The sequence below is a fragment of the Streptomyces sp. NPDC002787 genome, from assembly GCF_053592095.1.
The window spans coordinates 1-57,671 of sequence record NZ_JBSFVC010000020.1 but is presented as its reverse complement, the minus strand read 5'-3'; the positions used below and the strand labels follow the sequence as shown (position 1 = coordinate 57,671).

At 71.1% G+C, this 57,671-nt stretch carries 43 protein-coding genes and 2 pseudogenes (1 of these 45 running past the window's edge); 14 read left to right on the top strand and 31 right to left on the bottom strand.

Going from position 1 to position 57,671, the window contains the following annotated elements; translation table 11 throughout:
- The 21 genes and pseudogenes from ACWD26_RS26870 to ACWD26_RS26770 form a co-directional block, all read right to left on the bottom strand.
- On the bottom strand, positions 1-666 hold the 5' portion of the coding sequence (locus ACWD26_RS26870) for an ABC transporter permease (RefSeq protein WP_451274310.1). Its footprint begins 237 nt before the window's first position; the window shows 666 of its 903 coding nt (coding positions 1-666); the start codon lies at positions 664-666; the stop codon falls past the left edge of the window.
- Positions 653-1,441: an ABC transporter ATP-binding protein gene (locus ACWD26_RS26865; protein ID WP_451274308.1), complete on the bottom strand. Its 789-nt coding sequence runs from the start codon at positions 1,439-1,441 to the stop codon at positions 653-655. Before ACWD26_RS26865 ends, ACWD26_RS26870 begins: the two co-directional genes overlap by 14 nt.
- Positions 1,442-1,477: 36 nt before the next feature.
- On the bottom strand, positions 1,478-2,587 hold the full coding sequence (locus ACWD26_RS26860) for an aliphatic sulfonate ABC transporter substrate-binding protein (RefSeq protein WP_451274306.1): 1,110 nt from the start codon (positions 2,585-2,587) through the stop codon (positions 1,478-1,480).
- Between the two features lie 220 nt (positions 2,588-2,807).
- The gene (locus tag ACWD26_RS26855) at positions 2,808-4,136 is read right to left on the bottom strand and encodes a sulfate adenylyltransferase subunit 1 (protein ID WP_451274304.1); all 1,329 of its coding nucleotides are present in this window, start codon (positions 4,134-4,136) and stop codon (positions 2,808-2,810) included.
- A gap of 2 nt (positions 4,137-4,138) precedes the next feature.
- The gene (gene cysD / locus ACWD26_RS26850; RefSeq protein WP_451274302.1) at positions 4,139-5,077 is read right to left on the bottom strand and encodes a sulfate adenylyltransferase subunit CysD; all 939 of its coding nucleotides are present in this window, start codon (positions 5,075-5,077) and stop codon (positions 4,139-4,141) included.
- The gene (gene cysC, locus ACWD26_RS26845) at positions 5,074-5,640 is read right to left on the bottom strand and encodes an adenylyl-sulfate kinase (protein ID WP_451274502.1); all 567 of its coding nucleotides are present in this window, start codon (positions 5,638-5,640) and stop codon (positions 5,074-5,076) included. The genes cysD and cysC overlap by 4 nt, the downstream gene beginning before the upstream one ends.
- 68 nt (positions 5,641-5,708) lie before the next feature.
- Positions 5,709-6,464, bottom strand: a complete 756-nt coding sequence (locus ACWD26_RS26840; protein WP_451274300.1) for a phosphoadenylyl-sulfate reductase — start codon at positions 6,462-6,464, stop codon at positions 5,709-5,711.
- Positions 6,461-6,640 carry a hypothetical protein gene (locus tag ACWD26_RS26835; protein ID WP_078937126.1) on the bottom strand — a complete coding sequence of 60 codons (180 nt, stop codon included), beginning with the start codon at positions 6,638-6,640 and terminating at the stop codon, positions 6,461-6,463. The genes ACWD26_RS26840 and ACWD26_RS26835 overlap by 4 nt, the downstream gene beginning before the upstream one ends.
- Positions 6,641-6,742: 102 nt before the next feature.
- Positions 6,743-8,434 (bottom strand): nitrite/sulfite reductase, encoded by a 1,692-nt coding sequence (locus ACWD26_RS26830; protein WP_451274298.1) that lies wholly within the window; start codon positions 8,432-8,434, stop codon positions 6,743-6,745.
- 168 nt (positions 8,435-8,602) lie between these two features.
- A complete protein-coding gene (locus tag ACWD26_RS26825) occupies positions 8,603-8,686 on the bottom strand; it encodes a putative leader peptide (RefSeq protein WP_309474722.1) in 84 nt (27 codons plus the stop codon).
- A 92-nt stretch (positions 8,687-8,778) separates the two neighbouring features.
- Complete coding sequence (locus ACWD26_RS26820; protein WP_451274296.1) at positions 8,779-9,360, bottom strand: GNAT family N-acetyltransferase; 582 nt, start codon at positions 9,358-9,360, stop codon at positions 8,779-8,781.
- 69 nt (positions 9,361-9,429) lie between these two features.
- Positions 9,430-10,794 carry a hypothetical protein gene (locus tag ACWD26_RS26815; RefSeq protein WP_451274294.1) on the bottom strand — a complete coding sequence of 455 codons (1,365 nt, stop codon included), beginning with the start codon at positions 10,792-10,794 and terminating at the stop codon, positions 9,430-9,432.
- A gap of 80 nt (positions 10,795-10,874) precedes the next feature.
- Positions 10,875-11,327, bottom strand: coding sequence for a hypothetical protein (locus ACWD26_RS26810; protein WP_451274293.1), 453 nt, complete (start codon positions 11,325-11,327; stop codon positions 10,875-10,877).
- A gap of 93 nt (positions 11,328-11,420) precedes the next feature.
- Positions 11,421-12,755, bottom strand: a complete 1,335-nt coding sequence (locus ACWD26_RS26805; protein WP_451274291.1) for a GAF domain-containing protein — start codon at positions 12,753-12,755, stop codon at positions 11,421-11,423.
- A gap of 448 nt (positions 12,756-13,203) precedes the next feature.
- Positions 13,204-14,847, bottom strand: coding sequence for an acyl-CoA dehydrogenase family protein (locus ACWD26_RS26800; RefSeq protein ID WP_451274289.1), 1,644 nt, complete (start codon positions 14,845-14,847; stop codon positions 13,204-13,206).
- A 269-nt stretch (positions 14,848-15,116) separates the two neighbouring features.
- A pseudogene (locus ACWD26_RS26795) lies at positions 15,117-15,752 on the bottom strand (IS200/IS605 family accessory protein TnpB-related protein); the annotation flags it as partial.
- Between the two features lie 311 nt (positions 15,753-16,063).
- The gene (gene sbnA / locus ACWD26_RS26790) at positions 16,064-17,074 is read right to left on the bottom strand and encodes a 2,3-diaminopropionate biosynthesis protein SbnA (protein ID WP_451274287.1); all 1,011 of its coding nucleotides are present in this window, start codon (positions 17,072-17,074) and stop codon (positions 16,064-16,066) included.
- A 46-nt stretch (positions 17,075-17,120) separates the two neighbouring features.
- Positions 17,121-18,161, bottom strand: a complete 1,041-nt coding sequence (sbnB, locus tag ACWD26_RS26785; RefSeq protein ID WP_451274286.1) for a 2,3-diaminopropionate biosynthesis protein SbnB — start codon at positions 18,159-18,161, stop codon at positions 17,121-17,123.
- The gene (locus tag ACWD26_RS26780; RefSeq protein ID WP_451274284.1) at positions 18,158-19,228 is read right to left on the bottom strand and encodes a TauD/TfdA family dioxygenase; all 1,071 of its coding nucleotides are present in this window, start codon (positions 19,226-19,228) and stop codon (positions 18,158-18,160) included. Before ACWD26_RS26780 ends, sbnB begins: the two co-directional genes overlap by 4 nt.
- Entirely contained in the window at positions 19,225-21,690 is a 2,466-nt protein-coding gene (locus tag ACWD26_RS26775; RefSeq protein ID WP_451274282.1) for a non-ribosomal peptide synthetase, read from the bottom strand. The genes ACWD26_RS26780 and ACWD26_RS26775 overlap by 4 nt, the downstream gene beginning before the upstream one ends.
- 14 nt (positions 21,691-21,704) lie before the next feature.
- On the bottom strand, positions 21,705-24,215 hold the full coding sequence (locus tag ACWD26_RS26770; RefSeq protein ID WP_451274280.1) for a Pls/PosA family non-ribosomal peptide synthetase: 2,511 nt from the start codon (positions 24,213-24,215) through the stop codon (positions 21,705-21,707).
- Positions 24,216-24,770: 555 nt separating this feature from the next.
- On the opposite strand from ACWD26_RS26770, the gene ACWD26_RS26765 reads away from it, so the two are divergent.
- Together ACWD26_RS26765 and ACWD26_RS26760 are read left to right on the top strand one after the other, a co-directional pair.
- Positions 24,771-25,898 (top strand): YihY/virulence factor BrkB family protein, encoded by a 1,128-nt coding sequence (locus ACWD26_RS26765; RefSeq protein ID WP_451274278.1) that lies wholly within the window; start codon positions 24,771-24,773, stop codon positions 25,896-25,898.
- A 58-nt stretch (positions 25,899-25,956) separates the two neighbouring features.
- The gene (locus ACWD26_RS26760) at positions 25,957-26,652 is read left to right on the top strand and encodes a helix-turn-helix domain-containing protein (RefSeq protein ID WP_451274276.1); all 696 of its coding nucleotides are present in this window, start codon (positions 25,957-25,959) and stop codon (positions 26,650-26,652) included.
- Positions 26,653-26,715: 63 nt separating this feature from the next.
- Here the strand turns inward: ACWD26_RS26760 and ACWD26_RS26755 are convergent, their stop codons facing one another.
- Positions 26,716-27,120 carry a VOC family protein gene (locus tag ACWD26_RS26755; RefSeq protein WP_451274274.1) on the bottom strand — a complete coding sequence of 135 codons (405 nt, stop codon included), beginning with the start codon at positions 27,118-27,120 and terminating at the stop codon, positions 26,716-26,718.
- A 181-nt stretch (positions 27,121-27,301) separates the two neighbouring features.
- Between ACWD26_RS26755 and ACWD26_RS26750 the strand changes: the two genes are divergently transcribed.
- Entirely contained in the window at positions 27,302-27,967 is a 666-nt protein-coding gene (locus ACWD26_RS26750) for a hypothetical protein (RefSeq protein WP_451274272.1), read from the top strand.
- Positions 27,968-28,014: 47 nt separating this feature from the next.
- Here the strand turns inward: ACWD26_RS26750 and ACWD26_RS26745 are convergent, their stop codons facing one another.
- Both ACWD26_RS26745 and ACWD26_RS26740 read right to left on the bottom strand, forming a co-directional pair.
- Positions 28,015-29,595: a sulfatase gene (locus ACWD26_RS26745; protein ID WP_451274500.1), complete on the bottom strand. Its 1,581-nt coding sequence runs from the start codon at positions 29,593-29,595 to the stop codon at positions 28,015-28,017.
- A gap of 909 nt (positions 29,596-30,504) precedes the next feature.
- Positions 30,505-31,545 (bottom strand): LacI family DNA-binding transcriptional regulator, encoded by a 1,041-nt coding sequence (locus ACWD26_RS26740; RefSeq protein ID WP_451274270.1) that lies wholly within the window; start codon positions 31,543-31,545, stop codon positions 30,505-30,507.
- Positions 31,546-31,819: 274 nt separating this feature from the next.
- On the opposite strand from ACWD26_RS26740, the pseudogene ACWD26_RS26735 reads away from it, so the two are divergent.
- Positions 31,820-31,930, top strand: a pseudogene (locus ACWD26_RS26735) (alpha/beta hydrolase); the annotation flags it as partial.
- A gap of 290 nt (positions 31,931-32,220) precedes the next feature.
- Here the strand turns inward: ACWD26_RS26735 and ACWD26_RS26730 are convergent.
- From ACWD26_RS26730 to ACWD26_RS26710, 5 genes are all read right to left on the bottom strand, one after another.
- On the bottom strand, positions 32,221-33,822 hold the full coding sequence (locus ACWD26_RS26730; RefSeq protein ID WP_451274268.1) for a family 43 glycosylhydrolase: 1,602 nt from the start codon (positions 33,820-33,822) through the stop codon (positions 32,221-32,223).
- Positions 33,823-33,913: 91 nt separating this feature from the next.
- Positions 33,914-34,831, bottom strand: a complete 918-nt coding sequence (locus ACWD26_RS26725; protein WP_451274266.1) for a carbohydrate ABC transporter permease — start codon at positions 34,829-34,831, stop codon at positions 33,914-33,916.
- Positions 34,831-35,715, bottom strand: coding sequence for a carbohydrate ABC transporter permease (locus tag ACWD26_RS26720; RefSeq protein WP_451274264.1), 885 nt, complete (start codon positions 35,713-35,715; stop codon positions 34,831-34,833). Before ACWD26_RS26720 ends, ACWD26_RS26725 begins: the two co-directional genes overlap by 1 nt.
- Positions 35,716-35,726: 11 nt before the next feature.
- Positions 35,727-37,064 (bottom strand): ABC transporter substrate-binding protein, encoded by a 1,338-nt coding sequence (locus ACWD26_RS26715; protein ID WP_451274262.1) that lies wholly within the window; start codon positions 37,062-37,064, stop codon positions 35,727-35,729.
- Between the two features lie 993 nt (positions 37,065-38,057).
- Positions 38,058-39,071 carry a hydroxyacid dehydrogenase gene (locus ACWD26_RS26710; RefSeq protein WP_451274260.1) on the bottom strand — a complete coding sequence of 338 codons (1,014 nt, stop codon included), beginning with the start codon at positions 39,069-39,071 and terminating at the stop codon, positions 38,058-38,060.
- A 620-nt stretch (positions 39,072-39,691) separates the two neighbouring features.
- Between ACWD26_RS26710 and ACWD26_RS26705 the strand changes: the two genes are divergently transcribed.
- The 9 genes from ACWD26_RS26705 to ACWD26_RS26665 all read left to right on the top strand — a co-directional run bounded on the left by ACWD26_RS26705 (position 39,692) and on the right by ACWD26_RS26665 (position 53,388).
- The gene (locus tag ACWD26_RS26705; protein WP_451274258.1) at positions 39,692-41,017 is read left to right on the top strand and encodes an extracellular solute-binding protein; all 1,326 of its coding nucleotides are present in this window, start codon (positions 39,692-39,694) and stop codon (positions 41,015-41,017) included.
- Positions 41,014-42,012, top strand: a complete 999-nt coding sequence (locus ACWD26_RS26700) for a carbohydrate ABC transporter permease (RefSeq protein WP_451274256.1) — start codon at positions 41,014-41,016, stop codon at positions 42,010-42,012. Before ACWD26_RS26705 ends, ACWD26_RS26700 begins: the two co-directional genes overlap by 4 nt.
- Complete coding sequence (locus ACWD26_RS26695; protein ID WP_451274254.1) at positions 42,009-42,911, top strand: carbohydrate ABC transporter permease; 903 nt, start codon at positions 42,009-42,011, stop codon at positions 42,909-42,911. Before ACWD26_RS26700 ends, ACWD26_RS26695 begins: the two co-directional genes overlap by 4 nt.
- A 54-nt stretch (positions 42,912-42,965) precedes the next feature.
- Positions 42,966-44,762, top strand: coding sequence for a putative Ig domain-containing protein (locus ACWD26_RS26690; RefSeq protein ID WP_451274252.1), 1,797 nt, complete (start codon positions 42,966-42,968; stop codon positions 44,760-44,762).
- A gap of 15 nt (positions 44,763-44,777) precedes the next feature.
- A complete protein-coding gene (locus tag ACWD26_RS26685) occupies positions 44,778-48,110 on the top strand; it encodes an alginate lyase family protein (protein WP_451274250.1) in 3,333 nt (1,110 codons plus the stop codon).
- Positions 48,111-48,166: 56 nt separating this feature from the next.
- The gene (locus ACWD26_RS26680) at positions 48,167-49,393 is read left to right on the top strand and encodes an alginate lyase family protein (RefSeq protein WP_451274248.1); all 1,227 of its coding nucleotides are present in this window, start codon (positions 48,167-48,169) and stop codon (positions 49,391-49,393) included.
- Between the two features lie 119 nt (positions 49,394-49,512).
- Positions 49,513-51,111, top strand: coding sequence for a carboxylesterase/lipase family protein (locus tag ACWD26_RS26675; protein ID WP_451274246.1), 1,599 nt, complete (start codon positions 49,513-49,515; stop codon positions 51,109-51,111).
- A gap of 137 nt (positions 51,112-51,248) precedes the next feature.
- Positions 51,249-52,439 carry an NAD(P)/FAD-dependent oxidoreductase gene (locus ACWD26_RS26670; protein ID WP_451274244.1) on the top strand — a complete coding sequence of 397 codons (1,191 nt, stop codon included), beginning with the start codon at positions 51,249-51,251 and terminating at the stop codon, positions 52,437-52,439.
- Between the two features lie 10 nt (positions 52,440-52,449).
- The gene (locus tag ACWD26_RS26665; protein WP_451274242.1) at positions 52,450-53,388 is read left to right on the top strand and encodes a sigma-70 family RNA polymerase sigma factor; all 939 of its coding nucleotides are present in this window, start codon (positions 52,450-52,452) and stop codon (positions 53,386-53,388) included.
- Positions 53,389-53,435: 47 nt separating this feature from the next.
- Here the strand turns inward: ACWD26_RS26665 and ACWD26_RS26660 are convergent, their stop codons facing one another.
- Complete coding sequence (locus ACWD26_RS26660) at positions 53,436-54,545, bottom strand: LacI family DNA-binding transcriptional regulator (RefSeq protein ID WP_451274240.1); 1,110 nt, start codon at positions 54,543-54,545, stop codon at positions 53,436-53,438.
- Positions 54,546-54,639: 94 nt separating this feature from the next.
- Positions 54,640-55,593: a homocysteine S-methyltransferase gene (gene mmuM, locus ACWD26_RS26655; RefSeq protein WP_451274238.1), complete on the bottom strand. Its 954-nt coding sequence runs from the start codon at positions 55,591-55,593 to the stop codon at positions 54,640-54,642.
- Positions 55,594-55,733: 140 nt separating this feature from the next.
- Between mmuM and ACWD26_RS26650 the strand changes: the two genes are divergently transcribed.
- On the top strand, positions 55,734-57,161 hold the full coding sequence (locus tag ACWD26_RS26650) for an amino acid permease (RefSeq protein WP_451274236.1): 1,428 nt from the start codon (positions 55,734-55,736) through the stop codon (positions 57,159-57,161).
- The last annotated feature ends 510 nt before the right edge of the window (positions 57,162-57,671 follow it).

The following is a 57,671-nucleotide window of genomic DNA, read 5'->3' as shown; positions in this document are numbered from 1 at the left end:
CTTCAGACCGGCCACGTAGCCGGGCAGCGCCGCCGGCATCACGATGTGCCAGGTGCCCTTCAGGCCCGTCGCGCCCAGGGTGCGGCCGGCCCGCAGGAACAGCGGCGGCACCTGGTCGATCCCGGACACCAGACCGTTGGCTATGGACGGGACCGCGCCGAGCAGGATCACCGTGTACATCACCGACGGCTCCAGGCCCAGCCAGACCACCGCCGGCGGCACCCATGCCACCGACGGCAGGGACTGCAGACCGGAGAGGATCGGGCCGAGCGCCGCGCGGACGATCCGCACCCGGGCCACCAGCAGCCCGAGCGGGGTGCCGATCAGCAGCGCCAGCAGGAAGCCCAGCAGACCGCGCGAGACGCTGGTCCAGATGTATTCGAGGAGGGTGCCCTGCAGCCAGGCGTCGCGTACCTCGTCCCACACCTCGGACGGCGCGGGCAGCTTGTAGGGGGGCGCGACCTCGGCCCAGACGAGGAGCTGCCACACCGCGAGGGTCAGCGCGACGGCGATGACCGGCGGCAGCACCTTCTGCACGAGGACCTGACGCAGCGGCGGCCGACCGGTCTGCACCGCGTCCAGCGCGTCGAGGCCCGCCTCCAGGCCGGCGAGGTCGTCCCCGTCCTTGCCGGGGGCGGCGTCGCTCTTGGTCTCAGTGCTGGCCATGGCGGCGGATCTCCTTGCGCAGTTCTTCGGTGATCTCGACGGACAGCTCCGCCACGGCGGTGTCCTCGATACGGCGCGGCTGCGGGATGCCCACCGTCCACTCGCGGGCCACCCGGCCGGGACGCGAGGACAGCAGCACGACGCGCTCGGCGAGCCGTACCGCCTCGCGCACGTTGTGCGTCACGAACAGCACCGAAAGCTTCGTCTCGTTCCAGATGCGGGTCAGCTCGTCGTGCAGGACGTCACGGGTGATGGCGTCGAGCGCGGCGAACGGCTCGTCCATCAGCAGCAGCTTGCTCTCCTGGGCCAGCGCGCGGGCCAGGGCGACCCGCTGGCGCATACCTCCGGACAGCTCGTGCACCCGCTTGCCGTAGGCGCCCTGGAGCCGGACCAGGCCCAGCAGCTCCTCGGTCCGCTCGCGTCGCTCGTTCTTCGGAACCCCCCTGAGCTTCAGGGCGAGTTCGATGTTCTTGCCCGCGGTCAGCCACGGGAACAGGGCGTGCTCCTGGAACATCAGGGCCGGACGCCCGTCGGTCGAGATGCTGCCCGCGCTCGGCTCGTCGAGCCCCGCGACCAGGTTGAGCAGCGTGGACTTGCCGCAGCCCGAGGCCCCCAGGAGGGTGACGAACTCGCCCGGCGCGACATCGAGGGTGATGTCGTCGAGGACGAGCTGCTGCCCGGCGGGTCCGGCGAAGGACTTCGACACGTGCTCGATACGGGCGGCGTGCTCGACCGCCTGGACGCCGTCGGCGGCCTTGGCGAGTGCGGTGGCCATGGTCGTCACCTCCTGGGAACTCATCGGACTGTGCGGTTACTTGACGCCGAGCCCGGCGTCGTCGACCTCGGGCTCACCCGCGGCCTTGAGGACCTTGTTCAGCAGCGTCAGGTCGTAGATGCCGTCCAGCTTCGGCTGCTCCAGCAGACCCGCCTTGACCGCGTGCTCCGCCTCGGTGTTGAGGGTGGAGGCCAGCGGGTCGTCGGTGAACTGGATGGACTCCCACGCCGGGTCGAGCACGTCCGCGGGCAGCTCCTTGCCGGAGTCGGCCTTCAGCTGGGCGTTCGCCGCGGCCTTGGCGTCGTCCGGGTTGGACTTGATGTACGCGGTGGTCTTCACCGAGGCGCGCAGCACGGCCTCGACGACGTCCGGGTGCTTCTTCAGGAACTCCTGCCGCACGATGATGTTCGTGATCACGAACTTCTTGTCCGGCCACAGGTCCGCCTCGTCCAGCAGCACCTTCGCGCCCTCCGCGACCAGCTTCGACGCGGTCGGCTCCGGCACCCAGGCCCCGTCGATGGCACCGGACTTGTAGGCGTCCGGGGCGACGGAGTTCTCCGTGCGGACCACGGACACATCACCCTTGCCGCTCTGCGCGTCGACCTTCCAGCCCTGCTCCGCGATCCAGTTGAGGAACGCCACGTCCTGGGTGTTGCCGAGCTGCGGGGTGGCGATCTTCTTGCCCTTGACGTCCTTCAGGGACTTGATCTCGTCCGGGTTGACGACGAGCTTCACACCCCCGGACGCCGAACCGCCGATGATGCGCAGGTTGCTGCCGTCCGCCTGGGTGTAGCCGTTGATCGCCGGGGAGGGACCGATCCAGCCGATGTCGATGGAGCCGCCGTTGAGGGCCTCGATCTCGGAGGGGCCGGCGTTGAAGGTCGTGTACTTCGCCTCCGTGCCGCCGAGCTCCTTCTGGAAGAAGCCCTTCTGGATGCCGACGAGGGCGGTGGCGTGCGTGAGGTTGCCGAAGTAGCCGATGTTGACGGATTCGAGACCGCCGACCTTCTCGGCCCCGGCGGCGACCTGTGAGGCGTCGTCCTTGGGGGCCTGGGAACCGTAACCGCAGGCGGCGAGAGCGAGGAGGGGAAGCGTGGTGACGGCCGCGAAGGTGCGTCTGAAGGCGGCGGATCGTGGTGCAGGCACGGGAGGTGTTCCTCTCGACAGGCCCGGCGGTCACGGTCTCTCAGGTCGTGGCCAGGAGGTCGGGTTTTCGTCTACGGCGGTGGGGGGTGAGGGCGCGCAAGCGGTGCGCGTACGTCATCGCACACATCGCGCGACTCCGCCCTGTCCGCTGCCGAGGGCGCCGCTGCCGACCCGGCCGCCTTCCTTCGCGAACGTCGCGTAGTAGTCCACGGGGTTCATGTCAGAAGTCCCACCCGTCGTCCTCGGACTCGTCCTTGACGGGCTCCGGGGAGGCGAACGACTCGCCGACCATGCCGGCGGTCAGCGTCGTACCGTCGGACGGGTCGATCAGGATGAAGGAACCGGTGCGGCGGGAGTCGGCGTACGAGTCCACCGGCAGCGCCTCCGCCGTACGGACCTTCACGCGGCCGATGTCGTTGGCGACGAGCTGCCCCGGGTGCGGGTGCAGGGACAGGTCGTCGAGCGTCAGCCGGGACGGGATGTCCTTGACGATCGCCTTGACCGTGCGGGTGCCGTGCTTGAGCAGCACGCGGTGGCCCACGGTCAGCGGCTGGTCGGCGACATGGCAGACCGTCGCCTCGATGTCCTGCGTGGTCGCGGGCGCGTCCTTGGTGGGCACCAGCAGATCGCCGCGCGAGATGTCGATGTCGTCCGCCAGCAGGAGGGTCACCGACTGCGGGGTGTGGGCCGCCTCGACCGGCTTGCCGAGCAGGTCGATGCCGGTGACCTTGGTCGTACGGCCGGAGGGCAGCACCGTCACCGAGTCGCCGACGCGGAACGTACCGGCCGCGATCTGGCCCGCGTACCCCCGGTAGTCCGGGTGTTCGGCGGTCTGCGGACGGATCACGTACTGCACGGGCAGACGCGCGTGGCAGTGCGCCAGGTCGTGGCTGACCGGCACGGACTCCAGGTGCTCCAGGAAGGTCGGGCCGCCGTACCAGTCCATGTTGGCCGACGGCTCCACCACGTTGTCACCGGCGAGCGCCGAGATGGGGATGGAGGTGATCTCCGGGACGCCCAGCTCGGAGGCGTACGCCGTGAACTCCTCGGCGATCCGCGCGAAGACCTGCTCCTCGTAGCCGACGAGGTCCATCTTGTTGACCGCGAGGACCACGTGCGGGACGCGCAGCAGCGCGGCGATCGCGGCGTGGCGGCGGGTCTGCTCGACGACGCCGTTGCGGGCGTCGACCAGGATCACCGTCAGCTCGGCCGTGGAGGCACCCGTCACCATGTTGCGGGTGTACTGCACATGGCCGGGGGTGTCGGCGAGGATGAACCGCCGCTTGGCCGTGGCGAAGTAGCGGTACGCCACGTCGATGGTGATGCCCTGCTCCCGCTCGGCCCGCAGACCGTCGGTGAGCAGCGCGAGGTCCGGGCCCTCCTGGCCACGGCTCGCCGAGGCGCGCTCCACGGCCTCCAGCTGGTCGGTGAGGACCGACTTGGAGTCGTGCAGCAGCCGCCCGACGAGGGTGGACTTGCCGTCGTCGACCGAACCGGCGGTCGCGAAACGCAGCAGGGTCGTCTCGGTGAGTTCCGTGGTCGTGCTCATGCCTAGAAGTACCCCTCGCGCTTACGGTCTTCCATCGCGGCCTCGGACATCTTGTCGTCGGCGCGGGTCGCGCCCCGCTCGGTGAGCCGGGAGGCGGCGATCTCGGTGATCACGGCGTCCAGCGTGGTCGCGTCGGAGTCGACGGCGCCCGTGCAGGACATGTCACCCACGGTCCGGTAGCGGACGAGGCGCTTCTCGACGCTCTCACCGTCCTTGGGGCCGCCCCACTCGCCGGCGGTCAGCCACATACCGGCGCGCTGGAACACCTCACGCTCGTGCGCGAAGTAGATCTCCGGCAGCTCGATGCCCTCACGGGCGATGTACTGCCAGACGTCCAGCTCGGTCCAGTTGGACAGCGGGAACACGCGGACGTGCTCGCCGGGCGCGTGGCGGCCGTTGTACAGGTTCCACAGCTCGGGGCGCTGGCGGCGCGGGTCCCACTGGGAGAACTCGTCCCGCAGCGAGAACACCCGCTCCTTGGCGCGGGCCTTCTCCTCGTCCCGGCGGCCACCGCCGAAGACGGCGTCGAACCTCTCCGCCTGGATCTTCTCGGTGAGCGGCACGGTCTGCAGGGGGTTACGGGTGCCGTCCGGACGCTCCTTCAGCACTCCCCGGTCGATGTAGTCCTGCACCGAGGCGACGTGCAGCCGCAGGCCGTGCTTCGCCACCGTGCGGTCGCGGTACTCCAGGACCTCGGGGAAGTTGTGCCCGGTGTCCACGTGCAGCAGCGTGAAGGGGATCGCCGCCGGGGCGAAGGACTTCAGCGCCAGGTGCAGCATGACGATGGAGTCCTTGCCGCCGGAGAACAGGATCACCGGCCGCTCGAACTCCCCCGCCACCTCGCGGAAGATGTGGACGGCCTCGGACTCCAGCGCGTCCAGGTGGGACAGGGTGTACGGGGTGCCCGTCTCCTCGGAGACGGAGGCGACGGTCGTCGTCACGCCAGACCCCTCTCGGTGAGCAGCTTGTGGACCAGGGCAGCGGACTCCTGGACCGTCTGGTCCTGCGACTCGATCCGCAGATCCGGGGTCTCGGGAGCCTCGTACGGGTCGTCGACCCCGGTCAGCCCGGAGATCTCACCGGCCGCCTGCTTGGCGTACAACCCCTTCACGTCGCGCTCGCTGCACACCTCCACCGGCGTCGCCACATGCACCTCGACGTACGCGGCACCGCTCGCCGCGTGCCGCTTGCGGACCGCCTCACGGCTGTCGGCGTACGGAGCGATGACCGGTACGAGCGCCTTGACGCCGTTACGGGCGAGCAGGTCGGCGAGGAAGCCGATGCGCTGCACGTTGGTGTGCCGGTCGGCGCGGCTGAAGCCGAGGTCCGCGGTGAGGAACTCGCGGATCTCGTCGCCGTCGAGCACCTCCACGAGGTGGCCGTCCTCGCGCAGCCGGCCCGCGAGCTCGTAGGCGATGGTGGTCTTGCCGGCGCTCGGCAGACCAGTGAGCCAGACGGTGGCTCCGGTGGCTCCGGTCGTCACTTGGTTCTCCAGGTTCGTCACGGGAACGCGGGCCGTCGCGGGGACGGTGTTCTCGGGGGTGTCGGCGGTCTCGGCGGGCACTGCGGCGGTCACAGGTGCAGCCCGCACTCGGTCTTGGCGTTGCCGGCCCAGCGGCCGGCCCGCGCGTCCTCGCCCGGGGCGACGCGGCGCGTGCAGGGGGCGCAGCCCACGGACGTGTAGCCATCCATGAGCAGGGGGTTGGTGAGCACGCCGTGCTCGGCGACGTAGGCGTCCACGTCGTCCTGGGTCCAGCGCGCGATCGGGGAGATCTTGACCTTGCCGCGCTTGTCGTCCCAGCCGACGACCGGGGTGTCGGCCCGGCTCTCGGACTCGTCGCGGCGCAGGCCGGTCGCCCACGCGTCGAACCGGGTCAGGCCCTCTTCCAGCGGCTTGACCTTGCGCAGGAAGCAGCACAGGTCGGGGTCGCGGTCGTGCAGCCTGGGCCCGTACTCGGCGTCCTGCTCGGCGACCGTCTGACGCGGGGTGATCGTGAGGACGTTGACGTCCATCACGGCCTCGACCGCGTCCCGGGTGCCGATGGTCTCCGGGAAGTGGTAGCCGGTGTCGAGGAACACGACGTCCACGCCGGGCCTGGCCCGGGAGGCGAGGTGCGCGACCACGGCGTCCTCCATGGAGGAGGTCACGCAGAAGCGCTTGCCGAAGGTGTCCACGGCCCACTGGAGGATCTCCAGTGCCGAGGCGTCCTCCAGGTCGCGGCCGGCCTGCTCGGCGAGCGCCTTGAGCTCGGCGCGCTTTGCCGCGTCCGGGTCGGCCGCGTCCGTCGAGGACGCGGATGTATCGGAATCCGCCTGAACGGTAGTCATATGTGATCCCCTCCGCTGTCGGCTCGCTGAAGCCCCCGGGACAACAGCCCGAGGAACTTCAACTGGAAGGCTCGATTGCAGGCCCCGCATTCCCACGCGCCGTGACCTTCTTCGTTCGGGCGCAGGTCCTCGTCACCGCAGTAGGGGCAGTAGAAAGGCGCGGCTCGCTCACTCATCGGTCCCGCCCCCCTCAGCGCGTACGCGTGCGACGACGGCGCCGATCACCGCGCCGGCGCCGGCACACAGGAGGAGGCTCATGACCGCGACCATCACAGTGCTCACGACAGCGCCTCCTCAGAGGCCCGACCAACCCAGGTGGCGAACCGCTCGCCGTCCTCGCGCTCGTCCTGGAACCGCTTGAGCACGCGCTCGACGTAGTCGGGCAGCTCCTCGGAGGTGACCTTCAAGCCGCGCACCTTGCGGCCGAACCCGGCCTCCAGGCCGAGCGCGCCGCCCAGGTGCACCTGGAAGCCCTCGACCTGCTCGCCCGCGTCGTTGAGGACGAGCTGTCCCTTGAGACCGATGTCCGCCACCTGGATACGCGCGCAGGCGTTGGGGCAGCCGTTGATGTTGATGGTGATCGGCTCGTCGAAGTCCGGGATACGGCGCTCCAGTTCGTCGATGAGCGAGGAGCCGCGCTGCTTCGTCTCGACGATGGCGAGCTTGCAGTACTCGATGCCGGTGCAGGCCATGGTGCCGCGCCGGAACGGCGACGGGTGCACGGTGAGATCCAGTGCCTCCAGGCCCGCGACGAGCGAGTCGACCTGCTCCTCGGTGACGTCGAGCACGATCATCTTCTGCTCGACGGTGGTCCGGACGCGGCCCGAGCCGTGCGCCTCGGCGAGGTCGGCGATCTTCGTCAGCGTGGTGCCGTCGACGCGGCCGACGCGCGGGGCGAACCCGACGTAGTAGCGGCCGTCGTTCTGCGGGTGCACACCCACGTGGTCGCGCCAGCGCGCCACCGGCTGGTCGGGCGCCGGGCCGTCGACCAGCTTCCGCTTGAGGTACTCGTCCTCCAGGACCTGGCGGAACTTCTCCGTGCCCCAGTCGGCGAGCAGGAACTTCAGGCGGGCGCGGGTGCGCAGCCGCCGGTAGCCGTAGTCGCGGAAGATCGAGATGACGCCCTCGTACACGTCCGCGACCTCGTCCAGCGGCACCCAGGCGCCGAGCCGCTGCCCGATCTTGGGGTTGGTGGACAGTCCGCCGCCGACCCACAGGTCGAAGCCGGGGCCGTGTTCGGGGTGGCGGACGCCGACGAAGGCGATGTCGTTGATCTCGTGCGCCACGTCGAGCAGCGGGGAGCCGGAGATCGCGGACTTGAACTTGCGGGGCAGGTTCGAGAATTCCGGATTGCCGATGATCCGCCGGTGGATCTCGTCCATCGCGGGCGTGCCGTCGATGATCTCGTCCGCGGCGATGCCGGCGACCGGTGAGCCGATGATCACACGCGGGGTGTCACCACAGGCCTCGGTGGTGGACAGGCCGACGGCCTCCAGCCGCTCCCAGATCTCGGGGACGTCCTCGACCCGGATCCAGTGGTACTGAACGTTCTGCCGGTCGGTGATGTCGGCCGTGCCCCGCGCGAACTCCTGCGAGATCTCGCCGATCACCCGCAGCTGCTGGGTGGTGAGGCGACCGCCGTCGATCCGCACCCGCAGCATGAAGTACTTGTCGTCCAGCTCCTCCGGCTCCAGGATCGCGGTCTTGCCACCGTCGATCCCGGGCTTGCGCTGGGTGTAGAGCCCCCACCAGCGCATACGGCCGCGCAGGTCGTTGGGGTCGATCGAGTCGAAACCGCGCTTCGAGTAGATCGTCTCAATGCGTGTCCGCACATTGAGACCGTCGTCGTCCTTCTTGAACTGCTCGTTGCCGTTGAGCGGGGTGAAATGTCCGGCGGCCCACTGTCCTTCGCCACGGTGACGGCTCACCTTGCGGCGGGGCGTGGCGGAGTTCTGCGGGGTGGCGGCCATGGTGTGTATGTCCTTCGGGAAAGGCGGGGAGGCGGCTCTGACCTGCGCTTACGCGCGCATGCGAGCACACGCGCGGCGTGTGCGGCGCCCGCGCGTCCTTGCGCTGGCTGAAACAGAGGAGGGTGCGGCGCTGTTGCCCGGGGTCGTCCAACCCCTAGCGTCAGGGCGTCAGCTCACCGGACAGATGGCGCTGGACATGCGGCCGAGGTCGACGTGCCGCCGACTCACCAAGGCAATTCCAGTTCCAGACATGACGGAAGCGTGTCACGGCTCTTTAGACCGAGTCCACCTTCATCCACATCGCGGACAGGGTTGTCTCGCATGTCGAGACGATGTGATGTGGGTCATGGTGTGGGCGCGACCGCCCCGGGCCAGGGCCCCGGCGCCGGAGCGTCGGCCTCCTCCGTGACCTTCGTGTCGAACAGCTTGAACCCGCGCCGCAGGTAGTTCCCCATGGCGTGCTCCCCGTCCCGGCTGCAGGTGTGCAGCCAGACCCGCTTGGTCGGCGGCAGCCCCGGCCACCGCTCGGCGAGGTCCCAGGCGCGGGCCGTCCCGTACGACAGGAGGTGGCCGCCGATGCGCCGTCCCCGGAACGCCGGGATCAGCCCGAAGTACACGATCTCCACGACCCCGTCGTCCTGCGGCTCGAGTTCGACGTATCCGGCCGGGGTGCCCCGGTCGTATGCGACCCAGCTCTCCACGCCCGGCCGGCCCAGGTGCTCCTGCCACCGCTCGTACGACCACGAGAGCCGGTCGATCCAGAGGATGTCCCCGCCGACGGAGGCGTACAGGAAGCGGCTGAACTCGGGAGAGGGGATCTCGGCGCGCACGATGCGGACGTCGTCGCCGTCGGGTGCGGCGGCGGGAAGCAGGTCGCTCGGCGAGGTCTGCTCCAGGGACCAGGTGGTGACGGGGCTGCTGCTCATGGGGCCAGGAAATCATGGGGCGCGGCCGTCATCCAAGGCAGGCCGAACCCCATGACCGGGCTGTGCTCCCTAGTTCAGCGTGCCGTCGACGTCCGACAGCCTCACCGCGTACAGCACCCGCTCCGGGATCGGGTCGGTGAGCGTCCACATCTCGTCGGTCTGGGGCGAATAGGAGAGGGAGGCGGTGTGCCGCCCCCAGCAGGCGTACGACCGGAGGCCGGACGTCTCGTCGGCCTTGTCCGCCGCGCACTGGGCGGCCTTCGCCCCGTTCTCGTCCTGCCGCCAGAGGGTGTCGTGTGCGTCACGGTCCATTCCGGCCTGCCCGATGTACCACTCCCCGTGGTGCGAGAGGACCCCCTGGACACCGGTGGCCTTGGTCTCGTACGCCTCGGTGGCGGATACGTCGCTCGTGCGCCCGGTGGTGGTGAGCAGACCGGTACGGTCGGCGGTGGTGTCGAGGGCGTAGCGCCAGACGCGGGCGGGCTCCTCGCGGCTCGGCCTGAACGACTCGGTCGCGACGACGCTGGGCCGCGTCGACGTCCGGTCGAGGGAGAGCGAGCCGAAGCAGGGCACCGCGTCGCTGCCGCGCGCGTCACAGCCGCCGCCGGCCGCCGGGCTGTACGTGGCGACCGCCGGGAGCGCGTACCGGTAGTGGTGGGCCGACCAGCCGTCGCCGACCCCGCCGATCACGTCGCTGTCGGTCACGTCGGCGCGGAGGAAGCGGGCCAGGTCGAACACGTACAGGGAGTCGTCCTGCCGTCCGTGCCCCTGAGGGCCCCGCGCGGTGACGATCAGCTTGTCCTCGTACCAGGCCATGCCGCCGAGCCGGGAGCGCAGGCCCTCGAAGCCCTGCCCGTCGGCCGTCGGCACGACCAGCAGCACCCAGCGGTACTTCAGGCTCGCCGGATTCCGGGCGTCGACGAAGGCGACCCTGGTGAGCCCCTCGTCGTCCGTGCCGCCGTTGTCCGTGCCGCCGTTGTGAGTCCAGCCGGACACGATGACCTGGTTGTTCCGGGAGGTGGTGACCGACCGGGGGACCCACTTCTCGTCGACCGCGTCGCCCGTCTCCCAGCAGTACGCCCGCGAGGCCACCGGCTCGACGGGCAGATTGTCCTTCTCGGAGGCGAAGCAGTCGTCCTCGCCGCGCATCGTGTGGTTGGCGCTCCGCAGCACCTCGTCGACGCCGACCGCGCCGCCCATGTCGTTGGCGAGGGTGTGCAGCTCGGTCCTGTCGGTCAGGGTCTCCCGCAGCGTGAGCTCGCGCAGCTCCCCGGCCGAGGTGATCGGGGACAGCGCGCCCGGTGTCTCACCGCCCGCCGCCTGCGACGTGCTGATCAGCGTGGCCGCCGCCGTGAGCGCCAGCGCGGTCCCCGCCAGGGACGCGCGCAGCGCACGCCCCCTTCTGCGTCGACGGTGCCTACCGCGGTGCTTCATCAAACCTCCCGGGGACGGCCAACTGCCTGCCGCGAACAGGATCTTGACGGCGGGACAGGTGGGGCGGCCTGCGAGCGATGCTACGACAGTGGGACACGTGTCACGCCGAGGACCGCGGAATTACAGGGAGATCCCTCACTCCGGGGCCATGATCCGTTCACCGGCAAGGGGGGTGGGCGTGTTTGACGTGAGGCCGGAGGTGGCACACGGGACCAGCGGCAACGCCGCCCGGACGACCTCGATGAGCCGCCGCGCTGCGGTGAAGGACAGGCCCTCCGGCAGCGCCAGGGGTCTGCGGCCAGCCGTTGCGACGCCGCGTCGCGCAGCACGGCCAGCCGTGCCGCCACCGCGACCACCAGCGCTCGGTGTTCGTCGACCTTGCGGTTCGGGGGCACATGGTCCCAGACACGCGACTGCCGGGCCTGCCGTACCCACGGGTCCTCGTGGGGCGGGCCGGGCGGTTCGGCAGCCGCCGTGCCCTCCTGGACGACCAACCGGCCGACCGAGCCGGACACCTGGACGACGGGGCCCATCTACCCGCCGCTGACCACATTGCTCCCGCCGGACCCCTGTTCCATACCGCTCCGCCCCTGTCCCCGCACGCGCCACCTCGCCGGAGGTCCAGCCTAGGAGCGACCCCCGTGTTCCCACGGCCCTTCCTCCCAGGGGCAGCCACCCGCGGCGGTCGCTCTGGCTCTCACCACTCCCGGCGCCACGGAGTGCGGGAGCAGGTCCGACGGGGCGTCCGGGAGGAGGACCTCGACATCGGCTCGTTCGGTGAAACGGTACGGCCGGTGGTCCAGGAAGGCGCCGAGGTAGCGGCGTACGCGGGACATCTCGGCGCGGACGGTGACGGTGCGGGCGGGGTCGCCGAACATGTCGTCGGCGAGGGCGGAGGCGCTGCGGCCGCCGCGGTGGAGGGCGAGGAGGTAGAGGAGTTCGGCGTGGCGGGGGGTGAGCTCATGGGTCCAGGAGCCGGCGCAGCCGGCGACGGTGACGGTCCAGCGGCGGGGGTGGGAGACGTCGAGGGTGATGTGCGTGATCGTGGAGGCGGGCGCGGGGTCCGCGGTGGGGCGTATCAGCCAGCCGGCGGGCAGCGGCTCGACGGTGCACAGCCCGAGGGCGGGGAGCCGGCAGCGGCCGGGGGAGAGGGACTTGGGGAGGGCGACGCGGTTGGTGTACGGCATGCCGGTCACCGCGGCGGTCCAGCCGTCCCGGTCGACGGCGATCGCGCGGCCCCCGATGCGGGCCAGGAGCGGGGCCGCCACCGCCCGCAGTTCCTCGAGCGAGGTCAGGTGCAGGTCTCGTAGCCGGGCCTGGGCGAGCTTGGCGACCGAGTCGACCAGGGCGAGCGTGGAGGGGTGCAGGGTCTCCAGGGGGCCGCTGATGTCGACCGCGCCGAGCAGCCGGCCGTCGCGCGGGTCGGTGATGGGGGCGCCGGTGCAGGTCCAGGGGTGCAGGGCGCGGACGAAGTGCTCGGCGGAGAAGACCTGCACGGGGCGGCGGGAGGCGATGGGGGTGCCGACGCCGTTGGTGCCGATGGTCTCCTCGCGCCAGTCCGCGCCGATCCCGAGACCCTGCCCGTCGGCCTTGCGGAGCACCGCCGTACTGCCCTCCCGCCACAGCACCCGGGCGTCCGCGTCCGCGACCATCATGATGTGCTGCGCGGTGTCCGCGAGGGAGAGCAGCCCCTCGCGCAGCACCGGAAGGACGTGCCGCAGAGGGGTGCTCCGGCGGCGGCGCTCGACCTCGTCCCGGCTGAGGAGGTCGGAGCGGAAGTCGTGGTCGGGGTCGACGCCGCGGTGGACCGCGCGGCCCCAGGACTCCCGGATCGCCGGGCGGGGGGCGGGTTTCGGCCGCCGGCCGTCGAGGGCGGAGGCCCGTACCTCGTCGAGGACCCGTGCCGCCCGGGCGGCGTCCGTGGCGGTGAGCCGCGCGACTTCCCTCGGCGAGTGCGGCACTCGTTCCTCCCCGGCGGGCCGGTCCGCTCCACGGCCCCTGGTGGCCGGGGAAGTCCGGATCCGCGCAACGGCGTTGACTGCGGGTTTCATAGTCTGCCGCTCATCGGCAACGGAGGGGCACACTCCGGCCACAGAGCGCGGACGAGTTGCAACCCCCTGCAACCCTGGCGGACCGCCGTGGCCTGCTTGAAACTTGTTCAACGCGCCCGCTGCGGCGTATGCGCTCCACTCGAAGGGGCCGGACCAGCGGGGGTGGTGCCGTGTCGGCGCGGCGCCACCCCCGCGTCGCACCACCCGAACGAGGGGCGATGCCTTCGGAACAGGGGGCCCTTCGGAACGGGACGCCCTTCGGCAGAGGGCACCCCCTCGGCAGACGGCGCCCCCTCGACAGACGGCGCCCCTCGGTAGACCGCGCCCCTCGGCACAGACACCCCGGCCCGGCCCCGGCTCAGCTCTCCGGACGCGCCCGTTCCACCAGCGACGCCAGATCCAGCGTGTGCGGCAGCGTGCCGAAGGCCGAGCCCCAGTCGCCGCCCAGCCGGGAGGCGCAGAACGCGTCGGCGACCGCCGGGGGCGCGTACCGTACGAGGAGCGCGCCCTGCAGGACGAGGGCGAGGCGCTCCACGAGCCGGCGCGCGCGGGCCTCGATGCCGTCCAGGTCGGCCAGTTCGGTCAGCAGGTCCTTGATGGCGCCGTCGAGCCGGTGGTCGGCGCCCCGGGCCCGGCCCACCTCCCGCAAGTACGCGTCGAGGGCCCGCGGTTCGCGTTGGAGAGCCCGCAGCACGTCCAGGGCCTGTACGTTCCCGGCGCCCTCCCAGATGGAGTTGAGCGGGGACTCGCGCACCAGGCGGGGCATGCCGGACTCCTCGACATAGCCGTTGCCGCCGAGGCATTCGGAGGCCTCGACCACGGTCGGGGCGCAGCGCTTGGTCACCCAGTACTTGGCGGCCGGCACCGCGAGCCGCAGGAACGAGCGTTCGTTCTCGTCGCCCGCCTCGGCCGCGTCGTACGCCGCCGCCACCCGCATCGCCAGCGTCGTCGCCGCCTCCGACTCCAGCGCGAGATCGGCGAGGACGTTGCGCATCAGTGGCTTGTCCACCAGCCGGCCGCCGAACGCCTCCCGGTACGCGCAGTGGTGCACCGCCTGCGCCACGGCCTGCCGCATCAGGGAGGCCGCGCCCAGCGCGCAGTCCAGCCGGGTGGCCGCCACCATCCCGATGATCGTGCGCACCCCCTGGCCCTCGTCCCCGACCCGGCGGGCCCACGTCCCGTCGAACTCGACCTCGGCGGAGGCGTTCGACCGGTTGCCCAGCTTCTCCTTGAGCCGCTGGATGCGGAACACGTTCCGCGACCCGTCCGTCAGCACCCGGGGCACCAGGAAACACGTCAACCCGCCCGGAGCCCGCGCCAGCACCAGGAACCCGTCCGACATCGGCGCCGAGCAGAACCACTTGTGGCCCGTCAGCTCGTACGTCCCGTCCTCGATCAGCGGCCGCGCCTCGGTGGTGTTGGCGCGTACGTCACTGCCGCCCTGCTTCTCGGTCATGCCCATGCCGAAGAGGGCCCCGGCCTTCTGGTCGGCGGGCCGCATGTCCCAGTCGTAGAGCACGGACGTCAGCCGCGGCTCCCACTCCGCGGCCAGCGCCGGGTCCGTGCGCAGGGCGGGCACGGCCGCGTGGGTCATGGACAGCGGGCAGCCGTTGCCGGCCTCGACCTGGGTCCAGACGACGAACGCGGCCGCCCGCCGCACATGCCCGCCGGGCCGCCCCCAGGCCGCCGTCAGCCCCGCCGACACCCCCTTGCCGAGCAGCCGGTGCCACGACGGATGGAACTCCACCTCGTCGATCCGGTTGCCGTACCGGTCGTGGGTGCGCAGCTTCGGCGGATTCTCGTTCGCCAGCCGCCCCCACTCCTGCACCTGCGCGGAGCCCGCCGTACGCCCGAAACCGGACAGGTCGCCCCGTGCCTCGTCCAGCACCTCCGGCGCCAGATGCCGCTCGACCGCCTCCGTCAGGACCTGGTCTGCGGCGAAGACGTCGTAGTCCACCAGGGGCGGAGCCTGATTGGTCACTTCGTGGGTGCTGGATGCCATATCCGGAACCTACCGTTCCTAGAGACTGGGCGGGAGTGAGTCCTGTTGCCAGGTCTCATGCCCGGCCGAACGCCCCGGACGGTGTTGGGCGTTCTGGTGGCCCGCGTTCGCTCCGCGTCCGGGCGGCACGGATCGTGTCCGTGGTCCGGGGATGCGGGGGCGGGTTCCCTCACGCCCAGGAGCACCTGGTCGGGCCTGGGCGGTCCGATGCCCCACCGCATCACTCCGGTGCTGTGGGGGCGGTGCCGTCCGTCGCCGGATCGGGTGCTGCGCTTGCCGGACTCGCCGTCCGCCTGGCAGAACCAGCGCTCCGCCTCCCACCGCCCACGCCACGCGGACTCGGTGAGCCGGGCCGGCTCTAGGTGGTGCCGGGTGCGGGCCAGACGCTTGCCACCCCGTACGACAGGGACGAGGCCGGCCTCGCGGTCGGCCCGCGCGGCGGCCAGCCGGTCTTCCAGCACCCGCAGCCGCCGCGACTTCGCGTGCCACTCCCGCCGGGAGCGGTAGCCCCCGGGCGCCGTCTTCGTCCCCTTCTGCCCGACCGGCCGGGACAGGCGGTCGGTGATGGTGCGGATGCCGGCTTCCAGGTTCTGGATGTGCGCCAGCTGGCCACGGCGGGCCAGCGCCCACTGGTCGTGCGTGGCTTTGGTGATGCTGCCCGCCCACCGCGACGACGACAGCGGCGTCAGCTCCCGCTTGCGCACCGCCCACGTCTCACCGGAATGCGACACGCCGTCCCGGCAGCGTGCCTTGAGATCCTTCGAAGCCAGGGACCCCAGATGCGCGCCCACCAGACGCAGCACCTGCTCATCGCCGGGCGTCAGCTGCTTCAGCCGGGTCCGGACGGCCACACCACTGGGGCCGGACGCGACGAACGGCTCCGCCACACTCCTCAGCCCACCCACCCCGTCACCCCCGCCCGATGCACCCGAAGATCCCCTTCGCCGTGACAAACGAGCACCCCCCAGGAAGGTCACGCATTCGATGGGGGAACGCCAGTTCCTCACTGAAACCGACACCCCGACCGGCCCCACGCGACACAACACAGGGCCACCCACGCTCACTCCCACGCACCAGAACACCCTTGAACGCACTCCAGCGCCAGCAGCTCCAAACCCCTCGGTATCGCGTCGGCACGGTGACGCTCACCAGTATCCGGCGGGCAGGTGTCCGGCGCCGGACCAGAACGGTCCGGCGCCGGATCACGGAAGGCGGCTCAGACGGGCGCCGCCAGCTCACCCGTCCCCAGTTCGCCCGTGCCGAACTCCTCCTGCGGGTCCAGTACGGCCTCCCCGTACTGCTCCAGCGGCCAGCCCGGCCGGTAGATGGTGTCGAGGTAGCGCTCGCCGAGGTCCGGGGCGATGGCCACCGCCGTGACCTCGGGGGAGCCGTTGCGGTTCAGCCAGTCGGTGGCGCCGCTGACGACCGTCCCGGTGGAACCGCCGAAGAGGAAGCCGCGCCGGGCCAGGCGGTGACAGGCCCGTACGGTGTCGATCTCCTCCACCCGGACGACGTCGTCCACGTAGGACGCGTCGAGCAGCGGCGGGGTCACGCTGGTGCCGAGCCCCGGGATCATCCGGCGGCCCGGAGCTCCGCCGAAGGCGACCGACCCGACGCTGTCCACGGCGACGATCCGCACCCGGCGCCGCCGCTCCCAGAACCACTGGGCGCAGCCCATCAGCGTCCCGGAGGTGCCGACCCCCACGAACAGCACGTCCAGACGCGGGAACTGCCGGGCGATCGCGGGCGCGGTGGTGCGGTAGTGCGCCCGCCAGTTCGCCTGGTTGGTGTACTGGTCGAGCCACACGTACCGCTGGTCGGCGGCGCACAGCGCGCGGACGTACGCGATCCGTGCCCCCAGGAAACCGCCGTGCGGGTCCGGCTCCGAGATGACGTGCACCCGGCTGCCCAGGGCCTCGATCAGACGCCGGGTCTGCGGATTGCACCGGGAATCGGTCACACACAGGAACCGGTAGCCCCGGCTCGCCGCGATCATGCTCAGCGCGACGCCCAGATTGCCGGACGACGACTCGACGAGCGTCGCACCCGGCCGGAGACGTCCGTCCCGTTCGGCGGCCCGCACCATCTCGGTCGCGGCCTTGAGCTTGATCGAGCCGGCGAAGTTGAATCCCTCGCACTTCAGGAAGAGCTCGTGTCCGACGACCTGTCGCAGATCGACGTACAGCTCCTCCTCGTTGAAGTCCGTGGGCACGGATATGACTGGCACTGCGGCCCCCCTGGTTGTGCACTGTCGTACTCGCTGCGACCGGCGGTCAGCCGTGGCGGCGCAGCTCGTGGAAGAAGTCGTCCACGACCCGTAGTCCGCCGGAGCGGGCGACTTCGTCGTGGACATGACCGCCGACCGCGAGGTCGAGGACCCCGAGGCCGAAGGGCGAGAAGATCACCGGACGGTCCGCCGGCACGGTCGCCCGGCCGGTGAGGACGTCATGGAGCGTTCCGTCGAGGAAGTCCCGTGCCCCGGTGAGCTGTTCGGTCAGGTGCGGTGACGTGTTCGCCTTGAGACAGTGCTCGACGTCGTCGACGAAGTTCGCCGACGCGAGCAGCACCTCGGGCGCGAGATCGCGCAGCGACACGTGCAGCACCAGTGGGTTGTGGGCGAACCACTTCGGTTCATGGATGTGCGGCTCGCCCGCGATCGTCGCGAGGACCACCAGGTCGCTCGCCCGGATCACGTCCTCGGCACCGTCGTACACGGTCACCCGCCCGCTCGCGTCGGACCGCTCCAGGTACCCCCGGAATCCGGCCGCGCTGTCGGCGGACAGGTCGTGCACCCCCACCTCCTCGAAAGCGAAGCCGGTGGCCGCGAGGAACGTGTGGATGTACCGGGCGATCAGGCCCGTGCCGAGGAAACCGACCCGGGCCGGGCGCGGCGACCCCCGGCGCGCGCTCAGCCGGTCGGCCGCCAGCGCCGCCGACGCGGCCGTCCGCGTGGCGCTGATGATGGAGGCCTCCAGGCACGCGAACGGATAGCCGGTGGCGTGATCGTTGAGGATCAGCACGGCGGACGCGCGCGGCAGCCCGGACGCCGTGTTCTCCGGGAAACTGGAGACCCATTTCAACCCGTCCACCTGGAACTTCCCGCCCAGCGACGCGGGCAGCGCGATGATCCGGGAGGACGGACGGTCGGGGAAACGGAGGAAGTACGACGGCGGGTTGACCGTGTCACCGGTGTCCCCGTTCCCGTGCAGCAGATAGGCGGACTCGACCAGTTCGACGATCTCCCTCTCCCGGCCCCGCAGGGCCTGCTGCACCTGGGCGCCGGAGATCACGGCGAAACCCGGAACCTCGGTCATGTGAACCTCACCTCGTTCCTCGCGTCGGAGTGCTGCATGGCGTGGTCGGTCGGCCGTACGGGATCCGCCAGGCCCACCAGCACCTCGCGCGCCCCCTCGAAGGGCTCACGGCTGTGGGCGCAGCGGATGTTGTCGACGAGCAGGAGGTCGCCGGGACGCCACGGTGCGCGGACGGTGTGCGCCTCGTAGACCTCGTTCAGCGTCTCGACGACGTCCGCGCCGATCGGATCGCCGTCGCCGTGACGGGTGTTGAAGGGAAGCCCGTCGGCGCCGTACATGTCCAGCAGGTACTCACGCACCTCGGGGTCCATGGTCCATTCGTTGAGGAACGCGATCTGGTTGAACCAGCAGCGCCGGCCGGTGACCGGATGACGGAGCACGGCGGACCGCCGCTGCCGGGTGTGCAGGGTGCCGTCGGGCCGCCAGGCGAAGTCGATGGCGTGCGCCCGGCAGTAGGCCTCGACGACGGTCCGGTCGTCGGTGCCGAACGCCTCGGCGACCGACGCGCCGATCTCGTCGTTGTACGAGCGGGTGAGCAGCCAGCCGTCCCGCTCGAACCGCTTGGTCAACTCGGGCGGAAGCGCGGCCAGTACGGCCTCGGCGTCGGCGACCCCGGTCGCCCCGCCCCGCTCGGCCGCTTCGAGGCAGGCGAAGAGCAGCATGCCGGGGAACTCCAGCGTGTAGCTGGACTCGTGGTGCATGCACATCGGTTGGTTCGGTGGCCAGGCGGTCGAGGAGTACACACCGTCCGCGTACGTCCGCCGGGGCGCGAAGGCCTCCCTCTCACCCATCAGCGTGTCCGCCAACGTCCGGAAGACCGTGCCGACTTCCGCCGCGTCCCGCAGTCCGAGACCCCGCACGAGCACCGAGCCGTGCTCGGCGACGGCGGCTCGCAGGGCGTCCCGGTGTCCGGCCGCCCAGGGGGCGGGGGGATCGGTGGGGGAGACGGTGAGGAGGGGCGGCTTGTCGGTCGACAGTTCGATGTCCGGCAACGGCAGCGGCAGCGGAGTCGAGGGGCGCGGTGCCGTCCCCGTGCCCTTTCGGCGGCGGCGGCTCAGGAAGTTCAAGATGACTGCCCTCCTACGGTGTTCGCGTCGGCCCTCGTGTCGATCAGCCCGGCCAGCTCGGACAGGACCGGATGCGCGGCCACGTCCTTGAGGGACACCGCCCGGTCCAGGGCGATCGCCAGCTTCACCGCGGACAGCGAGGTGCCGCCCCGGTCGAAGAAGTGGTCATGTCGGCCGATCCGGGCCCGGGGCACCCCGAGAACCTCGGCCCAGGCGGCAGCCAGCCGCTCCTCGGTCGGCGTGACCGGAGGCGTCACCGACTCGCCGTCCACGGCGTCCAGCCGCTCGGCCAGGGCGGTCAGCGTCCGCCGGTCGGTCTTCCCGTTGGCGGTCAGCGGCAGGCTCTCGCGCCAGTGGAACACCGACGGCACCATGTACGCCGGCAGCGAGGCCGCCAGCCGCTCCCGCAGCACCTCGCCCGCGAGCGGCCGGCCGGAGTGGAAGGCGACCAGGTGCGCGCCCTTGGCGACCACCACCGCGCCGTCCCGCACCCCCGCCACCTTGAGCAGCGCGTTCTCCACCTCGCCGATTTCGATGCGGAAGCCCCGCACCTTGACCTGGGTGTCCCGGCGGCCCAGGAACTCCAGCTTGCCGTCCGGCCGCCAGCGCCCGTGGTCCCCGCTGCGGTAGAGGCGTTCGCCCGGCCGGTACGGGTCGGTGGTGAAGGCCCGCGCGGTGCGCTCCGGATCGTTGACGTACCCCCGCCCGACGCACACCCCGGAGAAGACGATCTCCCCCGGTGCGCCCAGCGGCACGAGGGAGAGGTGCTCGTCGACCACGTACACGCGGACGTTGCGGACGGGACGGCCCAGTGGCACCCGGCCCCCCTCCGGAGCCCGGTCCATCACCTCGTGGTTGGTGTCGTCCGAAGTCTCGGTCAGCCCATAGGCGTTGACCAGCGGAATGCCCGGCTCGGCGGCGAACCAGCGCTCCGCCAGCTCCTTCTTCAGCGCCTCCCCGGTGACGGACACCCGGCGCAGAGCGGGCAGTCGACGTGGGTGCTGCTCCAGGTGGGCGAGGACCGCCTCGAGGTAGGACGGCACCACCTGGACGACGTTCACGCCGCCGTCCGCGATCCGGTCGACGAACCGCCCGACGTCCAGGATCACCTCCTGCTCCACGAGGAGGGTCCGCCCGCCGGCCAAGGGTCCGGCCAGCAGCTGCCACAGGGAGATGTCGAAGCACTGGGGCGCCGTCTGCGCGACCACGTCCCCCTCGCCGATACCGAGGTCGTCGAGCTTGGCGTGGAGGTGGTTGAGCATGCCGGCGTGCTCGCACATCGCGCCCTTGGGCTCGCCCGTGGAACCGGAGGTGAAGTAGATGTACGCCAGCCGGTCCGGCCCGATCTCCATGCCGAGGTCGGAGTCCGCGTGGGCCTCGTCGTACGCGTCCTCGACGAGCAGCCGCTGCACCCCGGGCAGCGCGGACAGGGCCCCGTCCAGCGTGGCCGTGCTGCCCCGCTCGGTGAGCACCAGCTCGCACCCGGCGCGGGCGAGGGTGGTGGCGATGCGCTCGGCGGGGAAGTGCGGCTCGACGGGCAGATAGGCGCCGCCGGCCTTGAACACCGCGAGGACGGCCGCCATCCAGTCCAGGTTCCGCTCGGTCACCACGGCGACGACGCCCTCGCGGCCGAGGCCCCGGACCAGCAGGGCCCGACTGAGCTGGTTGGCACGGGAGTTGAGCTCACGGTAGGTCCAGCGCCGCTCGCCCTGGACGGCCGCGACGGCGTCCGGGTGGGCCACGACCCGCTGCTCGAACAGCTCGTGCACCCGGCGGTCGGGCAGTTCGCGGTGCGGACCGGCCAACCCGTCGATCTGGAAGCGGAGTTCGTCGTACGACACCAGGCTCCGCCGACCGTGCTCGGCGTCCGGCCCGGCGACCAGCAGGGAGAGCGCGGTGACGTGGTAGCCGGCGATCCGGGCCGCGCCGCCCTCGTCGAGCACATCGGTGCGGTAACGCAGCCGCAGGGCGGGGCCGTCGTCGCGGTGCACCAGCCCCACCCGCAGGACCACGTCCTCGTCGAGGTCGCCGTCGCCTCCGCCGGTGTCGAGCACGGTCTCGAACGGCGGTTCGGCAAGGCCGAGTTCGCGCCGCAGGGCGTCGACCGGGTGGTCGGCGTGCGTCAGCAGCTCCGTGGTGACGCGGTGGGTGTGCCCCAGCAGCGCGCGCCAGGTGTCGCCGGGCGCGATGGTGAGCCGACAGGGCAGCAGCCGGCCGTCCTCCAGCCAGCCGGTGGTGACCTCGGACTCGCCCGACAGCGTGGCGAGCACCTTGGCGTGGGCGGCGAGCAACGAGGCCGTACCGTCCACGGTGGCCAACAGCCCCTCCGGAAGGTCCACTTCGTAGGCCGCGACCCCCTTGACCGGATCGGTGCTCCACCGTGGGATCACGGTCCGCCCCCCGGCGGTGAGCACCTCGTGCCAGTACTTCCGGGCGGCTTCGCCCGACTCCAACCGATCCATCGTTTCCCCCCGATTCACCGTTGTCCGGTGGTTTCCGTCGCCGGGTTCCCGCCCCAGCGCGCGTGCGGCGGCACCTCCTCGCCCTTCATCAGGAAGGAGTCGGGCGCGAGCACGGCTCCCTCGCCCAGCGTCACGCCGTAGTGGACGAACGCCTGGACCTCCAGCGTGCAGGCCGCGCCGATCGTGACGTGGTCGGACTTGTAGGTGCCGTCCTCCTGCGAGTGGGCCTGGATCTTGCTGCCGACGGCGAGGGTGCAGTCGTCGCCGATCGCCGTGAGCGTCCGCTCGGTGATGACCGCCCCGTCGTCGAAGACCCGACGCCCGATCCGGACCCCCAGCAGCCGCCAGACGAGGTTCTTGTACGGGGTGCCGCTGAGCACCTGGACGTGCTTGTCCCGCAACTTCCACAGCCGTTCCTGCCGCCAGAAGACGGGGTCGTAGATGGAGCACAACCGCGGCCGCAGCGGCCGGAAGCGGGTCATGGACCGTTCCACCAGCGTCCAGTACAGGACGGTGAACACGAGCGCCGCCAGGGGCAGCGCGGCGAGCGCGAGCAGTCCCGCGACGCCGCCCCAGTGCCCGTACAGGTCGAAGGCCGCGAAGCCGAGGACGGTGAACGCGAAGGTGTGCAGCCAGCGCAGGAACAGGAACAGTCCCATCGAGCACAGGTTGAAGCGGTTCTTCGCGGCGAGCCGGCGGCGCAGCTCGTCGCCCTCGCGCAGATGGTCGAAGCGGCTGTCGCGCTCCACCGAGCGGGGGATCTCGAAGGGCGGCGAGCCGAGCAGCCCGACCCCCTCGCGGATCTCGCCGTCCAGCGGGACCAGCACCTTGGTGGCCAGCAGACAGTTCTCGCCGGTCCGGCCGCCGACCGGGTAGGCGATGAGGTTGCCCAGGAAGTTGTGCCCGCCGATCCTCACCCCGGAGACCCGGAACGACGTACCGGAGTACTCCGCGTTCATGACCGACAGACCGTCCGCGACCATGGTCCCGCCGCCGACCTTCACCAGGTACGGCGTCTCGTGCTGCATCGCGGTGCCGAAGTTGGACCCGGTCTGCTCGACGCGCGAGAGGTCGTAACCGAGGGCGCCGAGGTAGGGGACGATGTACGAGCTGTCGCCGCACAGCCACTTGAAGAACTTGAGGTTGGTCAGGCGGACGATCGCGCGGTGCACGGAGTAGTGGAAGCCGTACAGCGGATAGACGCGGTCCGGCTCGATCAGCGGGCGCAGCAGCCGCGGTACGACGAACACGGTGACGGCGCCGACGACGACGGTGCCGGCGAACAGCACGAGCGACAGGGCCAGGGCCTCGACGTGGAAGCGCGCCGAGGTGAGGTGCTGGGACGCCGGGTCGAGCAGGGTGTCCAGCGCCGGCGCGGCCGTGAGGAGCAGATACGCGCCGCCGAGGGTCAGCGGCACATACAGCAGCAGGGTCTGGAGGAGGGCCGCGAGCCCGTATCCGGCCCTCCGGAGGGTGCCGCAGCGGGCCGGGGCGACCCGGATGTGGTCCACGTCCGTGCGCCGGGCCGGGGAGCCGTGCCAGCTCTGCCCGGCCGGGACCGACTCGTCGGCGCGCAGCGCGGAGGAGTGGCCGAGCTGGGAGTCGTCGCCCATGGCGGTGCCGATGTCGAGCACGGTCTGCTCGCCCACGAAGACGTTCCGGCCGAGGGTCACGGGGCCGGTGCGGATGCGCCCGGCGCGCGCCCGGTAGCAGAGGAAGTGGGAGTCCTTGCGGATGATCGTGCCCGCGCCGATCGTCAGCAGGTCGGTGCAGACCGGGACGGTGCGGCTGAGGATCGTGACGCCCGGTCCGATCCGGGCACCGAGGACCCGCAGGTACAGCACGTACAGCGGGTTGCCGACGAACAGGACCATCGGGCTGGTGCGCAGCAGGTTCTTGACGAGCCAGAACCGCAGGTACGCCGGACCCCAGACGGGGAACTCCACCGGCTTCCAGCGCCCGATCAGCAGCCACTTGGCGACGACCGGGAGTGTGCACAGGGCGAGGAAGGCGAGCGCGCCGAAGGCCGTCGACCGCAGATAGACGTCGAGGATCCCGGAGGCGTCCGACACCCACTCGTACGCCTGCACGTATCCGGACGTGGCCAGCACGCAGTACGCGGTGAAGAGGATCAACTGCAGCGCCCCGCACAGGGCGTACCGGAACGTGCTGCCCGGCGGTGTGACCTCGGCGGGCGTCGGCGGGGCGGCCGGTGGCGCCGGCGCCTCGGTCAGCGCGGTCGCGAGGCTGCGGATCGTCGGGTGGCCGTAGACGTCCCGGATGGACACCGACGGCAGATCGGGATGCTTCCTGACGCGGGCACAGAAATGCGCCATCGTCAGCGAGTTGGCACCGAGGTCGTCGAAGAAATGGCTTTCTGCGGGCACATGTTCGACGCGTGCGACGCCGGCCAGAAGTTCGGCGAGGAGTCGCTCGGTGGCGGTGTACGATTCCGCCGCGTCCGGCTCGGCCGCCTGGACCTCACCCGGTTTTTCCACCACGCGTCGTGGTACTGGCAATGTCATTGAATTTCTCCGCGACAGGTATTGCGATGGAAGGCGCCCGGGGGTGAACGGGACGGCGCGCGGAATGACAGAAGGAGAGGGGACGGAGAGCGGTGACGGGTGTGGCGGAATGGATCAGGCCTGGTCGGCCTGGATGAATCCCCCGGTGCTCGCTGCCCCGGCACCTGGTCCAGGTGGGTGCAGCGGAACGCAATCCGGATTCTTTCGGCACATTCGGGAACGGGTCAAGCGAGGTCGGGTGATTGACGCTTTCCCGCCCCTTTCCCGATCTCTTCCGACCTGTCGGACCCGACCCGGCCCGGCGCTTCAGCGGGGAACTTTCCAAAAAGCGGGTACAAAAACGCTCGACCGTTCCGCTTCCGGCCCCTCGCTGATTCGGCCAGCACGTTCATGACAGAAAAAGCGATTCGGAATCACCTTTGTTTTCTGCTGTGTTTCCCTTTGTTTGCTGCCCCGTGACGCGTCCGGAGGGAAGCGTGCGCCACACGCGGCCCCGGCCGCGACCGGCGGCCCCGGGAGGTGAGGGTGGCACGCGCAGCCGGATACCTTTAGGGCGTGCAGCCAGCAAGTCAGTCACCCCCACCACCGGAGAGCCCCCACGGGCGTCTCCACCGCGCCCGTGCCCTCTACCGGAACGTCTCCAAGCGCAGGACCGCCTGGCTGCTCCTGAAGGACACCGTCAACTCCTGCATCGAGTACCGCATCCTGGGCCTCGCGGCCGAGGCGGCGTTCTTCACCCTGCTCTCCGTGCCGCCGCTGCTGCTGAGCATGATCGGCCTGCTCGGCTACGTCGACGACTGGACCGGCGCCGACACCATCGCCAGCCTGGAGCTCAACCTCCTGGAGGCCTCGCGCACCGTCCTGTCCGACAAGGGCGTCGCCGAGATCGCGCAGCCCATCCTGGACGACGTGATGAAGGGCGGCCGCCCCGACGTCATCTCCATAGGATTCCTGTTCGCCCTGTGGTCCGGTTCCCGGGCGGTGAACGTCTTCATCGACACCATCACCGTCATGTACGGCCTCGACGGCGTCCGCGGCATCGTCAAGACCCGCCTCATGGCGTTCCTGCTCTTCATCGTGGCCCTGCTGATCGGCTCGGTCGCCCTGCCCCTGATGGTGGCCGGCCCCGACGCCGTCGTCCGGATCGTCCCTTGGTCGGCGACCGTCGTCCAGGTCCTCTACTGGCCCGTCGTGATCGTCCTGTCCATCGTTTTCCTGACGACGCTCTACCACGTCTCGGTGCCGGTCCGTTCCCCCTGGGTCGAGGACGTACCGGGCTCCCTCATGGCCCTCGGCATGTGGGTCCTCGGCAGCTTCCTGCTCCGTATCTACCTCACCAGCACGGTCGAGGGGGCGACGATCTACGGCTCCCTCGCCGCGGCCGTCGCCGTCCTCCTCTGGATCGGCGTGAGCGCCTTCGCGGTCCTCGTCGGTGCCGCCGTCAACGCCGCCATCGACCGCGTCTGGCCCGCCGCCGCCACCGCCGCCGCTCGCGCCGCCAACGAGCGCCTCCGCGAGGAACAGGCCGCCGAGTACGTCGCCCGCGCCGCCGCCGCCCGCTCCCACGACCCCGAAGACCCGGACATGCCCTCCGAGTTCCCGGAGCGCTGGTCCCGCTTCCTGCCACCGGAGGACGTGACGTCGAGGCTGCGGTCACCGGTGAAGAAGGGGGAGGACGGCTGAGGGGCGCGGGGAGCTCGCTGTGAAGCCGAGCGGAGCCGTGGAGGCGTAGCCTTTTCGTGTGTATGCGGAACGGGCGTCTCGGCTGGGCGGGGCCGTCGTGTGGACCAACCGACCCGGTGGTCCGGCCGGCCCCGGCTCCGGGCGGGTGCTGCCGGACGGGTGCATGGATCTGCTGTGGAACGACGGGCGGTTGCTGGTCGCCGGGCCGGACTCGCGGGCGTACATCACCGAAGGCGCACCCCGTAGCTGGGCGGGCCTCCGGTTCTACCCCGGCACCGCGCCGGCCTTCCTGGGCGTGCCCGCGCACGAGCTGCGCGACCGGCGGGTGGAGCTGGCCGATCTGTGGGCCCCGGCGCTCGTACGGCGGCTCACCGCCCGGGTGAACGCGGCGAGTGATCCGGCGAGCGGCCTCGAAGAGGTGGCGCTGGAGCGGGCGGCCGAGGTCGAGCTGCCCGATCCGTTGCTGCGCCGGGTCGTCGTCGCGCTCGACGCGGGGCGGGCGGTCTCGGCGACCGCCGACGAACTCGGGCTCGGAGCACGCCAGTTGCACCGCAGGTCACTCGCCGCGTTCGGGTACGGGCCCAAGACGCTGGCACGGGTCCTGCGGCTGCGACGAGCGCTCGCGCTGGCCCGGGACGGGGTGCCCTTCGCCGAGACGGCGGCCCGGACCGGGTACGCAGACCAGGCACATCTGGCGCGTGACGTACGGGAGCTGGCCGGGCTGCCGCTCGGTGAACTGCTCGGCCGACAGTAGCCGGGCGGCGGCGTGGCGGGTGTCGACGGGGCCGCGGCGATGACGGGGCCCCGGCGGCGACGGTTACTCGGACGCGGACGAGGGAAGCGGCGCGAAGAGGTCCACCCCGTTGCCGTCGGGGTCGAGGATCACGGCGTACCGCTGGCCCCACACCGCGTCCCACGGCTTCAGCTCGCCGTCGTACCCGGCGTTCACCAACTCCTCGTACATCGCGTCCACTTCGGCGGGACTGTCGCACAGCAGGGCCAGCCCGGCGCCGCCGCCCGTACCCCTGCGGTACCGGGGGTGGAAGGAGCGGACGGTCTCCTCGGTGTCGAGCAGCAGCCGCAGCCCGCCGGGCAGTCGGGCCTCGGCGTGGGGCTGGTTCTCGGCGCCATCCGGGAAGGCGAAACCGAGCCGGCGGTAGAAGGTGACGGAGGCGGCCATGTCCGAGGCCACCATGCCGATCGCATCGAGTCGTGGAGTCATACGGCCAACGTAAGGGGGTTGGCGCGGGCCGGTCTTGAAGGAATCGGACACCCGCCGACACCCCTGCCTCCCGTGCGGCCCGCACGCCCCGGTGCGGGAAGGAAGGCCCTGTGAGTAAGCGCTCTCATAGAACGGACCCTTTGGCTCACCTGTGGAACAACTGTGCGGCAGGATGGAGGGCATGTTCCGTACCGCGCGTGTTCTGCCGCCCCTGGCGTTGCTGCCGTTGCTGCTGCTCACCGCCTGTGGGAACGAGAAGGTCGTGGCCGTGGGCCGCGAGCCCCTGGCGCCGCACCCCGGCCGGGCCGAACTCCACGCCCGGGCGGAGGCACTGGGCCTCGCGCCGGGTCTCGTCTATGTCACCGAGTCCCCCGGATTCGTGCTCGCCCGGCAGTCGGTCGGCGTGTACGGCGACGACGGGTTCTCCGCCGCTTACTGGTCCCGGAAGAACAGCGCCCAGCTCCTGCTTCTCGTCGACCGCGGCACGATGACCGCCGAGAGCTGCCCCGAACAGCCGCTCGGCCAGGGCTCGGGGGAGCCGGTCGGCTGCGAGCGCGACGGGGACGCCTGGTACCGCACCTCGGCGGGACAGCACGAGTACGCCGTGCCGGCGGACGGCCACCTCGTCCGGGTCAGCGCCGTCACGTCCGCCGTCGACCGCGAGGTGTTGCGTGCCGCCGCCCTCGCCGCACACCGCGCCGACGACGGCGAACTGGCCTTCCTCCTGCCGCCGACCGGCCCGCACGACAAGCCCCCGCCTTCGCGCGACGGCACGCCGATCCAGCGCGGCGACCTGCCCCCGGTGGGCGACGGAGCGCCGAACAACGAGGTGGGCGCGTCGGGCTGAGCCCGCGCCGCACCGCGTGGGGAGCGGTCCGGTGGGGCCCTCGCCGGTCAGGGTGTGCCGGCCGCCTGCTGTGGGCCGAACGCCGTCATGAAGCGGTCGCGGAACTTGTCCATCCGCCACACCGGGGTGTCGTCGGCGGGCTGGAGGCCGTCCGTCCACCCCCAGTCGGAGATCTTCTCCAGCACCTCGGGGTCCTGGGCGACGATCGAGACCGGCACGTCGTGGCTGGGGTCGGCGCCGGTGACCGTCTTGTTGGGCTGGTGGTCGCCGAGGAAGACCAGGACGGTGTCCTCCGACCCGTACTTCGTGACGTGGTCGACGAGACTGGTCACCGAGTACTGGATGGACTTGCGGTACTCGTCACGCACGTCCGAGGGGTCCTTCCAGACCTCCTTGGGGTCCTTGCCCTCAGCCTTCTGGAGCGAGTGGTAGACCGAGCCGTCGCCGATACGCTCCTCGGGGATCGTGCTCGGAATGGGCGCCCACGGGTTGTGGCTGGAGGTCAGGATGATCTCCGCCATGATCGGCTCACGGTCCTTCTTGCCGTGCTCCAGCTCCTCGAAGGCCTTCAGCGTGTACTGGTCGGGCATGGTCGACCAGCTGAACTTCGGGCCCTTGTAGCCGAGCTGGTCGGAGTCGTAGATGTGCTCCAGACCGAAGTACTTGCCCTCCGGCCAGGTCTTCTGGGTGCCGGGCACGATGCCGACCGTCCGCCAGGCCCCGGTACGGCGGAACGCCTCGGTGAGGGTGAGACGGTCACTCGCGACGAGGTGGGTGTAACGCGACTGGTTCTTGATCCACAGGCCGGACAGGAACGTGGAGTGGCCCAGCCAGCTCCCGGCGCCGGTGATGGGGGAGCGCAACCAGCCGCTTTGGGACGCGTACCCGGCGTCCTTCAGCTCCTGCGTCTTCTGCGCGAGCGTCTCGCCGAGCGGCTCACCCATCTGCGGGTCGTCGATCGCGGAGCGGCCGTAGCTCTCGATGAACGTGATCAGTACGTCCTTGCCGCGCAGCCCGGTCAGCAGCTGGTCCGGCGGTACGTCGGCGAAGGCGTCCACCGCGGACTGCTTCCGGAACGCCTCCCCGTCCTTCAGCCCCTCGCTCACCGCCTCGATCCGGCTCTCCACGAGCGACGCCGCGCTGTGCGAGGCCACCGGTACGTCGCCGAACTCCAGCGTCAGCGTCGAGCAGGTGATCCACGCGGTGCCCAGGACGAGCAGCGTACGGCTCGCCGTGCGCCGGTTGCGTACCATCAGGCGGCTGATCCGCACGACCGCAAGCGTCATCAGCACCGGCAGCGCGAGCGCCAGCGCGATCACCCCGATCGTCGCGGCCTGCGCCGCCACACCGCCCAGCGAGTCCTTCATGAACGACTGTGCGTCGTCCAGCAGGATCCAGTCCAGCACCAGGTCGAACGGGCGGTCCAGGGTCCAGTACGACCCCATGTCCAGCACCTTGACGATCGTCAGCAGCCCGAGCACGACACCGACCAGCACGGCCACCACTCGCCGTGCCTTCGCCGGCAGCACGAGCAGCAGCCCCGCCACGAGGATCGCCTCCGCCGGGATCCGCAGGAAACGGCCGAACTCGATGTTCTCGACGTCGTTCGGCACGAGCAGCGCGAACATGACGAGAGCGACGGCCAGTCCGGTGACGGCCCAGGCGACGCCACGCGCGGCGACGGGGTACTTGGCCCGCCAGCCGGAGGAGGCGGTGGTGGGGGAGTCTGTCGGGGACCCCGCCGGGGGCTCTGCGGGGGACTTCGTCGAGGGCTGAGCCGCCGGTTGAGACGGGGGTTGAGTCGGCGGTTGCTCGGGGGTGGACTCCTGCTCGACGTCCGCCGTCGGCGCCGACTCCGGCCCGGAGTCGGGCTCGGATCCCGTCTTCCGCTCGGGCTCGGCCTTCTTGTCCTGCTCAGGCTTCGATTCGGTCTTCTCCCGGGGCTCGGATCCGGTCTGCTCTGCGGCCTCGCTCTCGGCCTCGCTCTCGGCCTCGGCGTGGGCTTCGGGCCGGTCCTCGGACTTGGTGCGGGGCGCGGTACGCGTCTCCGGCTCCGGTACCCCGGCCTCTGCCTCGGCCTCGACGGTGGCCTGGGGCTCTGCCTCTGCCCCTGCCCCTGCCTTCGCCCCCACCTTCGGTGAACTCTCTTCCGGCGCCGGCTCCGGAGGGGCGGTGTCCTCCGGCGCTTCGTCGTCGTCCGGCACCGGTGTCGGTCCCGGAAGCTGCGGAGAGCGTATGTGCGACAACCCGAAGGTCCTTCCCTGTGGAGCATGTGGAGCTCAGTGCTGGTGCGGTCGAGCGGGCCGGGGTGCGGGACCGCCGGGACACCCATTCGGCCATCCCTATGGGTACGGTCCCACGACGCCAACCGTTCACCCGAACTCAGGCCTTCCGCAACCGTTCCTGAAGACTGAGCGGGAGTGAGTCCTGTTGCCAGGTCTCGTGCTCGGCCGTACGCCCCGGACGGTGTATGCCCCACCCTTGAACGCACTCCAGCGCCAGTAACTCCAAACCCCGACGCCCCGACGCCCACCCGCTCAGGCCGAGCGCGGCGCCCCCGTGCTGGACCGCTCCACCAGCCGCGTCGACAACTCGGTGCGCGTGCCCTCCGGTTGGTCGCCCTCCATCATTCGCACCAGCAGCCGTAGCGCGGTCTGAGCCATCTCCGAGAGCGGCTGGCGGACGGTGGTGAGCCCGGGAGTCGCCCAGCGGGCCTCGGGAAGATCGTCGAAGCCGACCACGCTCACGTCGTCCGGCACCCTCAGCCCCCGCTCGGCCAGCGCCTCGTACACGCCGAGGGCCATCTTGTCCGAGCAGACGAACACGGCGGTCGGCGGCTCGGGAAGGTCGAGCAGCTGGAGCATGCGGTGACGGGCGGTGGTCTCCATGAAGTTTCCGTAGCGGACGTACTCCGGCCGGTACGGGACTCCCGCGGCCACCAGCGCCGAGCGGTACCCGGCCACCCGGGCGCTGCTGCACATCTTCCGCCGGTACCCGGCGATCACGGCGATCCGCTCGTGCCCCAGGGCCAGCAGATGCTCGGCGGCGGTCATCCCGCCCTGCCAGTTGGCCGCGCCCACCGACACCACACCCGGCGGCGGTTCGAGGACCGGGTCGATCAGCACGAAGGGGATGCGGTGCTGGGCGAGCCAGGAGTACTGGGCGGGGGACAGCTCGGCCAGGTTGAACAGCACGCCCGCCGAGCCCCGGGCGGTCAGCTTGTCGAACCAGCCGCGCTCGGGACGGGCGCCCCGGGTGCGGGTCAGGCCGGCCGAGACCACGACCTCCAGACCGGCGTCGTGGGCCGCCTGCTCCACACCGTGCAGTACCGCGCCCGACCAGGAGCTCTCCAGCGAGTGCACCACCAGGTCCACCATGCGCGGTGGCTTCGACGCCTCGAACCGGGGTCTGCGGACATAGCCGAGCCGGTCCAACGCCTCGGTGACCCGGCGCCTGGTCTCGGGGGCCACGTCCTCGCGGCCGTTGACCACCTTCGAGGCCGTGGGGACGGAGACCCCGGCCTCGCGCGCCACCACCGCCAGCGTCGGCCCGGCCGTCGCGCTCCCGCCACGCACCATCGCGACTCCACCTCTCAGGGCCCGTCCCGAGGGCCGGTGAAAATTTCGAACAGCATCGCTCGCGCGGCGGCAACAAGAAGCCCGTAGCAAGCGCTTCCTACGGTAAGGCCAACTTAGGACGGCGGGAAGAAGCGGGAAATCAAAGGACCGCCCAACCCAAAACTTTCGAAACCTCGAACAAGGAGTGCGAAACTACGCCGGGTGCCCGACCGGGCCCTAGGGGAACCCTCGGGTGTAAGCCCCCGTGCCCAGACGCCGGTTGGCGGGATGCCGATCCACCGGCCACGACGCCTACCTCGCCAACGGCAACGCCTGCGGCGACCGGACGGTGTCCCGCTTCCTCGCGACGGGTGAGCGACCGGACCGGGACATCACCTGCGACTAGCGGCGCGTCAGCCGGCGTTCGCCCGGTGTTCCCCGTCCCTCGCGCGGTTCCGTCGCGTACTTCCGCGGCGCCGAGGCCCGCACGGAGTGGCGGTGCGACGCCGAGCACCGGGCGGCGCGGAAGCGCGGGCGAGCCGAGTCGTACCAGAGCCACAGGCCGCATGTGGCGAGAGTGGAGCGGAGTCACGGGTCCATGCGAGCGCAGGTCCCGCAGCCCTCGACAGCGGGCTGACCCGGACGAGGCGGCGCGTCCACAGGCGGTGCAGCCCTGGGTGATCCTGTTCGGGGCCGTCACCCCTCCTCGCACACGAGCCGGAATCCCCCGAAGTCCGCCGTGAACCCGGCGGCGACCAGGTCCTCGGCGTGGATGCCGGCGAAGGCGCCCGTGAAGCGCAGTTTCGAGCCGTAGTCGTCGGAGAGCCGGCTGAAGTCCAGGACCGGCCCCAGGGGTGTGCGGACGCCCTCGCGCAGGTACCAGAAGCGGGCCTCAGCGCCGTCGACGCTCGCCCCCAGGGTGACCGGACGACCCGCCTCGACCTCGACCACGGCCACCTGCCGGGCCCCGTCCTCGTCGCGTTCGACGAGGCTGAGCACGGTACGGCCCCCGCCCCGCCACTGCTGGCCGCGCTGCGGCTCGCCCTCGGGCTCGGCCCAGGTCAGGTCAAGGGTGAGGTAGGAGGCGGTGTTGTACCAGAGGACCAATCCGGCGGCCTCGGTGAAGGACCGGGGGCGGGCCTCGACCGTCACCTCCACCTCCGCCCGGTGTTCGGTGAGGCGCCGGGCCAACAGGCTCCGGTCCCACAGCGACTCGGGCCCCTGCCGACCGCGCAGGCGGATCCAGCCGGGCCGGGCGGCGGTGTCGGCCCAGGACGCGTCCGGCTCCGCCCGCGGACTGCTCCACGGCCAGGCGAGCGAGTCGTCGCCGCTGGGCGTGGGCACAGGTGCGGACGCCGTGCCCGTCACCGTCGGTACCTCCACCTCCACCGCCGGATGCCAACCCCCTTGCCGCAGCCGGGGCCAGCCGTCCGCGTCCCATACGACCCCCTGCACGGCGGTCTCCCGGCCCAGCGGACACCGCATGCCGTGCTCGGTGTGGACGGGGCGGGCGGTGAGGTGGCTCAAGTACCACTCGCCGTCCGGGGTTTCGACCAGTTCCGCGTGCCCGGCCTTCTGCAACGGCACCTTCGGGTCGTCCCGTGTCGTCAGCAGGGGCACGTCGTCCAGCTCGTACGGGCCGGTCAGGGCGCGGCTGCGCGCCACCCGCACGCCGTGCTCGAAACCGGTGCCGCCCTCGGCGAGGACCAGGAAGTACCAGCCGTCGCGGAGGAGGAGCTTGGGGCCCTCGATCAGCTTGTCGTGCTGGAGCAGGAGGTGGGTGTCTCCCAGGGGGCGCAGGGTGGAGCGGTCCAGCTCCGTCAGGACGATTCCGGCGAACCGCCGGCCGCCGGGGCGGTGGTCGCTCTGCATGTTGAGCAGCCAGAGCCGGCCCTCGTGGTGGAAGAGGGCCGGGTCGAAGCCATGGCTCACGACGCGCGTCGGAGCGGTCCACTCGTCGTCCACCGCCGCCGCCGTACTGACGTACGTGTCCAGGTCGAAGTACCGGGTGCCCACCGACCGCACGATCGTGTAGACCACCCAGAAGCGCTCGCCGTCCCAGCTCAGCGAAGGGGCCCAGACGCCGCCCGAGTCGGGGACGCCCTTCAGTGAGCCGCCGGGTGCCGCGCCGCGCACGTGGCCCGCGTACTCCCAGTGCGCGAGGTCCCTGGACCGGTGGATCGGGATGGTCGGGAACCATTCGAACGAACTGGTCGCCACGTAGTACCACTCGCCGACCCTGATGAGAGAGGGGTCGGGGGCGAAGCCACGGATGACGGGGTTGCGGACCACGGTCACGAGCGAGCTCCCAGAGTCTCCAGGGTTCCCGGGGCTCCCGGAGTTTCCAGGGTTCCCGGGGCGACGGTTGCTTGAGCGGGCACCGGAGGTGTCACTTCAGGGCCCCCAGCGTCACACCGGTGCGCCAGTACCGCCGCATCGCGACCATCATGATCGCCATCGGGATGATGGACAGCAGGGCGCCCGTCAGGACGAGGCTGGTCACGTCGATGCCCGACTCCGCCCGCTTGCCGGACCAGTTGTACAGGCCCAGGTTGAGCGTCCAGTTCTCCTCGCCGCGCAGGACGGTCAGCGGGAGGAAGAAGGCGTTCCAGGTGTTGACGAAGGCCAGCAGGAACACGGTCGCGCCGCCCGTGGTCATCATCCGCAGCACGATGCTGAAGAAGATGCGCAGTTCACCCGCGCCGTCGATGCGGGCGGCTTCCAGCAGCTCGAAGGGGATCGTCGCCTCGGTGTAGACCTTCGCCAGGTACACACTGAACGGGTTGATGAGGCAGGGGATCAGCATGGCCCAGGGGGTGTCGACCAGACCGATCTCCGAGAACATCAGGTACAGCGGGAGCGTGAGCAGCGCGATCGGGATCAGGAACGAGCCGACCACCGCCGCGAAGACCACACCCCGGCCGGGGAAGTCGAAGCGGGCCAGACCGTAGCCGGTGGCGAGGGCGACGAGGGTGCCGCCGAGGGAGCCGACGCCGGCGTACAGGAACGAGTTGGCGATCCAGCGCAGGAAGATGCCGTCGTCGTAGGTGAACACCTGCCGCAGGTTGTCCCACAGGTGGAAGTCGGAGAACCACAGGCCGTTGCTCTGGTACAGCCCCACCTGGTCCTTGGTCGCGGCGACCATCAGCCAGTACACCGGGAACAGGCTGTAGACACTGGCCAGGATCAGGCCGAGCAGGATGAAGCGCTGGCCGCCGCGCCCGCGCGAGGCGGTGTCGACGCTGGTGATCCGCCGCACGGGAGGGGCCCCGGCCTTCTTGGGGGACTCGGTGGTCGTGGTGGCCATCAGTCCGCCTCCTTCGAGGTCAGCCGGTAGAAGAGGAAGGAGGCCATGCCGAGGATCACCGCGAGGAGGACCGACAGGGCGGCGGCGTAGTGGTAGTTGGCGGCGTTGAACGCCTGGTTGTAGATGATCATGATGGGGGTGAAGCTGTCGTCGACCGTCTCCGGGGCGATGTTCCGGAACAGCGCCGGCTCGTTGAAGAGCTGCAGCATCTGGATGATCGACAGCAGGCCGGTCAGGACCAGCGCACCGCGCACGAACGGGATCTTGATGCTCAGCGCGACACGGGTCTCGGAGGCGCCGTCGAGACGGGCGGCCTCGAACAGCTCGCGGGGCACGCCCTGGAGTGCCGAGTAGATGATCACCATGTTGTAGCCGATGCCGTGCCAGGTCAGCAGGTTGCCGATGGACGGCCACACCATCGACGGCGCGAAGAAGTTCCAGTCGAACCCGAAGAGGTCGCCGATCGGGGTCAGCGGACCGACCTCGGGGCTGTACAGGTTGATCCACACGATCGCCGCGACCACGCCCGGGATCATGTACGGCACCAGCAGCACGATCCGGAACCTGCTCGCGGCCTTCGAGGTGAGCGCGTCCAGGAACAGGGCCAGCACCAGGCTGACGAGCAGCATGAACGGGATCTGGACGCAGGCGAACAGCACCACCCGCAGGATCGACCCCATGAACGCCGAGTCGGTCAGCCCCTGCTGGTAGTTGTCGAACCCGGCGAACTCCCGGGTCGCGCCGCCGAGGCCGAGCCCGGACTGCTTCTGCAGGAACAGCGACTCGTAGAACGCGTACCCGATCGGCAGCAGATAGAGGAAGACGAAGCCGAGCTGGAAGGGCACCGTGAACGCGGCACCCTTCCAGCGCTGGGAGCGAATCATCGAAAGATGCCTCAGCTCTTGACGTTGATACCGCGGGACTTCAGGTCCTTGACCGTCCACTCCTGCATGTGAGCGAGCAGGTCGGTGACCTTCTGTTCCTTGCTGACGACCTTGCCCCACTCGCTCTGCAGCTCGGTGAACATGGCGGTCCAGTTGGGGCCGAACACCCAGTCGGTGGTGATGGTGCCCAGGCTGTCCGTGACGACCTTCTTGGCGGGCTCGTAGTTCTTGCCGAGCAGCTTCTCGGAGATCGCCTCCGAGACGTACGACTCGTTGTCGGCCAGCGCCGGCATCACGCCGCTGCCGGTCTCCGGGCTCGCCATGGTCTTGACCGCGCCGGCGTCGGTGGACATCCACAGCGCCGCCTCGGCCGCCTGCTCCTTGTGCTCGCACTGTTCCGACACCAGGGTCAGGTTGCCGCTCTGGTTGGTGCCGGCCGGTGTCTTGGGCGCCTCGCCCTTGAACGTCGGCCACGGTGAGAGCGCCCACTCGCCGAAGGAGTCGGTGAAGTTCTGCACCATGCCGGACATCTGCCAGGTGGAGATCTGCCGGGTGGCCGTGCCGCCCTTGTCGTAGTTGCGCTGCACGGCCGCGTAGTCGGCGAAGGAGAGCTTGGAGTTGAGGTCGTTGTCGATGATCTGCTGGATCACGTCGGCGGCCTTGAGGCTGCCCTCGTCCTGGAAGTTCACCTTCCAGGAGTCGCCGTCGATGGAGTACCAGTGCGCCCCGGCCTGCATGGCCAGCACCTCCAGGGTGCTCGGGTCCTCACCGGCGTAGTTGGTGATGTGGATGTCGTGCTTCTTCAGGACCTTGCCGGCGGCGATGAAGTCGTCCCAGGTCTGCGGCGCCTTCAGGCCGTACTTCTCGAAGAGGTCGGTCCGGTAGATCGTGAACGCGGGCGCCGAGGCGGTGGGCACGCCGTAGACCTTGCCCTGGACCTGGCCGGTCGCCCAGGAGCCCGGGTTGAACTTGTCCTTGCTCGACTCGACGTACTCGGTGATGTCGGCCAGCGCGCCCTGGGAGACCCAGCTGGTGACGTACTCGCCGGTGTTCTGCAGCAGACAGGGCGCGTTGCCCGCCTTCACCGCGTTGCTGAGCTGCTTCTGCATGGTCAGCTGGTCGGTGACCTTGGTGTACTTGAGCTGGACGTCCTTGTGGGAGGCGTTGAACGCCTTCACCACGTTCTCCTGGCCGTTGGCCCAACCCCAGAAGGGGAGGGTGACGGGACCGGCGGCTCCGGAGCTGTCGTCACCGGAGTCCGAGCCGCCGCACGCGGCGAGCAGACCTGTCAGCGCCACACTCGCGACGGCGACGCGGGTGAACCTTCTCCGGGGGCTGGTGGAGTTCATCGTACGGTCATCCTTCGAGACGTAGACGATCGCGGAAGCGGGGAGCGAGGGGCGGCTCGGTGGGGCGACCACGAGCGAGGCGGACCGTCAGCTCGTGTCTCGGGAACCCCTGCGAAGGTGTAGTAAACGGTTGCTGTGAAACGTAGGTGGCCTGATCGGCTCACGCAAGAGTGCGAAGGGAAATTGTTACGCCGGATTGGCGGTGAGGTTGCCGGGAGTGGCCGCTCGATGACGGCCGGATGACGCAGGCTGTGCAGGTCAGAGGTGTGAGGGGTGCGGGTCGGGTCGGGGTGGGAGTGCGGCTCGTGACGGCTCGAAGCGCGAAAACGTTTACGAAACTAGGGCGCTGTCTGGGGGCGTGATCACTGCGAGAGCCGCGGGTCGCCGGAACGGCAGTCGCGCGTGGGCGGCGGGCGGATGTCTGGAGGCGCTGCGCGGGCGTGGGGTGGGTGTACGGGGCGCTGCGCTGACGTGCGGGGGGTGTACGGAGGCGCTGCGCTGACGTCCGGGGGGTGGTCGTGCGGGCTGCCCGTACGACCACATGTCTGCTCAACACCAGATGCTCGGCGCCCGCCCCGGTAGCGGCGGCCGACCGCGGGGCTGGCGGCCAAGGGTGCGGGGCGGCGCGGCCCATCTCCTGGTGAGGGACGTGTGCCGCGATGAGTCACGGGGTGAGCGGGTGGGAGGCGGGCGGGATGTCGTCGTACCCGACGAGCGAGACATCTTCGGGGACGTGCGCCCCGGCCGCGCGCGGTGCCTGGGCCGCACCGGCGGCCCCCCACGTCGGTGCCGACGGGGACGGCCGCGCGGACCCCCCTGCCGCAGCCCCCTCGACGGTCTCGTAGCCGTAGCCGTAGCCGTAGCCGTAGCCGTAGCCGTAGCCGTAGCCGTAGCCGTAGCCGTAGCCGTAGCCGTAGCCGTAGCCGTAGCCGGCCCGTGCTCGTACTCGTCCTCGTGGTCCCGGCCAGGGCGTGGCGGCCCGGTGGTGGGGATTCAGGCGACCCTCGCCAGGTCCGTGTGCCGTACCTCGTGGGCCGGGGGCAGGCCCGAGGTGAGGCGCTCCAGCTCCTCGACGACGGTGCGGCCGAGGCGTTCCAGCTCGTTGCCGAGGGAGCCCGCGATGTGCGGGGTGAGGAAGACGTTGGGGAGGTGGTAGAGGGGGGAACCGGCGGGCAGCGGCTCGGGTTCGGTGACGTCCAGGACCGCGCTGAGCCGGCCGGAGACCAGTTCGTCGGTGAGCGCGTCCGGGTCGACGAGGGCGCCCCGGGAGGTGTTGATGAGCACCCCGCCGTCCCTGATGAGCGCGAGCCGGCCGCGGTCGAGCATGCGGTACGTCTCGGGGATGTCCGGGGCGTGCAGGCTGACGATGTCGCTGGTGCGCAAGAGGTCCTCCAGCGTCATCGGTTCGGCGCCGAGCGCGACGGCCCCCGCCGTGTCCACGTACGGGTCGTACAGCGAGACGGCGAAGTCGAACGGCTTCAGCAGTTCGAGGAGTCGGCGGCCCACCCGTGAGGCCCCGATGACCCCGATGCGACGGCCGACGTTGCCGATGGCCGCGGTCTCGGCGGGGGAGGGGTAGGCGTGGGTCTGCCGGAAGCGTTCGCGCTGGTCGAAGGTGTCCTTCCCGGCCAGCAGGATCATCGCGAGGGTGTACTCGGCGACCGGCAGCGCGTTGCCGGCCACCGCGCTGGAGACGGTGACCCCGCTCTGCCACAGGGCCTCGCCGACCAGTGCGCGGACCGAGCCCGCGGCGTGCAGGACGGCACGCAGCCGGGGCGCCGCCGCCAGCACGTCCGCGTCGAGGTGCGGACAGCCCCAGCCGGTGATCAGCACCTCGGTCGCGGCCAGTGCCGGGGCTACGGCGGGATCGGTGAAGTCCCGTACGACGAACTCGGGGTCGATCTCGACCACCTGCCGCAGCCGTGCCATGAGAGGCGGCGGAAAGAGCAGGGGCAGATGCACCGGATCCATGGCGAACACGGCTCGCGTCGGCTGGGCGCTGGGCATGACTCTCCTGGAGCGCTGGGGGTGGATGCGAAGGGCGGTACCGGAACACTTCAGAAAACGTCTTCTACCGTAGATCCGCCTCCGAGAGCCGGTCAATCGTCGTGATCGGATGTCTGGCGCGGGTCGTCGCTGAGGATTGTCCGTAAATGAGCAGGTCATGGGAGTGGGGGTGGGTGGTGAGACGGGGCCTGTCGAGGCTTGTGGGGGAGAGGGAGGACGGCCGCCACCCTGGGGGCTGACGAGAGTCCGCGTTCTGGCGTAATCGGTTACCCCTCGCTCTCGGGTCGTCGAAGCTGGATGTGCGCTGTGGAATGCCCTGCGGACCTCTGAGGTGGCGTAGCAACCGGTTCCCGGATCGACGAGCTCCAAGGCCGCCGACCCACCCCACCGGCCCGGTCGGAACAGGCTGTTGACCTGGAAGGTTCGCCCTCGCCGAGGGGCCTTCGGTCGGGCCCGACCTGGCGTCCGGCCATGTCCCGAGGGTTACGCGGAGTTTTCGAAAACTGGTCAACACCCTTGACGTGCTTTGCGCTCAGGAACAAGCTCTGCCCGTCGACCGGTAGAAACCGGTTGTTGTTCCTGAAGGTGAGGCGTCCATGCATACCCGTGCCGGTGGTCCCATGAGCCGCCGTCGATTCCTCGCCCTCTCCGCCGGCGCCGTCGCGGCCGGCGGGGCGGCGCTGAACGGCTGTGCGCTGCAGGTGTCCAGCGGAGTCAGTGGCCCGGGCGAGACCGTCACGCTGATGGTCAAGGCCGAGGACATCTCCCCGGAGCTGATCAGGCAGGCACAGAAGGACATCGGCGTCCGGATCGTGACGGTGAAGCACGACATCACCAAGCTGATCGCGATGCTGACCAGCGGAAATCCACCGGATCTGGTGCGCGGTGTGGGCGCCGTGGACGCCCCGTTCTTCGCGGCCCGGGACGTGGCCGAAGAGCTGGACCCGTACTTCGCCAAGAGCGGTGTCCTGAAGGTCGACGACCTCGATCCGGTCAACGACCTGTGGCGCTACGACGGCCGGACGCAGGGCAAGGGCCCGCGCTACGGCATGGTGAAGGACTTCTCCCAGGACTCCATGTACTGGTACAACACCACGCACTTCGACGAGGCGGGGATCGACTACCCGCCGGAGACCGAGCCGGTCACGTACGAGGAATGGCTGGAGCGGGCCAAGAGGCTCACGCAACGGAAGAACGGTCAGACGACCGTCTTCGGCGGCAGCTACAACGGCCTGTACGAGGCCACCAACCTGGCGTCGCTGACGGCGGCAGCCGGAGGAAGCCTCTTCAACGACGACTTCACCCGGGTCGACTTCACCGCCCCCGAGGCCCGCAAGGCGCTCGGCTGGTACATCGAGTACGGCCGGACCAGGGTCGGGCCGAGCATCATCCAGCCCGACCCCAACACCTGGGACGGGCCCACCTACCAGGCGGGCCGGATCGCCATGTCCAACTGCGGCTACTGGCTCGGCGGCGTGATCAACGCCGACGAGAAACTGGCGAAGGTGTCCCGTCTCGCCCCCGCCCCGATCTTCGAGGGCGGCCGTAGGGTCAGCTCCTGCCAGGGCGGCACCGGTATGTGGATGCCGAGGAAGGCACGGAACAAGGACGCCGCCTGGCGGGTCTTCGAGTGGTTCTTCGGCGAGGCGCCCGCCAAGGAGCGCGCGGGCGGCGGCTGGGGCATCCCGAGCCTGAAGTCCCTGCGCCCGCTGATGCCGGCCGAGCAGGACTACCAGCGACGGGTGCTGAAGGTGCAGGAGGCCGAGCTGGAGCACTTCTCGGTGATCTCCTTCAGCCCCTACATCACCGGGGACGGCTTCAAGGCCCTCTTCAACCAGGTCGCACCCGCGGCGATGAAGGGCGAGATCTCCGTCGACACCCTCGCGAGGCGTCTGAACTCGATCGTCAACGAGCAGCTGGCGCGCGGTAAGGAGCAGGTGGGATGACCGTCGAGCAGATCTCCACCGCCGCGGACCGCGCCGAGGCGGCCACGGCCTTCGGCGGGGCACCGACCGACGGCCGGCCGCGCACCTCCATGACCAGGCGCAGGCACCGGGCGTTCTACATGTTCACCTCGCCCTGGATCATCGGCTTCCTGCTGCTGACCATCGTCCCGATGGCCTACGCGCTGTGGCTCAGCTTCACCACGTACGACGGCATCTCGCCGCACTGGCGGTTCATCGGCCTCGACAACTACAGCGAACTGCTGGCGGACCCGGTGACCTGGGACTCCCTGGGCCGGACGGGACTGTTCGCGGTGACCTCGGTGCCGCTGTCGATCATCGCGGGGCTCGGGCTCGCCGTTCTCGTGAACCGGCCGCTCAAGGCCCGGGGTCTGTTCCGGACCCTGCTCTACCTGCCGGCCGTGGTGCCGCCGGTGGGCGCCGGTATCGCCTTCAAGATGATGTTCGACCAGAACTCCGGGGCCGCCAACGGCGTGCTGAACGTCTTCGGCATCGAGGCCCTCGGCTGGCTCGCGGATCCCTACGCCCGCTACGTGCTGCTGATGACGGTGTTGTGGGGCGCCGGAAACGTCATGATCATCTCGCTGGCCGGGCTCCAGGACGTGCCCCGTGAACTCCACGAGGCGGCCACGATCGACGGGGCGGGCGCCTGGCGGACGTTCCGCAGCATCACGGTGCCGCTGCTGTCGCCGGTGCTGCTCTTCCAGACGGTGACCGGGGTGATCGCCTCGGTGCAGACGATCATGCCGCTGCTGCTGGCCGCCGAGGCCACCACGGCCGGCGTCACCGCCATCCCGCAGTCCAACTACATGTACATGATGCATGTGTTCGCCGAGTACTTCGCGCTCGGCCGCTACGGCTACGCCTCCGCGCTGCTGTGGGTGCTCTTCGTCCTGATCCTCATCGTCACCGGACTCATCTTCAGGTTCACGTCCGGAGTGGTGTTCTACAACGTCGACCCGGAGGCGAAGAAGTGACCGTCACCAGCAGCACCGCCGCCGTCCGCCGCACGTCGACCGCCACCGCTCCACCGCCGCCCTCCCCGCCCCGCGTACGGCTGCGCACCGGCCGACTGGTCCTCTACACGGTGCTCGTCGTCATCACCGGACTGTTCCTCGGCCCGTTCGGCTGGCTGTTCCTCGCCGGTCTGAAGACCTCCGCCGAGACGGCCGCGGCTCCGGTGCGCTGGCTGCCCACGGACTTCCAGTGGCACAACTTCGCGGACGCCTTCCACCTGATCGACTTCCTCGGCTACGCCCGCAACTCCCTGATCATCGCCTTCATCTACGCCACCCTGGTCACCCTCAGCTCCGCCTGGGTCGGCTACGGCTTCGCCCGCCTCGACGCGCCCGGCAAGAAGACGCTGTTCGGTGTCCTGCTGGGCTCCATGATGCTGCCCCAGATGATCACCTTGCTGCCGACCTACCTGATCTTCGCCAGGCTCGGCATGGTCGACACCTACTGGCCGTGGGTGCTGTGGGGTCTCGCGGCAGCCCCGTATCTCGTCTTCCTCTTCCGGCAGTTCTTCGCCGGACTGCCACGCGAGCTGGAGGAGGCCGCGATCGTCGACGGCTGCGGCTACGCGACGATCTTCTGGCGGATCTTCCTGCCGCAGTCCTGGCCGGTGCTCTCCGCGAGCTTCGTGATCGCCTTCACCTGGACCTGGGGCGACTACATCGCGCCCCAGCTCCTGCTGTCCACGGACCGTTCCACCCTCGCGGTCGCCGTGATGTCCACCTATGTCACCTCGGCCGGCACACCGGTCACCAACCTCCAGGCCGCCGCCTCGGTGATGTACGTCGTCCCCATCCTGTTGATCTTCCTCGTCGCCCAGCGCGGTTTCGTCGCCGGGATGTCCACCTCCGGACTCAAGTAGTCCCGCAGTTCCTCGCGATCCCCCTGACTCTTTTCGCAGACAAGGACGTTACGCATGACCGACACACAGGGCTCCGGTCTGTCCCGGCGCACCCTCCTCCAGGCCGCCGGTGCCACGGCCGCCGCGTACACGCTGCTCGGCACGGCCACCTCCGCCGCGAGCGCGGACGACAGACCCGAGGCCGCCGACCGGCTGGTGGTGTACCCGATCCCGACCGGGCTGCCGCTCAACGCCAGCTTCTCCGTCAAGGCCCGTACGCCGGGCGGCGAATGGCAGCCGGTACCCGTGGTGCGGGCCCGCACCAAGACCATCAACGAGAAGACCGGCTCCGGCATCGTCCGCAGCTCCTCCGTCGCGAGCCTCGACTTCCGCGGCACCGTGGAGGTCCAGATCACCTCCTCGAAGGGCGCCGTTCCCTCGGCGCGGGTCCGCCCCCTGTCGTACGACATCGCGCACGAGGTCAGCGGTGACACCATCACCTTCAGCCTCACCGAGCCGCGGAACCTCTCCATCGAGATCGGCGACGCCGACGGCGGCGCGTTCGACATCTACGACAACCTGCAGCTGCACGCCAACCCGATCGAGAAGTGGCGGCCGGAGGAGAGCGACCCGGACGTCATCTACTTCGGCCCGGGCATCCACACCGTCACCGACAACGTGGTGAAGGTGCCCAGCGGCAAGACGGTGTACCTGGCCGGCGGCGCGGTGCTCAAGGCCCGCGTGGAGTTCAGCCACGTCGAGAACGCCCGGCTGCTCGGCCGGGGCATCATCTACGACTCCGACGCCGCCACCCTGGTCGCCTTCTCCAAGAACATCGAGATCGACGGCATCCTCGCCCTCAACCCCAAGACCGGCTACTCCTGCACCATCGGCCAGTCCCAGCAGGTCACCGTCCGCAACCTGCACTCCTACAGCTTCGGCCAGTGGGGCGACGGCATCGACGTGTTCAGCAGCGAGGACGTGCTGATCGAGGGCGTCTTCATGCGCAACAGCGACGACTGCGTCGCCATCTACGCCCACCGCTGGGACTACTACGGCGACTGCCGCAACGTCACCGTCCGCGACTCCACCCTCTGGGCCGACGTCGCCCACCCGGTGAACATGGGCACCCACGGCAACCCCGAGAAGCCCGAGACCATCGAGAACATCGTCTTCAGCAACATCGACGTCCTCCAGCACCGCGAGCCGCAGGTCCTCTACCAGGGCTGTTTCGCCCTCAACCCCGGCGACAGCAACCTCATCCGCAACGTCCGCATCCAGGACGTCCGCGTGGAGGACTTCACCTGGGGCCAGCTGCTCAACATGCGGGTGATGGCCAACCGGTACAACGCCTCGCCGGGCCGTGGCATCGAGGACGTATACGTCCGCAACCTGACCTACGACGGCACGCACGCCTCCACGGCGATCCTGACCGGCTACGACGCGGACCGCCCCATCAAGAACCTCACCTTCCAGAACCTGACGGTCAACGGCACGGTCGTCCACGACAAGATGAAGAAGCCCGGCTGGTACCTGACCACCGACATGGTCCCGATGTTCGCCAACGAGCACGTCCGGAACCTCCGTTTCCTGGACGCCGACACGGCCGCCGCCACCGGGGCCCCGCAGGTCACCAGCGCGGGCGAGGCCACGGCCACCATGAAGCGGGTCTTCAACCACCTCGTCACGGCGTCCGGTCTGCCCACGTCGTTCGCCGCCGAGGGGCTTCCGAAGGGCCTGACGTTCGACACGAGGACGGGCCTGATCTCCGGCCGCCCGTCCCGCCCCGGCTCGTACACGGTCACCGTCTCGGCGACCAACAGCGCCGGTACGGCCACCCAGTCCCTCAAGCTCACCGTGCGGCACCCGTAGGACCTGGAGACACCTGTGCTTCCCCTCAGCAGACGGTCGTTCCTCGGAGCGGCCGGGCTCACGGCCGTGGCCGGAGCCGGACTCCTGTCCGCCTCCGCCACGGCCGCCTGGGCCCGCACCACCGCGACGACCCTCACGTTCAGCCACCCCGGACTCCTGCACACCGCTGCCGACCTGGAGCGGTTGAAGAACGCGGTCGCGGCGAAGGAGTCGCCGATCCACGACGGCTACCTCGCGCTGGCCGCCCACGCCCGCTCCAAGTCGACGTACACCGTCCAGAACATGGGCCAGATCACGTCCTGGGGGCGGGGCCCCACCAACTTCCAGAACCAGGCCGTCGCCGACTCGGCCGCCGCCTACCAGAACGCCCTGATGTGGTGCGTGACGGGACAGCGGGCGCACGCGGACAAGGCGCGGGACATCCTCAACGCCTGGTCGGCGTCCCTGACGACGATCACGGGCGCCGACGGTCCGCTCGGCGCGGGCCTGCAGGCGTTCAAGTTCGTCAACGCCGCCGAACTGCTCCGGCACACCGGCTACGACGGCTGGACGGACACCGACATCGCCCGCTGCGAGCGGTCGTTCCTCGACGTCTGGTACCCGGCGGTCTCCGGCTACATGCTGTACGCCAACGGCAACTGGGACCTGACGGCCATCCAGACCATCCTGGCCATCGGCGTGTTCTGCGAGGAGCCCGTCCTCTTCGAGGACGCGCTGCGCTTCGCGGCGGCGGGCGCCGGCAACGGGAGCGTGCCGGGCCGGATCGTCACCCCCGCCGGACAGGGCCAGGAGTCCGGCCGTGACCAGGGGCACGAGCAGCTGGCCGTCGGCCTGATGGGCGACGCGGCGCAGGTGGCCTGGAACCAGGGCGTGGACCTGTGGGGCTTCGACGGCAACCGCCTCCTGGCCAACGCCGAGTACGCCGCCCGCTACAACCTCGGCGGCGACGTCCCCTTCACCCCCGACCTGGACCGCACCGGCAAGTACATCAAGAAGACTGTCTCGGCCGTCGGCCGCGGCAACGTCCCGCCGATCTACGAGATGTACCACGCCCACTACGCCGGTGTACGCGGCCTCGACGCCCCCGCCACCAAGGCGGCCCTCTTCCGCGGCACGGGCGGCGCCCGGGTGGTCGAGGGCAGCAACGACGATCTGCCCGGCTTCGGCACCCTCGCCTACGCGGGCGCCAAGGCCCCCGCGTCCGTGCCCGCGCCGAAGCCCCCGGCGGGCGTGACGGCGGTGGGCGACCGCGAGTCCGTCACCGTGGCGTGGCTGCCCTCGGCGTGGGCCACCACGTACACGGTCCGGCGGGCCACCCGTCCCGAGGGCCCGTACGAGAAGGCCGCCACCGGCCTCGACGAGCCGGCGTACACCGACACGGACGTGCGCCTGGGCCGGACGTACTACTACACCGTCACCGCCACCAACTCCGAGGGCGGCAGCGGTGCTTCGAGCCCCGTAGCGGCCACCGCCGGTCTGCCCGAGCCGTGGTCCGGCCAGGATCTCGGGGACGTGCGGATCGCGGGTTCGGCCGCCTTCGACGGCGAACGGTTCGTGCTGCGGGCGAGCGGTACGGCGGACACCTACCACCTGGCGCATCTGCCGCTGCGCGGCGACGGCACCGTCACCGCACGGATCGTGTGGCCGCTCAGCTCCCAGTACTCCAAGATCGGCGTCACCCTCCGCGACTCGCTCGACGCCGGCGCGGCGCACGCCTCGATGCTGATCCAGGGGCTGCCGCTGCACACCTGGAGCGGTGTGTGGAGCGTCCGCCCGTCGACCGGAGCGGAGATCTCCGCCACCGGCAGCACCCCGGTCCCGCCCTCCCAGCAGCAGGCAATCACCACGGCCGCCGCCTTCCCCATCTCCAGCCTGGGCACCCTGCCGGAGTCGGCGACACCTCTGGAGGCCCCGTACGTCGAGGGCGCGGGCGACGGCTACCGGCTGCGGGCCCCGTACTGGGTGCGGGTGACCCGCAAGGGCCGCCGCTGCACCGGGGCGATCTCCCCCGACGGCGTCCACTGGACCGAAGTGGGCTCCACCGAGGTCGAGTTGGGGCGCACCGTCCACGCGGGACTGGTCCTCACGTCCTGCCTGGGTGTGGACGAGGAGTACGCCGAGACCGGCAGCGGTGCCTTCGACAACGTCAGCGTCGTGTCCGCCGGCGGGGGAGAGGTCTGGACGGTGGACCGTCCCGCCCGGCGGGTCACCGATCTCCGGGCGACAGCCGGTGCCGACGCCGTCGAGCTGACGTGGACCGACCCCGACCTCTCCGCCCGCTACAAGGTGCGGCGCGCCACCCGCGCCGACGGCCCCTTCGTGACGATCGCGACCGGCGTCGGCCCGGTCGGCTTCGGCACCCGCCTCCGGTACGCGGACGCCACCGGCACCCCCGGCACGACGTACCACTACGTCGTCACCAAGACCAACAGCGGCGGCGGCGGCCCGCGTTCGGAGCCCGCCTCCGCACCGATGCCGACCCCTTCCCTCCCCCGACTCACCTCCTCCTCAACGGCGTTCGCCAACAAGGGCGACACCTTCCAGCACCTGATCCGCGCCTCGCACGCACCCGTGCGATTCACCGCGAACGGACTCCCCGACGGCCTCCGCGTCGACAGACGCACCGGCCTGATCTCCGGAACCCCCACCCGGGCGGGCGAGTTCACCGTCGCCACCACCGCCGGCAATGCGGCGGGCGACACGACCGGCACGCTCACCCTGACCGTCGGCACACCCCCGCCCACCCCCTGGACCTACGGCGACCTCGGCGATCCGGTCCTCGACGAGCGGCGGTTCGGCACCCTCGGCGTGGTCGCCGTCCGCACCCCCGGCAGCACCGCCCACGAGGAGGACGGGACCTTCGTCGTACGCGGCGCCGGTGTCGACCTGACCGTCAACAACCAGGGAATGACCGGGCAGTTCGTACGGCGGCCGATCACCGGTGACGGTGAGATCACCGCCCGGCTGGTTTCCCGTACGGGCGCCACCGCCGACCGGGTGGGCCTGCTGATGGCCAAGTCGCTGTCGCCGTTCGACCAGGCGGCCGGGGCGATCGTCGGCGCCGGGACCAGCGCCCAGCTGATGCTCCGGACGACCGTGGCCGGACGGTCGACGTTCACGGGCGGTGCCACGGTCACCGCCCCCTGCCTGCTGCGGTTGAGACGCGTCGGGACCGCGTTCTCCGCGGCGGTGTCCACAGACGGAGGTGTCACCTTCACCCCCCTCGCCGAGGGAGAGATCCCCGGCTTCGGTGACGCCCCCTACTACGTGGGCCTGGTGGTCTGCTCACGCGACCCCCTGGCTCACGTCACCGCGCGATTCAGCGAGGTGAGCATCACTCCCCTCTAGAGCCTCCCGGCCCCTCCGGGGGCCGGAAGGCTCCTCCATGGAATGGAGACGCAAAAATGAGCCGCACTTCCCCCCACAGCGGTGAGGTGAGCCGCCGCGGTCTGCTTCGGACCGCGGGCGGACTCACCGCCGCCCTCGCGCTGGGCGCCGCCTCCGCCCCCACCACGGCGGAGGCGGCCCCGGCCACCTTCACCCACCCCGGCATGCTGCACGCCTACGGCGAACTCAACCGCGCCAAGGTGCGGGTGGCCGCCGGTGACGACCCGTGGCTGTCCGGCTGGAACCGCCTGACGGCCAACTCCCACTCCGCGAGCACCTGGACGGCCAGGCCGCAGGCCACGATCATCCGCGGCGGCACCGGCGAGAACTACGGCATCCTCTACAACGACATCCACGCGGCCTACCAGAACGCCCTGCGCTGGAAGATCGCCGGCACCACCGCCCACGGCGACGCCGCGGTCCGTATCCTCAACGCCTGGTCGTCGACGCTCACCACCGTCACCGGCAACGCCGACCGGTTCCTGGCCGCCGGGATCTACGGCTACCAGTTCGCGAACGTCGCCGAACTCATGCGCGGCTACAGCGGGTTCGACCTGGACCGGTTCAAGACGATGATGCTCAACGTCTTCTACCCGCTCAACAACCAGTTCCTCAACAACCACAACGACGCCTGCATCACCAACTACTGGGCCAACTGGGACCTCTGCACCATGAACTCGATCCTCGCCATCGGGATCCTGTGCGACGACGGCGCCAAGTACGACCAGGCCGTCAACTACTTCAAGAACGGCGCGGGCAACGGCGCGATCCGCAAGGCCGTGCCGTTCCTGTACGACAGCCAGGGCCTCGCCCAGTGGCAGGAGTCCGGCCGCGACCAGGGGCACACCATGATGGGCATGGGCCAGATGGGCGCCTTCTGCGAGATGGCCTGGTCCCAGGGCGAGGACCTCTACGGCTACGACAACAACCGGTTCATGAAGGCCGCCCAGTACGTCGCCAAGTACAACCTCGGTGAGGACGTGCCCTTCACCGCCTACACCTGGGGCACCGGCCAGAACTGCGCCCAGCAGACCCACACGGCGATCTCGTCCTCCGGCCGGGGGCAGGTCCGCCCCGTGTGGGACATCCTCCACTACCACTACGCGCGACGACGGGGCCTGTCCGTCCCGTACATCACGCGCATGGCCCAGAGCGTCCGCCCCGAGGGCGGCGGCGGGGACTACGGCCCCAACAGCGGCGGCTACGACCAGCTCGGTTTCGGCACCCTGATGTACGCCAAATAGCCGTCCCGTCCACCGAACGGCCGCCGAAGACCCGGCACGACCGGAATACCGCGAAGGGATGTGGTGCTCTGATGTGAACGACGGTTCACGGCCGGGCGGGCGTGAGGAGCTGGTGGGCGATGACGGCAGACCGGCGGGGCCCCGTGGCCAGCACGCCGTACGGGGACGTACGCGGCACGTACGAGTACGGCGACGGCTACGAGGACGGGATCGCGGTCTTCCGCGGCATCCCGTACGCGGCCCCGCCCTTCGGCCCCCGCCGGTTCCTGCCGCCCGCCCCGCCCGAGCCCTGGGCGGGTGTGCGTGACGCCGTCGACTTCGGACCGACGCCTCCGAAACCGCCGTACTCGGAGGCGTTCGCCCGCTATCTGTCGGACCCCGCCGTCCCGGGGGACGACTGCCTCAACCTCAACGTGTGGACACCGGAGCCGGGCCGCGGGGCCCGGCTGCCGGTCCTGGTCTGGATCCACGGCGGGGCCCTCACCCGGGGCTCGTCGGCGGTCCCGGTCTACGACGGCGCCGCCTTCGCCCGTGACGGCGTGGTGCTGGTGTCCCTCAACTATCGGCTGGGCGTGGAGGGTTACGGCCTCTTCCCGGACGCCCCGCCCAACCTCGGACTCCGTGACCAGCTGGCCGCGCTGGAGTGGGTGCGGGACGCGATCGCCGGGTTCGGCGGCGACCCGGACCGGGTGACCGTCTTCGGCCAGTCGGCGGGCGCCATCAGCATCGGCGCGCTGCTGGCCGTCCCTCGCGCGCGGGGCCTGTTCCGGCGGGCCGTGCTGCAGAGCGGGCCGCCCGAGGCATCAGACCGGGACAAGGTGCGCCGGATGGTCCGCCGGATGGCGGCCAGGCTGAAGGTCCCGGCGACGGCCGCCGCCTTCGCCGCCGTGGACCGATCCCTCCTCGCCGAGGCACAGGCCGAGGCCGGCCGCCTCAGCAGCCCGGTGCTGGGCGGGCCCGCCTTCGGCATCGTCGTCGACGGCGAGCTGCTGCCGACCGATCCCCTGGAGGCGCTGACCGAGCACGGCGCGGCCCCCGGCGTCGATCTCCTCATGGGCTGGACCCGCGACGAGCACCGCCTCTGGCTCGTGCCCGGCGGCCTCATGGAGCGCGTCGACCGCCTCGGCACGGTCGCCCTGGCCGGCGCCCGCGCCCGCTGCCGCTGCGGCCCCGAGACCCCTCGCGCTTACCGCGACCTCCACCCCGGCATGGGCACCGCCGACCTGGTCGGCCGGCTCGTCACCGACCACCTCCTGCGCGTCCCCCTGCACCGCGTGGCGGACGCCCGCCTCGACCGAGCCCGGTCCTACGTCTACGAGTTCGCCTGGCCGTCCCGGGTCCCCGCCCTCGGCTCCTGCCACGCCCTGGAACTCGGCTTCGTCTTCGACACCGGCGACACGGCCGCCTCGGCCAGGCTCGCCGGCGAGAACGTCCCCCGTGACCTCGCCACCGCCATGCACTCCGCGTGGGTCCGCTTCGCGACGGACGGCACGCCCGGCTGGCCCGCCTGGGACGCCACCCATCCGGTCCGCGTCTTCGACGCCCCCGACGACGAGCGGATCGTGTACGGCCCGTACGACCCCGAACTGGCCCTCTGGGAAGCGGACGCCCGACGCCCGCGCCGAACCCAGGGCACCGGCCCCTTCGTCACCACCGGCCAAGGCCCCCTCCCGGCACTGCGCCGCTTCCGCCGGGCCGAGAAGGGCCAGATCTCCTAGCGATCGCGTTCTCCCGCTCGCCGCCCGAGGCTCAGCCGCTCGTTTCAGACAGGTGACCCACGTCACACCTGACTCCTGTCAGCGATCGGGGCGCCGTCTCGTTCAGGGGGCACGCCAACGAGACAGGGAGCAACGCCGTGAAGCACCGCATCGTCGTCCTCGGCGCCGGATACGCCGGGGCCTTCGCCGCCGGAAACCTGGCCCGCCGGCTGTCGCCCGCCGACACCGAGATCACCGTCGTCAACGCCGTGCCCGACTTCGTCGAGCGGATGCGGCTCCACCAGCTCGCGATCGGCCAGGACCGGACGGTCCGCAAGCTCGCCGACCTGTTCGCCGGCACAGGGGTGCGGCTGCGCCTGGCACGCGTCACCGGCGTCGCCCCCGAGCGCCGGACCGTCGCCGTGACCGGCGAGGACGGCGACGGCGAGCTCGCGTACGACACGCTTCTCTACACGCTCGGCAGCTCCGTCGCCGACCATGGCGTGCCCGGCGTGGCCGAGTACGCCTTCGACGTGACCGGCCGGACCTCGGCGCTGCGACTGCGCGAGCGCCTGGCCGGCCTGGGCGAGGGCGGCACCGTACTGGTCGTCGGTGAGGGGCTGACCGGCATCGAGACCGCCACCGAGTTCGCCGAGTCGCGGCCCGACCTCGCGGTCGCACTCGCCGCCCGCGGCGAGCTGGGCGCCTGGCTCTCCCCGAAGGCCCGCCGCCACCTGCGCCGGGCCTTCGACCGGCTCGGCATCACCGTCCACGAGCACACCTGCGTCGAAGCCGTCGAGCCGACGCGGGCGATCGCCGCCGACGGTAGGCCGATCCCGGCCGATGTGACCGTGTGGTCGGCCGGGTTCGCCGTGCACCCCATCGCGGCCGCCAGCGGTCTGGAGGTCGCCGAGACCGGCCAGATCGTCGTCGACCGCACCATGCGCTCGGTCTCCCACCCGGACGTCTACGCCGCAGGTGACTGCGCCTACGCGATCGGCGAGAACGGCCGGCCGCTGCCGATGTCCTGCGCCTCGGCCGGTTACACCAACATGCAGGCGACCGCCGCGATCATCGCGCGCCTGACGGGCAGCGAGGTCCCGACCACTGGGCTGAAGTACCACGGCAACCACATCAGCCTCGGGAGGCGGGACGCGATCTTCCAGATGGTGGACGAGGACGCCCGGTCGAAGTCCTGGTACCTGGGCGGACGGACCGCCGCACGGCTCAAGTCGGGCGTGCTCAAGGGGTCCGGGTGGAGCATCGCCCACCCGACCTTCGGCATGCCGAAGCGCAGGCGCCGCCTGGCCACCGCACCGGACCGGGCCGGTGTGCGGGTCGCCGCCTAGGCTGTCGCGCATGGACAGTGCCGCCGTCGACCGGTTCGAGGCCAGCCGTGGCCGGCTGGCCTCGCTGGCGTACCGTCTGCTCGGCTCGGCCGCCGACGCCGAGGACGCCGTCCAGGACACGTTCCTGCGCTGGCAGGCCGCGGACCGCGCACGGATCGAGGTGCCGGAGGCGTGGCTGACCAAGGTCGTCACCAACCTCTGCCTCGACCGGCTCCGCTCGGCGCGGGCACGCCATGAGCGCGCGGCCGGTGCCTGGCTGCCCGAGCCACTCCTCGAGGGCGACCCGATGCTCGGCCCGGCCGACACCTTCGAGCAGCGCGAATCGGTGTCCCTGGCCGTCCTGACCCTCATGGAGCGTCTCTCACCGGTCGAGCGGGCCGCGTACGTCCTGCGCGAGGCCTTCTCCTACCCCCACGCCGAGATCGCCGGGATCCTCGACATCACCGAGTCCGCGAGCCAGCAGCATGTCCACCGGGCCCGACGCAGGGTCACCGCCGAGCGCCGCGGCGGCGACGAGGTGGACCCCGCGACCGCGCGCCAGGTCGTCGAGGAGTTCCTCGCCGCCGCCACGTCGGGGCGCACCGAACGGCTGGTGGCGCTGCTCACCGCCGACGCGACCATGGTCTCGGACGGCGCCGGCCTGGCCAGGCGGCTGCTGCGGTACACGACCCGCGAGCGCATCGCCTCCTACGTGCGGGCCGGCTTCAAGCCCACGCCGGCGAAGCGGCGGCTGGCCGGCGGCTCCCCCGCCCTCCATATCGCGCTGGTCAACGGCTCCCCGGCCGTCGTCGCCGTGATCGAGGACCGGGTCGTGGGCGCCGTGGCGTTCGACGTCAGCGACGGCAAGGTCGCGTCCCTGCACGGCATCGCCGCCGCGAACCGGCTCACACGCCTCAACGAGGCCTGGCGGCGGCACGAGCCCGACGCGCCGGTCATCGACGCGTGGTGACCGGAGCCACCGGACTCCAGCGACTGGACTTCAGCGACCGGTGGACTTCAGCGGCCTGGATCCAGCGGCCTGGCTCGGAGCGAGACCTCACCCGGCTGAGGAATCCCGACCGCTCGCACAGAGTCACGCACCACCACATGCGTCCCCAGCAACAGGTGCTCGTCGCCGTTCTCACGCCCCCGCTGCAACGCCGTCCGCACGGCCAGCCGCCCCAACTCCTCGTACGGCACACGCACGGTGGTCAGCGGCGGGTACAGGTCCCGCGCGAAGGGAATGTCGTCGTACCCGGCCAGCGACACGTCCCCCGGCACCGACACCCCCGCCTCGTGCAGCGCGGTCAGCGCCCCCGCCGCCACCATGTCGGTCGCCGCCATCACCGCCGTGAAGTCCAGCCCCTCCGCCAGCGCCCGCCGCATCGACCGGTACCCGGAGTCCCGCGTGAAGTCCCCGGCCAGCCGCAGCGCGGGGTCCGTCTCGACACCCCGCGCGCGGTGGGCCGCCAAGTAGCCCCGTTCACGCCCCTGCGCGGTCGTGTGCTCCGGCTCGCCGCCGAGGAAGAGGATCCGCCGGTGGCCCTGGGAGAGGACGTGCGCGCACAGGGCGTACGCGCCGCCCTCGTTGTCGTACTCGATGACGGTGACCGGCGCGCCGGGGTCCAGCGGCGGCCGTCCGCACAGGACGAGCCGTGATCCGGCGGCCGCCAGCGCGTCGGCGACCTGGGCGGTGCGCGCCCGGTACTCGGGAGTGTCCGCGCCGCCGCCGACCAGGATGACCGCGGCGGCCCGCTGCGCCCGCATCGTCTCGATGAAGTCCCGCTCGTGCGCGGCGTCACCGTCGGTGCTGCACACCAGACACAGATGGCCGAGCCGGGTCGCCTCGCGCTCCACACCGTGCGCCATCAGCGCGAACGAGGGGCCGGTGATGTCGTCGAGGACGAAGCCGAGGGTGGGGGTGGCGACGCCGGCGATCGCCTTGGCGCGGGCGTCGGCGACGTAGTCCAGTTCGCGGACGGCGCGCAGCACCTGGGTGCGGGTCGCCGCGCTCACCGGGTAGACCCCGCCGAGCACCCGCGACACCGTCGCCGCCGAGACCCCGGCGCGCGCGGCCACGTCCCGGATCGTGCTGCGGCCCCCGCCGTCGGCGTTCTTCCTCGTCATGCCCCGCCCCACCCCGCCTCTCGGCAACTCCCGGTAACCGGTTTCCCCCGGAACGGAGGCTAGCAGCGGGGGAGGGGCCGAAACGCCGATCTCGTCAGCGCAGCGTCTCCGCGATCGCCGAGATCGCCTCCGGCCCCACCCGGCAGCACCCGCCGATCAGCCGTGCCCCGGCCGCCCGCCACCCCTCCACCTGCTCGGTCGTGAACGTCGACCGTCCGGTCCAGGCCCGCGCCGACGCGTCCCAGGTCTCCCCGCTGTTCGGGTACACGACGACCGGCTTGCCGGTGACCCGGACGGCCGTCTCGATCGCCCCGTCCACGTCGCCGGGCGAGCAGCAGTTCACGCCCACGGCGACGACCTCCTCGGCGTCGGCGGCCAGGGCGAACGCCTCCTCCAGCGGCTGCCCGGCGCGGGTGCGGTCGCCGGCGACGGTGTACGACAGCCAGGCCGGCACGTCCAGACCGCGGATCGCCCGCAGCAGCGCCTCGGCCTCGTCGGTGTCCGGGATCGTCTCCAGGGCCAGGACGTCGGGGTAGGTCGCGGCCAGCGCCTCCAGGCGGGGCCGGTGGAAGCGCTCCAGCTCGGCGACGCTCAGCCCGTACCGGCCCCGGTACTCGGAGCCGTCGGCGAGCATCGCCCCGTACGGGCCGACCGAGGCCGCCACCAGCAGCGGGCGCGTGATGCCCTTCGCCTTGGCCTCCATCGCCGCGTCCACGGCCAACTCAACGCTCAGGGACATGAGTTCGGCCGCCCGCTCGCGCCGGATGCCGCGCTGGGCGAAGCCCTCGAAGGTGGCCTGGTAGCTGGAGGTGATCGCCACGCTCGCGCCCGCCTCGAAGTAGGCGAGATGGGCCTCGGTGATCGCCTCCGGCCGCTCGGCGAGCAGCCGCGCCGACCACAGCTCGTCGCTCAGGTCGTGTCCGGCGGACTCCAGCTGGTTGGACATACCGCCGTCGAGGACGAGGACACCGTCGGCGAGGGCTTCGGCGAAGGGGGTCGGGCGGGGGCCGGGGATGCCGGGGAAGGCGCCGGGCGTGTTGCTGGTCATGCCGACGACGGTAGTCGACCCGCAGAGGCCGCACCCAGCCGATTGTGTCCAGTACATGAACAGATTGACCACCATATGGGACGCGGCGATACGATCACGCCCTCCCCGTCCCCGTCCCACCCCAGCCCCCGGGAACCGCCATGACCACCACCAGCACCCCAGAGGCCGCCGAGCCCGAGCCGACCCCGGTCACGGAGCCCGATCCGGCCCCGGCGACGACCACGGCCTCCCCGGGCCGCAAGTTCGGCCTCGGCGCCGCCACCGCGCTCGTCATGGGCAACATCATCGGCGGCGGCATCTTCACCCTCCCCGCCGCCGTCGCCCCGTACGGCACGGTCAGCCTGCTCGCCTTCGTCGTCCTCTCCGTGGCCGCCGTGCTGCTGGCGCTCCTCTTCGGGAAGCTGGCCAGGCGCAGTCCGGTCACCGGCGGCCTGTACGTCTACCCGCGCGACGCCTTCGGGCCCTTCGCGGGCTTCCTGTCGGCCTGGTCGTACTGGACGATGTGCTGGGTCAGCATCGCCGCCCTCGCCGTCGGCGTGGTCGGCTACGTCGACGTGCTGATACCCCTGGGCGACAGCAAGGTCGCCCTGGCCGTCGTCGCCCTCGCCGCCCTGTGGCTGCCGGCCGCCGCGAACTTCGCGGGCACCCGCTATGTCGGCGCCGTGCAGATCGTCTCCACGGTCCTGAAGTTCGTGCCACTGCTGCTGGTCGCCACCATCGGCCTGTTCTTCATCGACACCGACAACTACGGCCCCTTCAACGCCTCCGGCGAGAGCACCCCCGGCGCGCTGGCCGCCGCTGCCGCGCTCCTCCTCTACAGCTTCCTGGGCGTGGAGTCGGCCGCCGTCAGCGCCGGTGAGGTCCGTGACCCGGAGCGCAACGTGGGCCGCGCCAGCGTCCTCGGCACGCTCGCCTCCGCGCTCGTCTACATCCTCGGCACGGTCGCCGTGTTCGGCCTCGTCCCGCACAAGGAACTCGTCGAGTCGGGGGCGCCGTTCGCCGACGCCGTGAACTCGATCGCCGGCGGCAGCTGGGGTGGCACGGTGATCGCGCTGGTCGCCGTCGCCTCGATCGTCGGCTGCCTCAACGGCTGGGTCCTGCTCAGCGCCCAGATGCCGTACGCCGCCGCCCGCGACGGGCTCTTCCCGAAGCCCTTCGCCCGCCTCGGCAAGGGCGGTGTCCCCGGCTTCGGCGTCCTCGCCACCGCCGTCCTCGGTACGCTCCTCATCGTCGTGAACTACGCGGACGACCCGGACACCGCCTTCCGCGTCCTCGTCCTCATCACCACGTTCACCGGTTGCGTCCCCTACCTGCTCTCCGCCGCCGCCCAGCTCTACTGGCTGGCCCGGGGCACCCGCGAGCGGGTCCGCCCGGCCGGCCTGGTCCGCGACCTGATCGTCGCCGCCCTCTCCTTCGCCTTCTCCTTCTGGCTGATCGCCGGCGCGGGCTACGCGGCCGTCTACCAGGGCGTCCTGTTCCTCTTCGCGGGCATCCCGGTGTACGTGTGGCTGCGCGGCCGCCAGGAGAAGACCACCGAGACCGTGACCGACGACGAGACCACCGCTTAGGCAGGCCCGAGCCCGCTCACCGTCGCGCGCACGGCCCGGCACCCGGCGTTCGGTTCCCGGGCGTCGGCCCTCCGGGCGTTCGGTCCTCCGGGCCCCGGGCCCCGGGCTTCTGGTCCTTCGGGCCCCCGGGTCTTGGTCCTACGCCCCTCCGGGCGTTCGGTCCTCCCGGCCCGCCCCCGGCCTCCGGCCCCCGCCCCCGGGCCCCGGTCCTCCGGTCCTCCGGGTCCGGCCCCGGCCTTCCGGACGTCTGGGCCTCCGGGCCTCCGGGCCTCCGGGCCTCCGGCCGTCTGGGCTCCGGGCGCCTGGGCTCCAAGCCTCTGGGCTCCGGCCCCCGGCCCCCCGGCCCCACGGCCCACTGCCCCGGGGCCCCCGGCCTCTGGGCCTCCGGTCCCCCGGGCGTCTGGGCTCCGGGCACCTGGTTCCAAGCCTCTGGGCGGCTCCGCCCCGGGCCTCCGGCCCCCCGGGCCTCCGGGCCTCCGGGCCCCCCGGGGGCCGGGGGGGCCCGGGGGC

Bases quoted from the DNA above. Each gene is read 5' to 3' on its own strand.
- ACWD26_RS26855 (WP_451274304.1), bottom strand. From the start codon at position 4,136: ATGAGCACGACCACGGAACTCACCGAGACGACCCTGCTGCGTTTCGCG.
- ACWD26_RS26820 (WP_451274296.1), bottom strand. From the start codon at position 9,360: ATGAGCAGCAGCCCCGTCACCACCTGGTCCCTGGAGCAGACCTCGCCG.
- ACWD26_RS26840 (WP_451274300.1), bottom strand. From the start codon at position 6,464: ATGACTACCGTTCAGGCGGATTCCGATACATCCGCGTCCTCGACGGAC.
- ACWD26_RS26720 (WP_451274264.1), bottom strand. From the start codon at position 35,715: ATGATTCGCTCCCAGCGCTGGAAGGGTGCCGCGTTCACGGTGCCCTTC.
- ACWD26_RS26825 (WP_309474722.1), bottom strand. From the start codon at position 8,686: ATGTCTGGAACTGGAATTGCCTTGGTGAGTCGGCGGCACGTCGACCTC.
- ACWD26_RS26755 (WP_451274274.1), bottom strand. From the start codon at position 27,120: ATGACTCCACGACTCGATGCGATCGGCATGGTGGCCTCGGACATGGCC.
- ACWD26_RS26650 (WP_451274236.1), top strand. From the start codon at position 55,734: ATGACCACCACCAGCACCCCAGAGGCCGCCGAGCCCGAGCCGACCCCG.
- ACWD26_RS26725 (WP_451274266.1), bottom strand. From the start codon at position 34,831: ATGGCCACCACGACCACCGAGTCCCCCAAGAAGGCCGGGGCCCCTCCC.
- ACWD26_RS26665 (WP_451274242.1), top strand. From the start codon at position 52,450: ATGGACAGTGCCGCCGTCGACCGGTTCGAGGCCAGCCGTGGCCGGCTG.
- sbnB (WP_451274286.1), bottom strand. From the start codon at position 18,161: ATGACCGAGGTTCCGGGTTTCGCCGTGATCTCCGGCGCCCAGGTGCAG.
- mmuM (WP_451274238.1), bottom strand. From the start codon at position 55,593: ATGACCAGCAACACGCCCGGCGCCTTCCCCGGCATCCCCGGCCCCCGC.
- ACWD26_RS26865 (WP_451274308.1), bottom strand. From the start codon at position 1,441: ATGGCCACCGCACTCGCCAAGGCCGCCGACGGCGTCCAGGCGGTCGAG.
- ACWD26_RS26715 (WP_451274262.1), bottom strand. From the start codon at position 37,064: ATGAACTCCACCAGCCCCCGGAGAAGGTTCACCCGCGTCGCCGTCGCG.
- ACWD26_RS26705 (WP_451274258.1), top strand. From the start codon at position 39,692: ATGAGCCGCCGTCGATTCCTCGCCCTCTCCGCCGGCGCCGTCGCGGCC.
- ACWD26_RS26810 (WP_451274293.1), bottom strand. From the start codon at position 11,327: ATGGGCCCCGTCGTCCAGGTGTCCGGCTCGGTCGGCCGGTTGGTCGTC.
- ACWD26_RS26700 (WP_451274256.1), top strand. From the start codon at position 41,014: ATGACCGTCGAGCAGATCTCCACCGCCGCGGACCGCGCCGAGGCGGCC.
- ACWD26_RS26740 (WP_451274270.1), bottom strand. From the start codon at position 31,545: ATGGTGCGTGGCGGGAGCGCGACGGCCGGGCCGACGCTGGCGGTGGTG.
- ACWD26_RS26835 (WP_078937126.1), bottom strand. From the start codon at position 6,640: ATGAGTGAGCGAGCCGCGCCTTTCTACTGCCCCTACTGCGGTGACGAG.
- ACWD26_RS26815 (WP_451274294.1), bottom strand. From the start codon at position 10,794: ATGAAGCACCGCGGTAGGCACCGTCGACGCAGAAGGGGGCGTGCGCTG.
- ACWD26_RS26745 (WP_451274500.1), bottom strand. From the start codon at position 29,595: ATGTTCGCGCTGCTCGTGCCGAACGACGTCGAGAACATCGAGTTCGGC.
- ACWD26_RS26660 (WP_451274240.1), bottom strand. From the start codon at position 54,545: ATGACGAGGAAGAACGCCGACGGCGGGGGCCGCAGCACGATCCGGGAC.
- ACWD26_RS26800 (WP_451274289.1), bottom strand. From the start codon at position 14,847: ATGGCATCCAGCACCCACGAAGTGACCAATCAGGCTCCGCCCCTGGTG.
- ACWD26_RS26680 (WP_451274248.1), top strand. From the start codon at position 48,167: ATGAGCCGCACTTCCCCCCACAGCGGTGAGGTGAGCCGCCGCGGTCTG.
- ACWD26_RS26710 (WP_451274260.1), bottom strand. From the start codon at position 39,071: ATGCCCAGCGCCCAGCCGACGCGAGCCGTGTTCGCCATGGATCCGGTG.
- ACWD26_RS26775 (WP_451274282.1), bottom strand. From the start codon at position 21,690: ATGGATCGGTTGGAGTCGGGCGAAGCCGCCCGGAAGTACTGGCACGAG.
- ACWD26_RS26830 (WP_451274298.1), bottom strand. From the start codon at position 8,434: ATGGCCGCCACCCCGCAGAACTCCGCCACGCCCCGCCGCAAGGTGAGC.
- ACWD26_RS26690 (WP_451274252.1), top strand. From the start codon at position 42,966: ATGACCGACACACAGGGCTCCGGTCTGTCCCGGCGCACCCTCCTCCAG.
- ACWD26_RS26770 (WP_451274280.1), bottom strand. From the start codon at position 24,215: ATGACATTGCCAGTACCACGACGCGTGGTGGAAAAACCGGGTGAGGTC.
- ACWD26_RS26675 (WP_451274246.1), top strand. From the start codon at position 49,513: ATGACGGCAGACCGGCGGGGCCCCGTGGCCAGCACGCCGTACGGGGAC.
- ACWD26_RS26750 (WP_451274272.1), top strand. From the start codon at position 27,302: ATGTTCCGTACCGCGCGTGTTCTGCCGCCCCTGGCGTTGCTGCCGTTG.